The following is a 57671-nucleotide window of genomic DNA, read 5'->3' as shown; positions in this document are numbered from 1 at the left end:
TGTAGGTCTCGCCCCCGCCCTCGTTGACCCAGCGCTGGCTGGTGCCGCAGTCGTACGCCTTCCCCACGGGCTCGCAGAACCCGTGACCCTTGACGACCGAGGTGCCGGCGGGCGGCGTGACGAGGACGTGGACGAGCGGGTCCCCTTCCTTCGTCAGCACCCAGCCGGGACCGGCGTTGGCGAACTTCACCTCCAGCGTGACCGTTTCACCGACCCGGCCCGCCAACTCGTCGCCCGTCACCCGGAAGTCGGCCGTGTTGACTGAGGTGACCGTGACGTCGACGGCGCTCTCGCCGCCCTCGCCGCCGTCCTGACGCTCCACCAGTTTCACCGCGGGCGCGGTCCCGGCGACCGGTTCGGTGGCGTTCTCGTCCAGCTCCGGGTCGGTGTCGCCGACGCTCACCCGCAGGTCGTCGTGGAGGGCGCGGTCGAGCGCCTTGATCGCGAGAGGCTTCTCGGGCGCGTAGACGCCACCGGGCTCCACCTTCTGGTCGAACTCGCACACGACGTTCGACTTCTCGGTCATCTCGTCGTAGGACGGCACCTGGTGCGTCTCGCAGTTGGAGGGGATCGCCGCGTAACCGAGTCCCCTGGTGACGGAGTAGTGGATCCAGACCTTGTCCGCGGCCTCGGTGCCCTTGTTCGAGACCGTCACCGGCTGGTCGAAGCCGCTGCCCGGCTCGACGCCCTCGATCGGGGCGATGTCGCCGACGACCAGCGCGGGCCCGGTGTCGTCGGCGAACGCGGCCGGGACCGTGCCCAGCGCGATCAGAGCGGCTCCGCCGAGCGCGGCGACGGCGGTCACCGCCGCACGGGAGTTGCGGGAAGTACGACGGGTGCGTGGGGGATTCGGCATGGAACAACCTCTGTAGGACGGGTGAACGGACGGTGTCCTGCGGTGGGGAACCCTTCGAAGGGCAAGACTGTTCTCACCGGGGATCGGTTGCCCTTCGGCCGGGCCCGACGGTGTGAAATCGGCCGCCGGCGTCCCTTGCCGCCGTGGCGCAACCACGCCCGCCGTACCACGTACGCGACTTGCTCGTCCCGTCCCGTGACCGCCCCCGGCGTGCGGATGCGGTCACGGGACCGACCCCAACACGCCCTCGCAACAGCCGACTTGGTCCGCCCGCGCGAGACCGGACAGCACCGGACCGCCATCCGCGCCGCCACCGGCCCCTTCACGCCCGGTCGTGCCCACGCCCGACCCCTCACTACCGAGCAAGGGCGCCCGTGGCGAGCGCGGCGCCTGGTCCCGAGACAGCGAGGGGAACATGCTGGGCATCGGGGAACCGGTCGTCCGACGCGTACGGCGACGGCCGGTCACCCCGGCCCGGGGAGTCGTACGACGACCGGCCGCCCCGCCCTCGTCCGGGCGGCCCCTTTCACGGGGCGGCGGCGCCCGGTGTCCCGGCGTCAGAGGGTGAACGCCTCGACGAGGGTCCACACGGCGAGACCCGCCATGCACGCCGCGCCGATGCGCTGCACGGTCTTGAGGGGTACGCGCTGCGCGATGAAGCGGCCCACCAGTAGCGCGAGCGCGGAGACCGACATCAGCGCGAGGGCCGAGCCGATCGCGGTGGGCAGCCACCCGTTGCTCGCGGCCAGGTTGGCGGTGGTGATCTGGGTGAGGTCGCCCCACTCGCTGATGAAGACGGCCATGAAGGCGGTGGTGTAGACGGGCCAGAAGCCCGTGACGGTCTTGCCGCCGTCCTCCTCCTCGTCGTCGTCCCCGCCGCGCAGCAGGACGAAGGCGCCGAACGCGAAAAGCGCCGCGGAGACGAGCTTGACGGCCATCGCCGGAAGGAGGCTCAGCAGGCTGCCGGCGCCGACCGCGATGGCGACGTGCACGAGGAAGGCGGTGGACGTGCCGAACCACACGTACAGCGGCCGCATCCGGGTGCCCATGGCCAGCGAGGCGAACATCGTCTTGTCGGGGAGCTCCGCGAGGAAGATCAGCCCGAAGGCGGTGAGGATCGCCAGGGGGTCGAAGGTCATTCTCTTGCTTTCTGCCGGGGCCGGGCCGTAGCTCGTGCGGCACCCGGAGGGCGACGGGAAGAACCATTCGACCCGGCACGATGGTGCGGCCCACACGGTGGTGCGGGCCGGAATCATGCCTTGGCCGAAGGTCTCGTCCGCCCCCGCAGAGTGCGCGGCGGCCCGGTGGCCGGGACACCCAAGGGCGTCCAGTGTGTCGACCAGCGGTTCTCGGGACTACTCCCCTTCGCTGCTGTCGATCGTAACAGGTGCCGTCGGACGGCCCGGCGACCGGACCGTAGGACGGATCGGAGGGGGACCAGGGCCGGATCGGGCGTGGACCGGGGGTGGATCGGCGGACGATCAGACACGGATCAGGGGCGTGTCAGAGCACGAAGCCGTGCGGGAACGGATCCGCCGGGTCCAGCAGGTAGTTGGCCGTTCCGGTGATCCACGCGCGGCCGGAGAACTCCGGCACCACGGCCGGTACCCCCGCGACCTCGCTCGTGCCCACCAGCCGCCCCGTGAACCGGGTCCCGATGAAGGACTCGTTGACGAACTCGGTCTCCAGCGCCAGCTCCCCACGGGCGTGGAGCTGCGCCATCCGGGCGCATGTCCCCGTCCCGCACGGTGACCGGTCGAACCAACCGGGCCGGATCGCCATCGCGTTGCGGGAGTGGCGGGCGTCCGAGCCCGGCGCCAGGAACTGCACGTGCTTGCAGCCGCGGATCGCCGGGTCCGCCGGATGCACCGGCGGGCTCTGCGCGTCGACGGCCTCCGAGATCGCCAGCCCCGCCGCGAGGATGTCCTCCTTGCGCGCCCGGTCGAAGGGCAGCCCGAGGGACGCGAGGTCCACGATGGCGTAGAAGTTGCCCCCGTACGCCATGTCGTACCGGACCTCGCCCAGTCCCGGCACCGTCACCTCGGCGTCCAGCTCCAGCGCGAACGCGTCGACGTTGCGCAGCGTGACCTTCTCCACGACGCCGTCGCGCACCGTCACCCGGGCCTCCACCAGACCGGCCGGGGTGTCGAGACGTACGACGGTCTCGGGCTCCGTGACGGTGACCATGCCCGTCTCCACCAGTACCGTCGCCACCCCGATCGTCCCGTGCCCGCACATCGGCAGGAAGCCGCTGACCTCGATGTACAGCACGCCCCAGTCCGCGTCGGCACGCGTCGGCGGTTGCAGGATCGCCCCGCTCATCGCCGGATGCCCGCGGGGTTCGTCGACCAGGAACCTCCGCAGCGGGTCCAGGTGTTGCATCGCGTGGCGGCGCCGCTCGGCCATCGTGTCGCCGGGGACGGGCGCGACCCCTCCGGTCACCACGCGCGTCGGCATGCCCTCCGTGTGGGAGTCGACGGCGCTGATCGTCCGTACGCTGCGCATCAGTTCGGCCGACCTTCCGTGGTGAGGAAGTCGATCGCCTGCCGCATCTCGGCGGTGATCTGTTCCCGGTGGGCGGGGATCAGCGGGCCGCGCGGCGGGCGGCAGGGGCCGCCGTAGCGCCCGACCATCTCCATGCCCAGCTTGATGGCCTGGACGAACTCGGTACGGGAGTCCCAGCGGAACGCGGCGACCAGCGGCCGGTAGAGGGCGCGCGCCTCCTCCAGCCGCCCGTCGGAGGCGAGCCGGAAAAGGCGGGCGGACTCGGCGGGGAAGACGTTCGGGAAGCCGGCGAACCACCCGGTGGCCCCCATCAGCATGCTCTCCAGCGCCACGTCGTCGGCGCCGCTGATCACGTCGATACCGGGGGCACGTTCCTTGATCTCCAGCACGCGCCGTACGTCGCCGGAGAACTCCTTGACCGCCAGGACGTTGTCTATCCCGGCGATCTCCGCGAGCAGCCGGGGCGTCAGATCGACCTTGGTGTCGACGGGGTTGTTGTAGACCATGACCGGCAGGCCGACGGCGGCCACGGCCTCGAAGTGCGCCACCACCTCGGCGGGGTTGGCCCGGTACATCGTCGGCGGCAGGCAGAGCACGCCGTCGGCGCCGTCCTCCGCCGCGGCCTCGGCCCAGCGCACGGCCTGGTGCGAACCCGGCCCGTGCACGCCGACGACGACCTTGCCGCGACCCCGTACCGCCTCGATGGCGGTACGGGCCACGGTGCGGCGTTCGTCGTCGGTCAGCGAGGAGTACTCGCCCAGCGATCCGTTGGGGCCGACCCCGTCGCAGCCGTTGTCGACGAGCCAGCGGCAGTGGTCCGCGTAGGTGTCGTAGTCGACGGCGAGGCCCGCCGGGGCCGAGGGGTCCTGCCGGTAGGGGAGCGCGGTCGCGACGACGACCCCGGTCAGCGGGTTGGGGCGGGTCGGCCGGCTGGGCTCGTCGGTGGTGGTGTTCACGAAGTGCTCTCCTCCACGGGGGAGTCGGGGTGCGCGGACGGGTCGGACGAGCCCGGCGGGGGCTCGGGTGGACGGGCCAGCTCGCCGAGCGTGATCGGCTCGGCGACGGGCCGGTGATGGTGGCCGGTGCCGGTGCCGGTGGTGGCGGTGGCGGTACGGCGCAGTTCGGCGACCGTGGGCCCGCAGATACGGGCCTGGCACGGGCCGAGCCCGGCCCGCGTCGCGAGCTTGGCCACCGCCGGTTCCGTACGGGCGGGGTCGGCGGCCGACCGGCACACCGCCGCGTACGTCGTCTCCTCGCACCGGCAGATGACGGTGTCGGGGCGCAGCCAGCCGGGCCAGGCCCGGCCGACGGGATGGGCGGCGGCGAGCCGCGCGGCGAACGCCCTGCCCCGGTCGCGGTCGGCGCGCAGCGCGGCCAGGGCGCGGGATTCCGGGGCGCCGCCGGCCGCGATCCAGCCGGCCACGGCGCCCTCGGCGCGGGAGGCCGGGGCGCCGGCGATGCCGGTGATCTCGCCCGCCGCGTACACGCCGGGCCTGCTCGTCCGCTGGTCGTCGTCCACGGCGACGAAGACGTCGGACGGCGCACCGGCGGTGGCTCCGGCACGCGGACCCGTCGGCGAACCGGCGGACGACGCGCGCAGGGCGCATCCGGCCGCGACCGGCAGCTCCAGCCGCGGCGTGAACCCGTGACCTACGCAGACGGCGTCCACGGCGGTGACCCGCTCGCTGCCGGGCACCACCGACCAGTCCGCGCGGACGCGGGCGGTGACGATCTCCTCGACCCCGCCGTCCCCACGCGCCTCGACGACCGCCCGGCCGAGCCGGTAGGGCACCCGGTGGCGCCCCAACGCCGCCGCGTACGAGAGGAGTTCACCGGACTTGCCGAGCTGCGGTCCCAGTTCCCACGGGCGGCGCAGCCAGCCACCGGCCACCGCTCGCGGCCCGCCCGCCTCCAGCACCTCCAGCACCCGGGACCCGGCCTCCAGCAGAGACGCCGCCACCGGCAGGAGGAACGGACCCGTGCCCGCGACCACCACCCGGTCCCCGACGGCCACCCGCTCTCCCTTGGCGAGCGCCTGGGCCGCGCCCGCGGTGTAGACGCCGGGCAGGTCCCAGCCAGGGAACGGCAGCACCCGGTCGTGGGCTCCGGGGGCGAGCACCAGGGCGTCCGGCTCCAGTACGTGGCGGCGCCGTGGCGTACCGCTCAGGACATGCACCAGCGGCGGCCCGCCCCCGGTCGGACCGGCCGAGTCGGCCGAATCGGTGCCGTCGCGGCGCTCCAGCGCCCATACGGAACCCTCCGCCCACCAGGCGCAGTTCGGGTGACCGAGCACCCGGCGGACCCGGCGGTCGAAGGAGCGGTGGCCGTGCCGGAGGGCTCCGGGGCCGGTCGACCCGTACGCCTCCGGCAGCATGCGGTGGTACTGGCCGCCGGGCCGCTCGGCCGTGTCGATCAGCGTCACCCCGGCGCCCGCCGCCAGCGCCGCGTCGGCGGCGGCGAGCCCGGCGGGTCCGGCTCCCACCACGACGACATGACGGCGGCCGGCCGCCGGTTCTCCCGTCATGGGCGCTGCCCGTCCCGCTCGCCGGTGGCCCGTGACTGGGTGGTCACCGCGTCACCGTCCCTGGCACGGCGCCGGCACGCCCGTACGTCACGCTCGTCGTTCACCGTCACCAGACAGTCGAAGCAGACGCCGATACCGCAGAACACACCGCGCGGCGCTCCCGAGGGGGCTCGGCGCCAGGAGGTGCGGCCCGCGGCCAGCAACACCCCGGCCACCGTCTGGCCGACGACACCGGTGTACGGATCACCGTCCACCGTGATGGTCAGCGGCCGGTCCCCGCGCCCTGCCGGATCGGATCCGGCGGGTACGAGACGTGGGCTCATGATCCCTCCTCGATGGCGTCGGTCGTGTCGGTGGCGGACGGGGCGTCGGGTGGACCGCCGAGCACCGCGGGCCGGTCGACCCGGAACGCGCCCGCGTCGATCGCGGTCGCGCTGTCCGTGAGCAGTTCGCGCAGCAGCCGCGCCGTGCCGACGGAAAGCCCGATCCCGGCGCCCTCGTGCCCCGTCGCGTGCCAGAGCCCGGCCAGCCGCGGATCGGCGCCGATGACGGGCAGATGGTCGGGGACGTACGGGCGGAAGCCCCCGTACGCACGCATGACGTGGACGCCCGCGAGGACGGGGAAGAGCTTCAGCGCCTTGGCCGCGATCGCGGACAGGTCCTCGGGGCGCAGACGGTCGTCGAAGCCGACGCGCCGCCGGGACGATCCGAGCAGGACGGTCCCCGCCCGGGTGGACTCGACCACGGCCGAGGTCTGGAGATCCCCCGCGCCGCTGCCCACCGCGCCCACGTAGTCGGCGTCGTACACCTTGTGGAAGACCGTCGGCGGCAGGGGAGCGGTGACCAGCACCTCGCCGCGGCGCGGTCGGATGTCCAGCGGGACGCCGAGCCGCCGTGCGACCTCGCCCGACCACGGCCCGGCGGCGTTGACGAACACATCGGCCTCCACCGGCCCGTCCGCCGTGCGCACGCCCGTCAGCCGCCCGCCGCGTGTGGCGGCGCCGAGCACCTCGCTGCCGGTGCGCAGGCGTGCCCCGGCCCGCAGGGCGTCGGTGAGCAGTGCGGTCGCGGCGGCGGCCGGCTGCACCTGCGCGTCCTCCGGGTAGTGCACGGCGGCGGTGCGCCGCTCGGTGAGGAAGGGCTCGGCGGCGGTCAGGGCGTCGTCGTCCAGGATCTCGGCCCTCACCCCGGCCGCGCGCTGGGCCGCGGCGAAGGGGAGCAGCGCCTCGGCCCCCTCGGCGGTGGTGGCCACGACGATGCCGCCCTTGGGATCCCACTCGACCGCGTGCGGGTCGTGCGGGTTGTCCGGCGACGGGGCCCGTTCGGCGAGAGCGGCCAGCACCTCGGGCCACAACTCGCGGGAAAGCCGGGCGAGTTCCAGCTCGGGGCCGGGGCCCTTGTCGGAGACCAGGATGTTCCCCTCGCCGTGCGAGGTGGTCGCGGCGGCGGCCCCGGCACGGTCCAGCACGAGTACGTCGAAACCGGCGAGCGCGAGTTCGCGGGCGCAGGCGGCGCCGATGATCCCGGCGCCCACAACGACGACTCGTGTTCGGTTCACCGGACCTCCGCGTTCTGCATAACGAACGAAACCGAGGCTATGGCGACGTGCCAGGGGTGTCAACGACACCGCCCGGCGGTTGCTCGGGGTGTCCGCCGGGTCCCGCCCGGCCCGCGACCACTGACACCCGCCGCGTTGTCGTACGCAGCGCGGGTACGTCCGGTGACGGACGCGATGAGCCCCGCACTTCGGGCGGACGGCGCCAGTTCGTGACACGCCCTAGTGGGGCGTTCCCGGCGCCTCGTGCCGTGCGCCGCCACCCGACCGGTAGTGGAGGAGCAGGACCGAGCGCACCGGCCCGTCGAGTGCCGCGTAGCGGTGCGGCAGCGACGCGTCGAACGAGACGTAGTCGCCCGGTCCCAGCTCCACCTCGTGCCCGTCGACCTCGACGCCGAGCGTGCCGCTCTGCACGACGGTGTGCTCCGTCCCGGCGTGCCCGAGCGAGGGCTGCTGGGCGTCGGCGCGTACCTGCTGGTCGTACACCTCCACGATCACCCCGCCCTCCTCGATCCGCCGGAGCGGGCGCAGGTCGACGCCCTCGCCACTCAGTACGTCGACCTCGGCCGCCCGCACCACGGTCATCGTCTCCGCGTGGCCGGTGTCCAGCAGGTCCGAGATGGGCACCTCCAGTGCGCGGGAGAGGCTGAAGACCGTCTCGATGGTCGGATTGCCGGTCGCCGACTCCAGCTGGGACAGGGTCGCCTTGCCGATCCTGGAGAGCCGGGACAGCTCGGAGAGCGACAGGCCGCGCCGGCCCCTCTCCCGGCGGAGATTGGCGGCCAGCGCGCTTCGGACCGGGCTGCTGGGGGACATCGGGCGATCTCCTTCGACCGTCAGGTCAGTTCGCTTCGGTCTGTCCGCACCGGCCGGCTCGTCCGGACTCCTCGTTCGGCCTGCTCGTCCGTGCCGTTCGTCTCGGTGGGTGGCGAAGAGGCCGGTGCGTTCGATATCACGAACGGTACTCGACGGTCGTCACCCCGCGTCGAACGGCACCGTGCGCCACGGGCTGTCCGGCGCGGTCGCCAGCGCCAGATGGGCGTCGAGCACGGTCGTGTACCAGGGGCCGAACTCCTCCTCGTCGAAGTGCAGACACCGCCCCAGCACATATCCGGCGGAGAACTCCTCCCACGAGCCGTACACCGCCCGCGCGGCCTCCGACGCGCGTACGAGCGCGGCGAGCATCTCGGCCTCGGTGGCGTATCGCGCCCCCCGGCCCCAGCGGGCCATCTTGGAGCCGCGGCCGATGTCCCACGCGGCCACCGACCGGACGACGGCGTCCGGCGGCAGCAGTCCGTCGGCCCGGAAGCGGGACTCGTAGCGGAGCAACTTGCCCACGAGGGCACGGAGATGGGCCACGAACACGTCGAAATCGGCGTCGTCGGTGGACGTTCCGGTCCGGGCGGCCTGGTCGCGCAGTGTGGTCTCCACACAGTCGCGCCACTGTTCGGCATCGACGCGCGGTCCCCGCGCGGCGATCAGCGCCGTACGCGCGCCGAGGACGAAGTCCCAGTACCACGGGCTGACTTCGCGGTCGAGCAGCCGCTCCTCGATCGCCAGCCAGTCCGCGCGGTCGTGGACGCCCCACGAGTCCGCGACGCGTTCCCGCTCACCCCGGTGACCCATGCCGTGCCAGTGCGCCGTGTTCCACGCGTCGCCGTTGGTGAAGCACAGGTGCGCGCCGCAGGCGAGACCGTGCAGCAGAGGCCCCACCGGGGGAGCGCCCGTGCGACGTGTCACCAGACGGTCCATCAACTCCGCGGAGGAGAACAGCTCGTGATGCAGGTCGAGCCAGACGTCCCGCTCCTCGTCGTCGGTGGGGAAGTACTGCTCGCAGGGGGTGGCGGCGTTGACCGCGAGGACGTCCACATCGGCGGGGAGTATCCGCGCGAGCGCGCCGAGGGTCGCGTACTCGTACACGAGGTAGGGATGCGGCCTCGGCAGCAGGTTCGCCGTGTAGACCTGGGCGACGGTGCGGCCGTCGGCGATCTCGTTCGTCAGCATCGGGTACGTGTCCTCGTCGGCAGCCAGTGCCTCGTCCAGCCTGACGGGGTAGTACACGCCCTCGATGGCGAGGACACGCAGATACGCGTACACGTTGCCGGTGCCGGCCAGTCTGTGGAGATACTGCTCCAGATCGGCGGGGGCCGGCCAGCGGCTGCCGTCCTCCGGGGCCGTGACGAACGGGAAGAACTCGTCGTGGACCTCGTCCTCGGCCGCCGTCTGCATGGGTCCCCCTCCGTACCGGTGCCGGCCCCTCTCGGGGCCGCAAGATCATCCGCCTACGGTACCGGTGCCGACGGGTGCTCAACTCCGCCTCTCGCAAGCCAATATGACGCACCGTCAGTGCATGGGCCCCTGTCCACACCGAGACGTGCCGGTCGCTCTCGCTCGTGAAGGGCTCGCCCTTCCAGCCCACCCACCGGTCGCGCAGCCGCATCCCGGCGAGCTGCGCCATCAGGTCGAGTTCGGCCGGCCAGACGTACCGGAAAGGCACCGAGGGGGCGAAGGAGGGCTCAGCGCGGCAGGAGTTCGGCGAGGAGCGCGCGCACCCGGCGCTCGATCTCGTCCCGGATCGGGCGTACGGCTTCGACACCCCGGCCCGCCGGGTCGTCCAGCCGCCAGTCGAGGTATGTCTTGCCGGGAAGGACGGGGCAGGTGTCGCCGCAGCCCATGGTGATCACCACGTCGGACGCCCGCACGGCCTCGGCGGTCAGTACCTTCGGGGTCTCGGCGGACAGATCGATGCCGACTTCCGCCATCGCCCGTACGGCGGCCGGGTTCACGGTGTCGGCGGGCGCGGACCCGGCGGAGCGGATCTCGACCCGGTCGCCCGAGAGGTGGGTGAGGAAGGCGGCGGCCATCTGTGAGCGGCCCGCGTTGTGGACACAGACGAACAGCACGGACGGCCTGGACCGCGGCGGCGGGGACCCCGCCGACCGGGACTCGGACGGTGCGGACCCCGTGGCGCCCGCCGTGCTCACGACGCCGTCCGGGCGGCCGCGGTCCCGGCCGGAGGCCGCCCGCCCGGCCTGGTCAGGATCGTGGCGAGCCGGTCGGTCATCTCCGGCAGAAGCCGGTAGTACACCCATGTCCCGCGCCGCTCGGAGTCGATGAGCCCGGCCTGCTTCAGCAGCTTGAGGTGATGGGAGATCGTCGGCTGCGACAGGTCGAAGGCCGGGGTGAGATCGCAGACGCAGATCTCACCGCCCGCCCGCGAAGCGATCATCGACAGCAGCCGGAGCCTGACCGGGTCCCCCAGGGCCTTGAACACCTTCGCCAGTACCTCGGCCTGACCGGCGTCGAGCGGCGCGGTCAGCAGTGCGGGGCAGCACGTGCCGGCGTCCTGGCCGAGGACGGGAAGCTCTTGCTTTGACATTTTTCTATGTTGACGGATCTCGAAACAGGAAGCAAGCTTGTATTGACAGTCATCGATACAAGAAGACCGGGGAGACAGTCATGTCCCGCGCCCAGCTCGCCCTCAACGTCGCCGACCTCGAAGGCTCGATCGCCTTCTACTCCAAGCTCTTCGGCGTCGAACCCGCCAAACGCCGCCCCGGCTACGCGAACTTCGCGATCTCCTCCCCGCCGCTCAAGCTCGTACTGATCGAGGGCGAGCCCGGCCAGGAGACCCGCCTGGACCACCTCGGCGTCGAGGTCGGCACCACCGAGGAAGTCACCGCCGCCACCGGTCGCCTGAAGGACGCCGGGCTCGCCACCTTCGAGGAGAACGACACCACCTGTTGCTACGCCCTCCAGGACAAGGTGTGGGTCCACGGCCCCGGCAGGGAGGCGTGGGAGGCGTACGTGGTGAAGGACGACGCCGACCGGATGGGCAAGAGCCCCGCCGTCGCCGATGGCGGGGCCCGCCCCGCCGGCGACGCGAACGGCGGCTGCTGCGCCGCCGCCCGTCCCTGACCGATGCTCCGTCCGGCGGCGCCCGGCTGTCAGTGGTGGCTGAGATGCTGGCGTTCATGGACGAACTGAAGCGGCGACGGGTGTACGGCGCCGACCACGAGGACCCGGATCCCGGGCCGCGGACCGGCCACAGCTACCGGGAGTTGTGCGCGGGTCCGCTCGACGGGCTGCTCCTGGACGTCACCGGCTGGACGGATCAGGAGCTGGCCGATGGCGCCACGCTGCCCACGGAGATAGGCGCTCACGGGCCGGGCGGGCGCACGTCGTACGGGCCGCGCGCCGACGACCCGCGGCGCTGGGACTGGCAGGGCGACTCGCGCTGAGTCGAGCGTTCCCCTCGCGCTCTCGGCTCGCGCGTTCGCGCCTTCCGTCCGGCAGCCGCGCTCAGCTCCCGCCGAGCCCCGGCAGCGCCCGCGGGAAGCGCAGTCGCTCCAGGTCCTGGAAGTTTCCGCCCCTGGCGCGCCCACCGCGCGGACCGCGCTCGCATCGGGGCCGCCGATGGCGCGAGCTGCCGACCGTGTCGGCCGTGCTCGCACCGGGGCCGCCCACGCTCGGGCCGCCCACGCTCGGGCCGCCCACGCTCGGGCCGTCCGCGCGCCCGGAGCGTGCGCGGGGCGCCCCGCTCGTCGGGCGGGCGGCGTTACTTCCGGGGCGCGTCCCCGGCGCGGCCGGCGCCGTGCACCGTGAGCGTCTCCGGTGCCTCGACCTCGATCCCGCCTGCCGCGTCGAGCCGTACGGCCAACGGCGCGCCGGCCACCCGCAGACCGGTCAGCTCCAGCGGGCCGATGCCCTCCGCGGCGCGCGGTGAGAAGCGCAGCGTGCCGGCCGGTACGTCTGCCTCCAGCCCGAGCGCGGCCTGGAGGAGAGCGACGGCTGACGCCGCCGACCACGCCTGCGGGCGGCACGAGGCCGGATACGGGGCGGGCACGCTGTCGACGGCCGAGCCATGGCCGGCGAACAGTTCGGGCATGCGGCCCTCGAACGTCGTGGACGCCGCGACCAGACCCCCGGCCAGCGACGCGGCCTCCGCGGGGAAGCCCGCCCGTGCCAGGCCGTGCACGGCGATGGCGGTGTCGTGCGGCCAGATCGATCCGATGTGATAGCCGAACGGGTTGAAACCGGTCGAGTCCGTGCTCAACGTACGCAGTCCGAACCCGGAGTTCAGCTCCGGCCCCGCCAGCCGGGCGGCGAGCAGCGCGCTCTCCTCATCGTCGAGCAGTCCGGTGCCCAGCAGATGGCCGAAGCCGGAAGTGACCGAGTCCACCGGACGCTTGGCGGCGTCGAGCGCCACGGCCGGGTAGCGGCCGGTCTCGTCCTCGACCCAGAAGCTCTCCCGGAAACGCCGCTTGAGCCGCTCCGCCCACTCCTCCCAGCGCTCCGCGCCGGGCCGGCCGAAGGCGCGCAGCAGCGCGGCGCCGCCCATCGCCGCCTCGTAGCCGTACGCCTGGACCTCGCACAGGGCGATGGGGGCATCGGCGAGCCGGCCGTCGCGCCAGCGGATGGAGTCGCCCGAGTCCTTCCAGCCCTGGTTGGCGAGTCCCTGGCCCGAGACGTCGATGTACTCCAGCAGGCCGTCGCCGTCCGCGTCGCCGTACGCCGCCAGCCACTCCAGCGCGGCCTCGGCGTGCGGCAGCAGATCCCGTACCTGCTCGGGGTCCAGGCCCCAGCGCCACGCGTCGTGCAGCAGGATCACCCAGAGCGGGGTGGCGTCCACCGTGCCGTAGTAGACCGGCGGCAGTGCCGGGCCCTCGTTGAGCTTGAGTCCCTCGCTGCGCACCTCGTGCAGGATCTTGCCGGGCTGCTCGTCGCTGCGGGCGTCGGTCGCGGTGCCCTGGCGGCGGGCGAGCGTACGCAGCGTGCCCGCCGCCAGTTCGGTGCCGAGCGGAAGCATCATCCGCGCCGCCCACAGCGAGTCACGGCCGAACAGGGTGAGGAACCACGGGGATCCGGCGGCCAGGAACCGGTCCTCCGGGTGCTCGGGGTCGGCCAGCAGCAGCCGCTCCAGGTCGGCGACCGAGCGGGCGAAGAACTGGTCCATCCGGTGGTCGGCGCTGCGCAGTCCGGTGGCGGACCAGGGCACCGCGTCGCGCGCCACGGCCGGGAAGCCCAGGGGTTCGTCGTCGGTGACGACGCACTCCAGGGCCGTGTGCCACGACTGGCGCGCCTCCAGCGCCACCACGAACCGGAACTCGCCGGTGGCCGCGTCGATGTGCGGGGTGCCGGATGTCGCGCGCAGCCGGACGGTGACCGAGTCCCGGCGCCAGACCAGCGCGTCGCCCTCGATCTCCGCGGGCAGGGCGGGTGTCGTACGGCCGGACTTGACGTCGATCATGCTCGCCAGGTCGCTGCCCGCGCCGACGACGACCTCGACCCGTATCTCCTTGACGCCCGCGTTGGCGATCTCCAGCTCCTCGCGCAGCACGCCCGGTTCGACCGAGCGCGCGCGGTGCAGCGTGACGGCCGGGTCGGCGGTGTGCTCGCCGACGCCGCGCAGTACGGCGCGGAAGGCCGTGCGGTCGGCGGAGCCCATCGTGTTGCTGACGGGGAGGACGGGCACCCCCTCGACCCGGACCGAGAGTTTCGAGAGCAGCCGGCGGTCGCCGTGGAAGAACCCGTCGGGTCCGCCGGCGATGTCACCGGCCGGCCGGGACAGCACCAGGCTGGGCGCGTAGAGCGTGGTGCAGACGTCGTGCAGAAAGGGCTGAAGGCCCTCGGTGACGACGTCCGCGGGCGGCTGGTGACCGGCGGGGTTTCCCTGGACGACCGTGTTCACTGTGTGGCGCCTCTCGTGATTTGGATCGATCAAAATTCACCTTAACCCTTGCCAAGCTGCCGTGGGAAAGAGTTTTATCGATCCATTGCAGATGCGGCGCCGCATTTCGAGCGGTCGCCGTGCGAGGAACGGAGGCCGTTGGTGGCACGTACGACGTCGGCAGGCGGGCGCAAGGGAGGGCCGGTCACCCTGGCTCTCGTAGCCCAGCGGGCCGGGGTGTCCACGCAGACGGTCTCCAACGCGCTCAACTCGCCCGAGCTCCTCGCGCCCACCACCCTCAAGCGGGTCCGCGAGGCACTCGACGAGCTGGACTACCGGCCCCACCAGGCAGCCCGCTCACTGCGCACCCGCTCCAGCAGGCTGATCGGGTACGGCGTCCAGCCCACGCCCCCCGGTCTGTCGACGCCCGTGACGGACCACTTCCTGCACGCCCTGTCGGACTCGGCGGACCGGGCCGGCTACCGGATCCTGCTCTTCGCCGCGCCCCTCGGCACCGACGGCGAGGCCGAACGCTACGACGAGCTGCTGCGCGAGCACTCGGTCGACGGATTCGTCCTCAGCAACACCTACCGGGGCGACAGACGTCCGGGCTGGCTGCACAAGAACGGGGTCCCGTTCATCGCGTTCGGCCGGTGGTCGGCGAAGGACACCGGCGACTGGGTGGACGTCGACGGCGCCCACGGCACCGCCGCCGCCGTCGACCACCTGGTGGCGGCCGGCCACCGGAAGATCGCGTTCCTGGGCTGGCCGCGCGGCTCGGGCGTCGGTGACGACCGGGCCGGCGGCTGGCGCGAGGCCATGCGCCGGCACGATCTGCCCATACGGGATCTGCGGGTGTCCTCGCTGGACGACGTGGACGCCGCCCGCACCGCGGTCGCCCGTGTCGTGGGCCGCGCCACCGCCGTGGTGGCGGCGAGCGACACGCTCGCGCTCGGCTGCTACCGCGCGCTGCGGGACGCGGGGCTGAGCCCGGGGCGCGACGTGGCGGTCGTCGGCTTCGACGACTCGCCCGCCGCGGGTCTCCTCTCGCCGAGCCTCAGCAGTGTCCGTCAGCCGCTCGACGAGGTCGGCCGGGCCTGCACCCGGATTCTCACGGCCCGTATCAAAGACCCGGATTCCGCACCGGAGCGCGTGCTGCTGGCGCCCGAACTGATCGTCAGGGAGAGCTCGTCGGCCGAGCCCAGGCCCTGACCCCCGCACTTCCCGCGTCTTGGTCCCGGCCTCCCCGGCCACCCGGCCTCCCCGGCCACCCGGCCTCCCCGGCCACCGAAGCCCCCACAGCACGTCCCCAACAGCGACAGCTGGAGAGAGAAGCAGATGAAAAAGAACAGAGCCGCGACCGCTGCCGCCCTGTGCGGCGCGCTCCTGATAACCGGATGTTCGTCCGACTTCGGCAGCGACAGCAGTGGCGAACAGGACAGCTCCGGCAAGCAGGAGCTCACCGTGATGATCGGCTCCTCCGGCGACGCCGAGACCAACGCCGTCAAGGCCGCCGCCGCGGCCTGGGCGAAGAAGACCGGCAACTCCGTGACCGTCACCCCGGCCCAGAACCTGGACCAGCAGCTCGGCCAGGCGCTGGCCGGTGGCAAGCCGCCGGACGTCTTCTACGTCGGCTCGTCGGTCTTCGCCAACTACGCCAAGGGCAACTCCCTCTACGCGTACGGCGACAAGCTCAAGGACAAGGAAGACTTCTCCGCCACGCTGCGCAGCTCCTTCAGCTACGACGACAAGTTCTACTGCGCCCCCAAGGACAGCTCCACCCTCTCCCTCGCGATCAACAACGCGATCTGGAAGGACGCCGGGCTCACCGACGCCGATTACCCGAAGACCTGGGACGACCTGGCGGACGTCGCCAAGAAGCTCACCAGGGGCAAGGTCAGCGGCCTGGTCGTCAACAGCTCGTACAACCAGCTCGGCCCCTTCCTCAAGCAGGCCGGCGGCTGGATCACCAACGCCGACCAGACGCAGATCACGGCCGACAGCCCCGAGAACGTCGAGGCGCTGACGTATGTGAAGAAGCTCCTCAACGACGGTGTGCTCACCTACCCCAAGCAGGTCGACGCGGGCTGGGGCGGTGAGGCGTTCGGCAGCAAGAAGGCTGCTATGACCATCGAGGGCAACTGGCTCACCGGTGCCATGACCAACGACTACCCGGACGTCGACTACACGGTCGTCCCGCTGCCCGAGGGACCCGAGGGCCAGGGCACGCTCTCCTTCAGCACCTGCTGGGGCATCGCCAACAAGAGCACCCACCACGACGCCGCCGTCTCGCTCGTCGAGGCGTTCACCAGCGCCGAGCAGCAGGTGGAGTTCGCCGACGCGTACGGCGTGATGCCCTCGCGGACCAGCGCGCTGGCGACGTACGAGAAGCAGAACCCGCAGGACAAGGCGTTCGTGGACGGTTCCGCCTACGCCCAGGGCCCGGTCACCCTGCCCGGCTTCACCAAGGTCCTCGAACAGTTCGACACGGACCTGGCCGGGCTGGCGAAGGCCGACCCGAAGAAGATCCTCGGCGATCTCCAGACCAACGGCGAGCAGGTCCTCAAGAGCAACGGCTGAGGCCGGTCCCACCCGTAGGACACCCGCCGGGAGGACGATCCCGGCGGGTGCGGGAGGAAAGAGAAAGAGAATGAGTCAGTACGGCAGCGGCAGCGGCCCTGTCGCGGCGCCGCCCGCCGCGGCCGGAGGCGACGGGCGGCGGCGCCGCCGTGAGCCGGCGTCCCGCATCAAGGGCCGCCAGGGAGTGTGGGGCTGGCTCTTCGTCAGCCCGATGGTGGTGGTCCTCGGACTGTTCCTGCTGCTGCCCATCGGGATGGCCCTGTGGGTCAGCCTGCTGAACTGGGACGGGCAGTCCAACCCTTTCACCGGCGCCGCCGACTTCGTCGGTCTCGACAACTACGCCAACGTCCTGACCGACGAGGGCCTGGACCGCACGCTGTTCATGACCTCGGTCCGCAACAACCTCTACTTCGTCCTGCTGGTCGTACCGCTCCAGACCATCCTGGCCCTGGCGCTCGCCGTCGCGGTCAACAGCCGCCGAATAAAAGGCAAGAGCCTCTTCCGGACGATCTTCTACTTCCCCTCGGTGACCAGCTCCATCGCCATCTCCACCGTCTTCCTCTTCCTGTTCCAGGGCAGCGGCGCCGTCAACGCGCTGCTGAAGTGGGTCGGCATCACCGGACCGAAGTGGTTCACCGACGCCGACGGCCTGGTCTGGACGGTGCTCGGCGGACTCGGCATCGTCGACCCCGACAAGCCGACGGCGGCCCTCGCGTCCAACGGGTTCCTCGGACTGTCCTGGTGGGACTGGCTCTCCGGTCCCTCCATCGCGATGTGCACCATCATCGCGCTGATCGTGTGGACCTCGTCCGGCACGTACATGCTGATCTTCCTCGCCGCGCTCCAGGACGTGCCCGCGGAACTGGAGGAGGCCGCGCTGCTGGACGGCGCCAACCGCTGGCAGTCGTTCCGCAACGTCACCATCCCCGCCCTGCGGCCGGTGATCTTCCTGGTGCTCACCCTCGGTCTGATCGGCAGCTGGCAGATCTTCGACGCCGTCTACGTGATGAGTCAGGGCGCCCCCGGCAACACCACCCTCACCCCCGCCTTCCTCTCCTACACCGCGGGATTCCAGGACTCCGAATACGGCCGGGCCGCGGCCATCGCCTTCATCCTGCTGGCGATCATCATGGTGATGACCCTGATCCAGCGCGTGCTGCTGCGCGACCGGGACAGACCGGCCAGGACGGCCGGACGGTTCGGCGCCCTTCGCCGGAGGAACTCATGAGTACGCCACCGACGACCCCACCGGCTCCGAAGACCTCGGCGGCCTGGCAGCCCCGGACCTCCGGCAGCGGTTCCACCGGGCCGGGGGCCCCGCGCGGCGCCGGGCGGCGGATCCTGCTCGCGTTCGTGTACCTGGTGCTCACGGCGGTCGGGCTGATCTATCTGCTGCCGTTCGTCATCCAGATCGTCACGTCGTTCAAGACCGATCCGGACGCGGCGGGCAATCCGCTGGGCCTGCTGCCGAACCCGTTCTCGCTGGAGTCCTACCGGCGGCTGTTCGGCCTCGGGAACTCCGGTGACGCGGTGCCGTTCAGCACCTGGCTGAGCAACTCGGTCCTGGTCACCCTGTTCATCACCGCCGGACGGGTCTTCTTCGACTCGCTGGCCGGCTACGCGCTGGCCCGCCTCGACTTCCGCGGGCGGAACCTGCTCTTCAACGGGCTGCTGACCATCATGGCCGTGCCCGGCGTGGTGCTGCTGATCCCGAAGTTCCTGGTCCTCAACCAACTGGGCATCTTCGACACGTACTCGGCCATGATCATCCCTCTGATGGTCGACGCGGCCGGGGTGTTCATCATGCGGCAGTTCTTCCTCTCCATCCCCAGAGAGGTGGAGGAGGCGGCCAGGATCGACGGCGCCAGTGTCTTCCGGACCTTCTGGTCGGTGGTGCTGCCGATGGCCAAACCCGCGCTGATCACCCTGACGATCCTCTCCTTCCAGGGGTCGTGGAACGAGTTCACCCACTTCCTGGTGGCGACCCAGTCGCCCGAGTACCAGACGCTCACCACGGGTCTCGCCTCCTTCGTCTCCGGAAGCCTCAGCAGCGGCACGCAGTATCCGCTCAAGCTGACGGCGGCCCTGCTGGCGACCGTCCCCGTCGCGGTGCTCTTCTTCGCCTTCCAGCGCCACTTCGTACGCAGCGCGAATTCGGGGGCGGTCAAGGAATAGGCCAAACGTCACCCGAGCGCCTGCGACCGGGTCGGACGGCTGGTCAGCATGTGGCCCGCTCATCCGCCGTCTCGGCCACCTGCTCGAACGGGAGCGGGACACCGGCGGTGTCCGTCTCCAGCCCGTCCTCCGTCCGGGCCCCCGGAATCAGGGGGCCCGGACGGTGTCCGTGGCGGCGCCGAGTCCGGAGCCCCGGACGACCCGCGCGCGCGGGTCGAGCAGGTCATCACGCTGACCCACGGCCGTAGTCCGTACCCGGTCCCGAGTCGCAGGCGGCTCCCGGACGGCGGCAGCCTTCTCTGCGACGGCCGCGCCGATGCCGCACGTGGTGCCGCCGCCGGGCCCGTATCCCGTCGCGCTCGTCGTTGACAGGGGGGACGGAGCGGATCTACGTTCTGGGTAGAAAGCGCTTACTCGGATATTCGGCCGGTTCCAGGGGGAGTGTTGACGACGTCCCGCACAGACTCATCCGCAGACACGGGCACGGGCGCGGGCGCGGGCGCGGCATCGGGGTTCGCCGGACTCCCCGGCGCCGTCGCCGTGTCGCACCTGACCGTCTACGACTGGGAGGCGGCCGACGGCCTCCGCGGCGGCACCCCGCATCTCCATCTGACCTGCTCGGAAGGGTATGTCGTGACCGGGGGGCGCGGCGCCGTGCAGACGCTCACCGCCGAGGGGTTCGAGAGCACACCGCTGGAGCCGGGCGCCCTGGTGTGGTTCACACCGGGCACCATCCACCGGCTCGTGAACGAGGACGGGCTGCGGATCGTCGTCCTGATGCAGAACAACGGACTGCCCGAGGCCGGGGACGCCGTGCTGACCCTGCCGCGGGAACATCTGACCGACCCCGAGACATACGGGCGGGCCGTCCGCGTCCCCGACGGCACCGAGGCCGAGCAGGAGGCGTTCGCCCGGCGCAGACGGGACCTGGCCGTCGAGGGGTTCGCGGCGCTGAACGCGGCGTGGGACGCGGGCGACGAGAAGCCGCTGCTGGACTTCCACCGGGCGGCCGGCGCGCTGGTGGCGCCGAGGCTGGCGGACTGGCGGGCTCGCTGGGAGTCCGGCGCGGCGCGGGCCTCGCTACAGACCGGCGCGCAGCTCGACCGGCTCGCCGAGGGGGACACGGCGCATCTGGCCGACGCGCGGGTCCATGCCCGACTGCCGGACGCCAGGGGGAAGTTCGGGATGTGCGGGCGGCTGGACACCTTCGCGGTGTGAGACCGGGGTGGTGCGGACCGGGGTGCTCGGACAGGGGCGCTCGGACAGGGGTGGGGGGGGGGGGGGGGGGGGGGGGGGGGGGCACCCCCCCCCCCCCCCCCCCCCCCCCCCCCCCCCCCCCCCCCCCCCCCCACCCCGTGCCGGATCAGTCGGCGTAGACCTCCAGTTCGGAGAGCTGGGCGGCAGGCCAGCCGGTGTTGGCGGTCACCGTGACGCGTACGTAGCGGGCTGCCGTTCCCGGCAGCGAGACGGTGGCGGTGTTGGCGCTCGACGGGTTGAAGGTCACGCCCGCCGACGCCTTGAGTGAGGTGTAGGCCGAGTTGTCGGTGCTGCCCGAGACGCTGAGTGTCTGCGTGCGGGTCCCCCAGGCGGCGGCCGGCGGCAGCTTCAGCACCAGCCGGTCGACGTTCCTCGCGGCGCCGAGATCCACGGTGATGGACTGCGGGAAGGCGTTGTTGGTGCTCTCCCAGTAGGTGTTGGCGTTGCCGTCCACGGTGTTGCCGGGGCCGTACGACTGTGTCTGGCCGGTCGCGGTCACCGGACGGCCCTCGGCGAGGTTGCCCTCGTCACCGGGCGGGTCGGTCGGCGGGTCCGTCGGGTCCCCGGGGTCGGACGGGCCGCCGGGCACACCGCCGTTGGTCCACTGGGGCGCGGGCCACACTCCGGTGCAGGCGGGCGGGTTGGAGTACCAGCCGGAGTTGCCGCCGCCGACCTGGGTGATCTGGAATCCGGCACCCACACAGTTGTGGATCTTGTTGGACTGGGCGATGTTGGTGGCCTTGACGTTCTCGAACGTGGCCTTGCCCGGTGCCTGGATCTGGAGCGCGTAGGTACCCGCGCCGTCGATTCTGACGTTCTTGAAGTTCAGCCCGTTCGTCGCACCCTCGATCAGATGGATCGCGGCGTACGAGCTGTCGAGTATCTCGGTGTCGGTGATGTTGATCGTGGCGTTGTCGATCGGTTCGTTGAGCCCGCTGAACCACACCGCGCCGACGCCGAACTGCCAGTTGAAGTCGTTGTTCCCGGCCCGGATCAGGGTGTTGCGCGCGGCGGTGTGGGTGCCCGAGACCGCCGTGCCCTGACCGGAGTTGACCCCTGGATAGCGGTTGGCGATGTGCAGCCCGCCGCCGTTGGTGATGGTGTCCGACATGACGTTGTCGGAGATGGTGATGTCCTTGCCGCCGTACGTGACGATGTTGTTCGCCAGGATCGGCAGGATCACCGTGTTGAAGGTGAACTTGTTGTTGACGTTCGGGATGTTCTCCGCCCACATGGCCAGACCGTCGTCACCGGTGTTGCGGACGAAGGTGTTGGTGACGGTGGAGTTCGTGACGCCGTAGTGGAAGTTCACGCCGTCGGCCGTCTGGTCCAGGATGCGGCTGTTCTTGATGGTGAGGTTGTTCATCGGACCGTCCACCCAGACACCGCACTTGGTGTGCTGCATCCAGATGTTGTCGATGACAGAGTTGGACAGCGCCCCGCCGATGGCGTTGACCTGGTCGTTGTCCACACGTTCCCGGATGTCGCCGATGATGGCGAAGTCCTTGAGGGTGACGTTGCTGCTGCCGCCCTGGTTCGCGTACTTGCCGTAGACGCCCACCGCCTTGCTGCGGTCGGTGGGATGACGGCCCTTCAGGACGCTGTACCAGGGGCCGGCTCCGGCGAGCGTGACCTTGTCGACCACGATGTGGTCGCGGATCTCGAAGTTGCCCTGCGGGATGTAGACGGTCCTGTTCTGCGCCTGCCCGGCGGCCACCGCCGCCTGGAACTTGGCGGTCGAGTCGGTGGCGCCGGACGGGTCGGCGCCGAAGTCGGACACGACGTCCAGCGCGCCGGCGGGCTTCGCCTTCGGCGCGTCCACCAGTTCGAAGTCGGCGAGGTCGATGGTGAACGTCGGTGACTGCGCGGTCGAGGACACCTGGAGGCGGACCTTGGTGCCGGTCGCCAGGGTCGAGTCGAACATGGTGCGTGTCTCGTCGTAGAAGTGGTGGGGGTTGGTGTCGCCGGGGTTGTTGTTGAACGGGTAACCGCCGTAATACCAGCCGTACTTGGAGGTCACCGGCACGTTCTTGAGCTGACTGCCGTTGACGCGTACGTCGATTCCGGCGTCCCGGCCGGTGCCCGCGGCGTTGTCGGGCAGTGAGTAGCGGAAGGTCATCGCGTTGGCCGGTTTGGTGAGGGTGAACTCCACGTACTCACCGACCGCGTCGAGCGTCACGGCCTGACGTCCGGAAGCCTCCGAGGGAAGCGATCCGTACAGCCGGTTGGGGCCTATCAGGGTGCCGTTGGTGGCCGCGTACTCGGCTTCGTGCTCGACGAAGGGCACGGTGGCGCCACGGCCCGGGATACCGACGGGGGAGGGGGCGGGGACCCCGGCGGCGACGGCTGCCGGGGCGGCGGACACGACGACGGCGACGGCAGTGCCGGCCACCGCCGTCGCGAGGGCCAGGGAGGCGGAGAGCGAGGCGGACAGACCGCGGCGGAGCAGGCGGCGTCTTGGGGGAGGTGTCACAGACATACGTCCTTGCGGCTCGTGGGGACTCTGCGGACGCGAAAAGGGTAGGAGTGCTTCCGCAGGAAGTCTATGAATCCGTGCAAGAAATGAATGATCATTCAGAATTTCCATGCGTTGAGTCGCACTGAATTCCGGCTATACAGCCGCAAGTTGACCGCCGAACCGGACCGGCGCGGCGTCAGGGTCGTTGATCGCGCCCGCGCTTCGCGGGGCCGGCGGTCACGCTCGGACCGCAAAAGCCTCCCTGGTCGCAGAAAGAAACGGAGTCGCGGCAGGCTCCGTCATCGGCCCCGTGCGCACCTCTTGTGAGCCCTCCGTGCTCGGCCCTACGATTCTTGACACGGGATATGAAACGATTCAATCAAAGGGGCGGTCATGGGCATGGGCTGGACACGCAGAGGTCTCCTGGGCACCTCCCTGGTGGGGGCGGGCGCCGGAATCGTCTCGCTCGCCGCCGGCCCGGCGGCCTCGGCCGCGACGCCCCGGGAGGACGCCCCCCGCGGCGACGGCCGGCTGCGTGTCGTCTCCCCGAAGGTGGAGTACGCGGACCAGGTACTCGGCACCGACGACCCCACCCCCCTGCTCTCCTGGGAGCTGACGGCCGACGGCCACGGCGCCCGGCAGAGCGCGTACCAGATCAGGGCCGCCACCGACCCCCGCGACCTCGCCAAGGGCCGCCAACTCCTCTGGGACACCGGCAAGGTGGCCTCCGGGCGCGGTGTCGCCGTACCCTACGCCGGGCCCGCGCTGCCGCCCCGTACCCGCTGCCACTGGCAGGTGCGCGTCTGGGACGGCGACGGCCACGTGTCCCGGTGGAGCACCGCAGGCTGGTGGGAGACCGCCCTCGGCGGCGAGGAGTGGGGCGCCCGCTGGATCGGCGCCGATGCTGCCGCCGCGCCGTCCGGCTTCGACGGGGCCTCCTGGATCTGGTCCGAGGGCGCGACCACCGGCGACGCCCCCGCCGGGCCCGCGTGGTTCCGCGCCGCCGTCGAACTGCCCGCCGGGGCGGACGTCGCACGCGCGACCGTCGTCGCCACCGCCGACGACGACTTCACCCTCCACCTCGACGGCGCCCGGGTGGCCCACGCCCCGCAGCAGCAGGACGGCTGGCGCACCGGCAGGACGGCGGACGTCACCGAGGCGGTCAAGGCGGCCGGGCGGCGCGTCGTCCTCGCCGCCGTCGCCACCAATCGCGGCGGCGCGTCGGTCAATCCTGGCGGATTCCTCCTCCGCCTCGTCGTGGAGACCACCGGCGGCGGGACCCGCGAACTCGTCACCTCCGGTGACTGGCTGACGGCCGGGAGCGAACAACAGGGCTGGCAGCAAGCGGACTTCGACGACAGCGGCTGGACGGCCGCCACCGTCCTGGCTCCGTACGGCGAAGGACCCTGGGGCGACGGGGTCTCCGTCGCGCGGCCCGAGGTACCCGCCCCGCTGCTGCGCCGTGAGTTCGCCGTACGGAAGCCGGTCACCCGCGCCCGCCTCTACATCAGCGGACTCGCCTACTACGTGGCCGAGTTGAACGGCAGGCCCGTCGGGGAGCAGGTGCTCGACCCCGCCTTCACCGACTACGACGAGACCGTCATGTACGCCGTGCACGACGTGACGTCCCTCCTGCGCCGGGGCGACAACGCCATCGGCGTCACCCTCGGCCGCGGCTTCTACGGCATGACCACGCCCAACGTGTGGAACTGGCACCGGCCGCCGTGGCACGGCGAGCCCCGGCTGCTCTGCCGGCTGGAGGCCGAGCACCCGGACGGCTCCCGCACCACCGTCGTCTCCGACACCGACTGGCGCATGACGGAGGGCCCCACCCTCACCAACTCCCTCTACGCCGGGGAGACCTACGACGCCCGGCTGGCCCCCACCGGCTGGACACGGCCGGGCTTCGACGACCGCGCGTGGCGCGCCCCGGGAGCCCAGCAGGCCCCGAAGGGCGCGCTGCGGGCCCAGCCGCACGACCCGATCGAGATCATCGACACCATCACGCCCACCGGGATCAGCGAACCGCGCCCCGGTGTCTACGTCGTCGACATGGGCCGCACCACCGCCGGCTGGACCCGACTGTCCGTCAGGGCTTCTGCGGGCACGACGATTTCGCTCACCCACGGCGAGAAGCTCAAGGACGACGGCAGCGTCCACGCCGAGACCGGACACGTTCCCGGCCGCTTCCAGCGTGACGAATACATCTGCGCGGGCGGCTCGGAGCCCGAGGTGTGGGAGCCCTCGTTCTCGTACAAGGGTTTCCGTTACGTACAGGTCGAGGGCCTGCCCGCCAGGCCCGAGCCGGCCGACGTGCTCGGCCGGACTGTCCACACCAGGGTCGAGGAGGTCAGCGCGTTCTCCTGCTCCGAGCCCTTCTACGAGACGCTCGACAAGGCCATGCGCCGCACGCTCCTGAACAACCTGCACGGCATCCCGACCGACACCCCCATGTACGAGAAGAACGGCTGGACCGGCGACGCCCAGCTCGGCGCGCCGACCCTGGCGTACGGCTTCGGCGTGCACCGCTTCCTCGCCAAGTGGCTGGACGACCTGAAGGACAGTCAGAACGCGGACGGGCAGCTGCCGGTGATCGTCCCCAGCGGCGGCTGGGGGTACGGCGATCTCGGCCCGTCACCCGAGTGGACGACCGTCTACCCGTTCCTGGTGCGCGAGATGTACCGGGTCTACGGCGACGACCGCGTCGCCCGGCGGCACTGGCCGGTGGTGACCCGCTATCTGGACTGGGAGCTGGACCGACTTGAGGACGGCCTGGCCGTCACCGCTCTCGGGGACTATCTGCCGCCCGGCTACGGCGGCAATCCGCCCGAGGACACCCGGCTGACGGCGACGGCCTATCTGCACCGCGCCCTGGTCGGCACAGCCGAGATGGGTGAACTGCTGGGCCACGACGACGTGGCCGGGCGCTACCGCGCGGCGGCCGCCGCGCTCAAGGACGCCCTGAACGCGGAGTTCCTGAACGACGCCGGGCACTACAGCACGGCGAAGGACCCGGACTACCGGCAGACGTCCAACGCGATCCCGCTCGCCTTCGGCCTCGTCCCCGCCGGGGCCCGCGCCTCGGTCCTGGAGAGCCTCGTCGCGGACGTCAAGGAGCGCGGCAACCACCTCAACACCGGGGCCCTGGGCACCAGCGTGCTGCTGCGCGTCCTGTGCGCGCACGGCCACCCGGACGTCGCGCACGCCATCGCGACCCGGCGCACCTACCCGAGCTGGGGCTACTGGTTCGACAACGGCGCGGACACCATGTGGGAGATGTGGCAGCTCGACTCCCGCTCGCGCGACCACTACTTCCAGGGCACCGTCGCGCAGTGGCTGTACGAGAACGTCGCCGGTCTGCGCCCCGGCGACGACGGCTACCGCACCTTCACCGTCCGCCCGGACGCCCGCAGCGGGGTCAGCTGGGCGCGGACCTCGATCCGTACGGTGCGCGGGCCGGCCTCGGTCGCCTGGTCCGAGGTCGGCCGTGATCTGCGGCTGACGGTACGGGTACCGGTCGGATCGAGCGCGGAGATCCACGTGCCGGCGGACCGGAAGGAACAGGTCACGGCGCCGAAGGAGGCCACGTACCTCCGCTCGGAGCCCGGGTTCCGGATATACCGCGCCGACCACGGTGCGTGGGACTTCGTGTCCCGAGGCTGACCTGGAGCGCCAGGTCGTCCTCCCGTCGCCGGACGGGCCTTCCCGCCCGTCCGGCGACTGAGGACACAACGCGGAGCCCGTCCGGCGATCAACAGCAGGCGTGGTGACGGAGCGTCAGCTCCGGTGCGCGCCGCCGGCGCGCGGCATAGACGACTCCCGCACCACCAACTCCGGTTGCAGCACGATCCGTTGGTGTCGGTGGCCGGCCGCGGACTCCCCGGTCTCCTCGATCAGCAGCTCCGCCGCGAGCCGCCCCATCTGCGAGGCCGGCTGCCGCACCGACGTCAGCGGCACCGCGGCGGCCGACGCGAACTCGATGTCGTCGTAACCCACCAGCGCCATCTCGTCCGGCACGGCGACCCCCGCCCCGTACATCGACTGGAGCACCCCCAGGGCCAGCAGATCGTTCGCACAGAACACCGCGCTCGGCCGGCTGTGCATCCCCAGCAGCCGCGCGCCCGAGTCACGCCCCGCCGGGACGTCCAGCCGCTCCGCCTCCACCACCCGCAGCCGGTCGGCCGGCAGCCCGGCCTCCTCCAGCGCCAGCAGCGCGCCCGCCCGCCGGTCACGGCACTGCGAGAGATGCAGCGGCCCGCACACGTACGCGATGTCGGTGTGCCCCTGGGCCAGCAGATGGCGCATCGCCAGCGCCCCGCCGGTGACATCGTCCACGGACACCGAACAGCCCTCGTCGCTCGACACCACCCGGTCCACGAAGACGAACGGGATGTCCTGGCGCCGGAAGTTCTCCAGATTGCGGCCGGTCTCGTCGGTCGGCGTGATCAGCACACCGCGCACCCGCTGCTCGCTGAACAGCCCCAGGTACTCGGCCTCCTCACTGCTGCTCTGCGCGCTGTTGCAGAGCATCACCCCGAGCCCGGACGCCCGCGCCACCCGCTCCGCGCCGGTCGCGACGTCCACGAAGAACGGGTTGGCCATGTCGAGCACCAGCAGCGCGATGATGCGGCTGCGGCCCGCGCGCAGATGGCGGGCCGACTCACTCCGTACGTAGCCCAGCCGCTCGATGGTGGACAGCACTCTGGCCCGGGTCTCCTCGGCAACCGAGTCCGGCCGGTTGATCACGTTGGACACCGTGCCGACGGACACGCCCGCCACCCGGGCGACGTCCTTGATACCCACCGATTGCGCCATCAGTCAGTGACCTCCACCAGCTCCAGACCGCTCAGACCGCCCAATGCGCGCAGCTCCGGAATGATGTCGCCGGTGGCGAGCGCCCAGTGGTGTCCCACTCCGCTCGCACTCCACGCGTCGGTCCACTCGCCCGGGTCGCGGCCGAAGTCGACACGCGAGGTGGTGTTGCCGATCTCCAGCAGCGGGCCTCCGACCACTTTACCCACCGCGGCGACCAGCCTGTAGCGACCGTCCCTGGACTGGCCGAGTCCCACCAGTGTCACCGGCCCCCGCCGTACGTCGCACTCCACGGACACGCCCCAGCCGCGCTTGCCGTGGTAGACGCCGAGACCCCGCAGCACCGGCCGCCGCGCGCAGACGGTGAGGTTGGCCGGGCCGTCGTGGCCCATCTCGACCACCCCGTCGCGGAAGTTCAGCGCCTGGAGCTCGGTGAAGGTACCGCCCGCGCCCAGCCGGTCCGTGATCAGCATCGCGAGCGACGTACGCAGCTCGTACTCCCCGCAGGCGGGGACGCCACGGGCCGTCAGCAGCGAGGAACCGAGGATCATGCCCGCGCCCAGGCGTTCGTGGATCTCACCCTCCAGACCGCGGTGGTAGTACGCCAGCGAGTCCAGCCCGAAGTCGTCCACCAGCCGGTCGAGACCGACCGACACCCTGGCCGCCCACACCAGGTCCTCCTCGACCACGGAGTCCGCGATCTCGAACGCCGCGCGGGTCTCGGCCAGCTTCGCCGCCACCGCCGCGTCACCGGCCTTCACGGCGCGTACACGCAGATCGTCGAACTCCAGGACCTCCACATGGCCGCCGAGATTCGCCGGCACCATCGTCAGGTCCGTCGACACGTCGTACATGCCCGGATACAGATGCCCCATCAGACCGTGCCGGCCCGTACGCAGTGCCCCGCGCACCCCGGCGGCCCCGATCCACCGGCCGATCCGTTCCCACGCCCGCTCGTCCTCCAGATACCCGGAGACGGACCGGAAGGGCACCCCGACCCGTTCGAAGGCGTTCGCCATCTCCGGCAGGGGACAGGCGCCGCAGTACGCCAGCCACTCGCCGGTGCCGAACGTCGCGTGGTCCATCGCCTCGGTCGGCTGGAGATTGACGAGCAGCACCGGCGCGCCGCTGCGCTGGGCGACGGGCACCAGCATGGTGGCCGTCATATAGGTGGTGAGGAAGCCGACGATCAGATCGCAGTCGGCGGCGCGCAGCTTCTCGGCAGCCGCCGCCCCCTCCTGTGCGTCGGAGATGAATCCGGCGTCCACGACCTCGGCGCCGAACCCCGCCAGACGGTCCGTCACCCGCCGTGCGGAACGCTTGAGCCGGGGGAGCAGATCGGGGAACTGGGGCCAGTACGCGCCGAGTCCGCCGGAGACGAGGCCGATCCGGGTACGGCGGGGCGTGGTCGGTGCGTTCATGGGCGCTGCTCTCACTCTCTGCCGGCTCTGTCGTGGGGTGGCGGCCCGCCTCAGTCGAGATGGAAGATCTCGGTGAGCGGCGCCATCGCGTCGTCCGGTCCCGCGCCGTCCGGCGACTCGAAGTACGGCGCCATCTGTGCCTGCCAGCGGGCGTTGACGTCCGTCGCCGCCATCGCGGCGCGGGCGGCGGCGAAGTCCTCGGTCTCCAGGTAGCCGACCAACAGCCCGTCGTCGCGCAGGAAGAGCGAGTAGTCACGCCAGCCGGCGGCGCCGAGCGCCGCGAGCATCTCGGGCCAGACGGCCCGGTGACGTTCGCGGTACTCGGCCAGCCGCTCCTGTCTGACCTTCAGCACGAAGCACACACGTGGCACGGGGACCTCAGAAGTCGAAGTCGCCGACGTTCTTCTCGTCGAAGACCGTCGGCGGGCCGAGGATGATCTCGCCGTCCTTGCCGACCGTGTACTCGCCGAGGTCGCCGGCCGTGAACTTCTCCCCCTCGGCCCCGGTGATCTGCCCGGACGCCAGGGCCGCCGCCGCGTACGTACCGAGGTAGCCCAGCTCCTTCGGGTTCCACAGCGAGAACTGTTCGAGCGTGCCGTTCTCGATGTACTTGCGCATCTGGTTGGGCGTGCCGAGGCCGTTGAGGACGACCTTCCCCTTGTAGGAGGAGTCGCCGATGTAACGTGCCGCGGCCGCGATGCCGACCGTTGTGGGCGAGATGATGCCCTTCAGGTCCGGGTACGCCTTGAGCAGGCCCTGTGTCTCCTGGAACGACTTCTGGTCGTCGTCGTCCCCGTACGCGACCTTGACCAGCTTCATGTCCTTGTAGGCGGGCTTGGTCAGCTCGTCCTTCATGAACTTGATCCAGGTGTTCTGGTTCGTCGCGTTCTGCGTCGCCGAAAGGATCGCGATCTCGCCCTTGTTGCCGAGCTGCTTCGCGATGTTGCGGACCTGACTGCGGCCGATCTCCTCGGAGCTGGCCTGGTTGATGAAGAGCTGACGGCAGTCCTTCGCGGTGTCGGAGTCGTACGCGACGACCTTGATGTCCTGCTTCATGGCCTGCTTGAGCGGGCCGCACACCGCGTTGGGGTCGTTCGCCGCGATCAGGATCGCGTCCTGCTTCTGCTGGATGAGCGTGTTGATGTACGACACCTGCGAGGAGGCGTTCGCGGTGGACGGGCCGACCTCCTTGCCGCTGGAACCGATCTCCTCGGCCGCCGCGATGCCCGCGTCGTCGACGATCTTCTCGTACGGGTTGTTGATCTGCTTGGGCAGGAAGGCGATCTTCAGGCCCTTCTTGAGCGGCGCGTCCGGATTGGCCTCGGCGCCGGCCGCCTTGGCCGGGCCGTCGTCCTTGACGGAGTCCTTGGTGGTGCCCGAGCAGCCGGTCACGGCGAGCGTCAGGGCACAGAGGGCGGCGGACGCGGCGACGGCCCGGCGGCGTACGCGCGTCTGCGACAGCGTGGTGGTGGTCACGGTGGGTGCCTTTCGGGAGGGTCGGAACGGGGAGGTCAGACGGGAGCGGAGACCGGGACGGACTCCTCGGCCGCCTTGCGCCGGTGCCGTCGCTCCGCGAGCACGGCGACGACGCGGGGCGTCAGCACGGAAGCGACGAGCAGCAGGCCGGTGACGATCACCTGGATCTCGTTGGAGATGTCGTTCAGGGTCAGCAGATTGGTGAGGAGCCCGATCAGCAGCACCCCGGCGACGGCGCCGCCCAGCGTGCCCTTGCCGCCGTCGAAGTCGACACCGCCGAGCAGCACCGAGGCGATGACGACCAGTTCGAGACCCAGCCCGTTGTCGGCGCGCGCACTGCCGTAGCGCAGGGTGTAGACGATCCCGGCGAACGACGCGACGAGACCCGAGACCACGAACAGCACCAGCTTGAGCCGCTTGACGCGGATGCCCGCGAACCACGCGGCGTCCTCCTGGGCGCCGATCGCGAACAGGGAACGGCCGAAGCCCGTGCAGTGCAGGGCGATCGCCGTACCCACGGCGAGCACCGCGAACAGCGCGACCGGGTACGGGACGAAGGTGCCGGGCACCGTCTCCGTGTACGCCGCGTACCGGGCGTACGTCTCCGGGAAGCCGGCCACCGCCTCGTCGCCGAGGATGACGGACGCCAGCCCCCGGTAGAGCGTGAGCGTGCCGATGGTGACGGCCAGCGAGGGCAGCCCGACCCGGGTGACGAGCCAGCCGTTCAGCAACCCGCCCACGGCGCCCGTCAACAGGCAGAGCGGCACGATCAGTTCGAACGCGAAGCCCGCCTGCCAGAGCGAACCGGCGAGGGCGCTGGACAGCCCGAGCATCGAGGCGACGGAGAGATCGACCTGCCCGGCGACCACCAGCAGGGTCATCGGCAGCGCTATCAGCGCGATCTCCGAGACGTCACCCAGCGCGGCCGAGAGATTGTCCGTGTTGGCGAACCCCTCCGTCGTGCCGGTGCCGGCGAGGAAGACCGCGATCAGCAGGATGCCGACCGCCGTGTCCCAGCGCAGATACTTCGTGAGTGCGGTCATCGCCGGCTCCTCTTCCTGAGCGCGCTGGTGGTACGCACCTGCAAGACGCGGTCGGTGGTGATGGCCGCGAGCAGCAGTACGCCGGTGATGGCCTGCTGCCAGAAGGAGTCGACCTTGAGGACGACCAGCGCGCTGCCGATGGTGGTGAGCAGCAGCGCGCCGAGCGCCGCGCCCCAGACGCTGCCCGTGCCGCCGGTGATGGCGACGCCGCCGACGACGACGGCGCTGACGACGGTCAGCTCCCAGCCGTTGGCCGCGTCCGCGACGACGGTGCCGAAACGGGCGAGCCACAGTGCGCCGGCGAAGCCCGCGACCGCGCCGGAGAAGGCGTACGCGGCGAGGATCCGGCGCCGTACGGGAATCCCCGCCAGCCGCGCGGCGTCGGGGCTGGACCCGATCGCGTACAGCTCACGGCCGCTGCGGTAGGTGCGCAGGAAGTAGCCGGTCGCGCCGAGGACGGCGGCCGAGATCAGCGGCAGATAGGGAATGCCGAGGACGCTGCCCGAGCCGAGGCCGAGCACGCCGTCGGGGACGTTGACGGCGTTGATCTGCTCACCGTGCGCCCACGCGTGGTCGATGCCCTGGATGATGTAGAGCATCCCGAGCGTCACCACGAGCGCGGGCACCCGGCCGAAGCTGACGAGCGCGCCGCTGACCAGTCCGCAGACGGTGCCGAGCGCGATGCCCAGCAGGACGACCGTCGCCGCGCTGTGGTCGGTGCCGGAGACGAAGTGGCCGCAGGCGAAGGCCGTGAGACCCACGACGGAGCCGACCGACAGGTCGATGTTGCGGGTGATCACGACGACGGACTGACCGACGGCGAGCAGGACCAGGATCGAGGAGTTGAGCAGCAGGTCCTTGATGCCCTGGTCGTCGAGGAAGCCGGGGTTGGCGATCCAGGTGCCGAGGACGAGCAGTGCGAGCGCCCCGCCGATCGCGATCTCCCGCGCGCGGAAGACGGCGTCGACGAGCGCGCGGGCGGACCGGCCCTCCTCGGCCGCGGCCTCCGGGGTGGGTTTGCCGAGCGTGGTGGTCATGGGGTCGGCTCCTTTGCCGCCGTGCCTCCGGTGGCCGTGCCTCCGGTCGCCGCGCTGTCGGTGGCCGCACGTTCCGGCGCCGCGCCGCCCCCGGTGCCGGCGGGTGCTGTCGGCGCGTCACCGGAGCCGGGTGGCGCACCGCCCGGCGTACGGCCGGTGGCCGCCGCCATCACCGTCTCCTCCGTGGCCCGTTCACGCGGAATCTCGGCGGTGAGCCGTCCCTCGTGCATCACGAGGATCCGGTCGGCCATGCGCAGCACCTCGGGGAGATCGGACGAGACCATCAGGACGGCGAGCCCGTCCGCGGCCAGGGACGAGAGCAGCCGGTGGACCTCGGCCTTCGTACCGACGTCGATGCCGCGGGTGGGCTCGTCGACGATCAGTACGGCCGGCTCGGTCGCCAGCCACTTCGCGAGGACGACCTTCTGCTGATTGCCGCCCGACAGGACGGACACCGGATCGGTCAGCCTGCTGTACTTGAGCTGGAGCCTCACCGCCCAGTCGGCGGCGCGCCCGTGTTCGAGCGCCCGGCTGACCAGCCCCCGGCGGCGCACCGCGCGCAGTCCGGTCAGACCGACGTTCCGCTCGATGGACATCTCCATCACCAGTCCGCGCAGCCGCCGGTCCTCGGGAACGAGAGCAAGTCCGGCGTCCATCGCGGCGGTCGGTGAACCGGCGGGCAGGGCGCGGCCGTCGACCCTCACCTCGCCCGCGTCCGCGCGGTCCACACCGAAGACGGCCTGTGCGACCTCGCTGCGCCCCGCGCCCACCAGTCCCGCCAGGGCGACGATCTCACCCCGCCGTACCTCGAACGAGACGTCCCTGAAGACCCCTTCGCGGGTCAGCCGGCTCACGGACAGCGCCGTCGAACCGGGCTCGCCCGTCTGCTTGGGATACAGGTCGTCCAGATCGCGGCCGACCATCCGGCGTACGAGATCGTCCTCGGTGAGCCCGTCGAGCGGTTCGGACGCGACACGGCGGCCGTCGCGCAGGGTGGTGACGTGCGAGCAGAGGCCGAAGATCTCCTCCAGCCGGTGCGAGATGAACAGCACCGCGGCGCCCTCGGCGCGCAGCGTGCGCACGACGGAGAACAGCCGGGCGGTCTCGCCGCCGGTGAGCGCGGCCGTGGGCTCGTCCATGATCAGGACGCGTGCGTCGAAGGAGAGGGCCTTCGCGATCTCCACGATCTGCTGGTCCGCGATGGACAGTCCGCGTGCGGGGCGCCGCGGGTCGAGCGCGACGCCGAGCCTGCTCATCAGCTCGGCCGTCGCGCGGTGTACGGCCTTGCGGTCGATGCGCCCGGCGGAGCGCCGGGGCTGGCGGCCCATGAAGATGTTCTCGGCGATGGAGAGATCGGGAAAGAGCGTCGGTTCCTGGTAGATGACGGCGATTCCGGCGTCCCGTGCGTCGGCGGGGCCGTGGAAGACGACCGGCGCGCCGGCCAGCAGGAGGTCTCCCTCGTCCGGGCGGTGGACCCCGGCGAGGGTCTTGATGAGGGTGGACTTGCCCGCACCGTTCTCGCCGGCGAGGGCGTGGATCTCACCGGGCCGCAGATCCAGCGAGACCTCGTGCAGGGCCCGTACGGCTCCGAAGGACTTGGAGACTCCCCTCAACGCCAGGACAGGGGCCGGGCCCTCGTCGGGCTTTTCCATGGCGGGCTCCTCGGCGGGGCTGGGTGTTCGGTGGTGTCGGCGACTCACGCATGAAAGGATTCAACTTTTCCGGAAGCTAGACGGGCGGAGCGGTGCGCGTCAATGGGCGTGCACCGGAAACCCGCGCCTTCTCCGTGTGAAGAGGCGATGCCCGCGTGATGGACGAGTTGCGGCCTTGACAGGCTGATCGGCCCGGCTCATCATCGCCCATGATGAATCGATTCATGGTCTGCTGAATGGAGCGTTGAGAGATGACGAGCCGATCCGACATCTCCGCCGTGCGGGCGGCCCTCGCGACCCAGGCCGTCGAGACGCCGTCCTGGGCGTACGGCAACAGCGGTACCCGGTTCAAGGTCTTCGCCCGGCCCGGCGTCCCCCGTACCCCCGAGGAGAAACTGGACGACGCCGCCCGCGTCCACGCCCACACCGGCGTCGCGCCCACGGTCGCGCTCCACATCCCCTGGGACAGGGTCGGCGACTACGGCGCCCTCGCCGACCACGCCCGCGAGCGGGGCGTACGGCTCGGCACCGTCAACGCCAATGTGTTCCAGGACGACGACTACAAGCTCGGCAGCGTCTGCCATCCGGACGCCGCGGTGCGCCGCAAGGCGCTCGGGCATCTCATGGAGTGCGTCGACATCATGGACGCGACGGGGTCACGGGACCTCAAGCTCTGGTTCTCCGACGGCACCAACTACCCCGGCCAGGACGACATCAGGGCCCGTCAGGACCGTCTCTCCGAGGCGCTGTCGGCCGTGTACGAACGGCTCGGCGACGACCAGCGGATGCTGCTGGAGTACAAACTCTTCGAGCCCGCCTTCTACGCCACCGACGTCCCCGACTGGGGAACGGCCTACGCGCACTGTCTGCGCCTCGGCGAGAAGGCACGGGTCGTCGTGGACACCGGGCACCACGCTCCCGGCACGAACATCGAGTTCATCGTCGCGATCCTGCTCCGGGAGGGGAAGCTCGGCGGCTTCGACTTCAACTCCCGCTTCTACGCGGACGACGACCTGATGGCCGGCGCCGCCGACCCGTTCCAGCTGTTCCGCATCATGTACGAGGTGATCCGGGGCGGCGGCTTCACCCCGGACATCGCCTTCATGCTCGACCAGTGCCACAACATCGAGGAGAAGGTCCCCGCCGTCATCCGCTCGGTGATGAACGTTCAGGAGGCCACGGCCAAGGCCCTGTTGGTCGACGCGGAGGCCCTGGCCGCCGCCCAGCGGGACGGCGACGTCCTCGCGGCGAACGCGGCGCTGATGGACGCCTACAACACCGACGTACGCCCGCTGGTCGCCGAGGTACGCACCGGACTGGGCGCGGACGCGGACCCGGTGGCGGCCTACCACGCGTCGGGCTACGGCAAGCGGATCGTGGGGGAACGGGTGGGCGGGGAGCAGGCGGGCTGGGGGGCGTAGACGTCCCGGGCGTGACTCCCCGGCCGAACTCCCTTGTCGGCATGGCCGGTTCACGATCGGGAGGCGGTTCCGCACTCCTCGTCGTCCGCCGCCATGCGCGCGTCCATAGGACCGCGCGCGATCCGGACATCATCCCACGGCTGATCCACGGGACCGCGCGGACCGGAACAGCCCCGCCCCGGAACGGAGTTCGGCACCGGCGTTGCCGCCGTACGCACCCGCAGGACCGCACGGACGGCAGCGACCGCCGGCCCTGTGAGCCGGGCCCCGCGCCCCCGTCCCCGTACCGTCCCCGTAGCCTCGGCGGTATGCCCGACGCCCCGCGCGGCCTGCGCGTGCTCATCCTCGGTGGCACCGCCGAAGCCCGGCGGCTCGCCGACGCGCTCGCCGCCGGGGCCCCTCACCTGCACGTCACGACCTCACTCGCCGGGCGTGTCAGCGATCCCGCCCGCCCCGCCGGTGATGTCCGTGTCGGCGGCTTCGGAGGGCCCGAGGCCCTTGCCGCGTGGCTCCTCGCGCACCGAGTCGACGTGCTCGTGGACGCCACGCACCCCTTCGCCGCCACCATCAGCGCCCACGCCGCGCAGGCGGCAACCGCCTCCGGCACCGACCACTTCGCGCTGCGCCGCCCCGGCTGGCCCGCCGACCCGCGCGACCGCCGCCACCCCGTCGGCTCCCTCGCGGACGCCGCCGCGCTGCTCCCCCAACTCGGCGCGCGCCGGGTCCTCCTGACCACCGGCCGCCAGGGTCTCGCCGCCTTCGCGGGCCCCGGACTGGACGGGACGCACTTCGTCGTACGCACCGTGGAACCGCCCGAGCCGCCCCTGCCCCGCAGTACGCGTGTCCTGCTGGACCGGGGCCCGTACACCGTCGACGGCGAGACCGCGCTCCTGCGCGAACACCGCGTCGACGTCCTGGTCACCAAGGACAGCGGCGGGTCCGCCACCGCCGCGAAACTCACCGCCGCCCGCGGGCTCGGCCTTCCCGTGGTGATGGTCGAACGCCCGCCCGCGCCCGAGGGCGTGCCCCAGGTCACCGGCGTACGAGCCGCGCTCGACCGGCTCGGGCTCAGTCCCGGGGCGTGTCCCGCCGCAGCAGATACGTGTCCATGATCCAGCCCTTGCGGGCGCGGGCCTCCGCCCGTAGCGCCACGATCCGGTCCGCCACCTCGGACAGCCGCCCCGACACCAGGATCTCGTCCGCCGTCCCGACGTACGCGCCCCAGTGGATGACCGGGTCCTCCGCCAGGTGGTGACGGAACGACTGGTGCCCGTCCAGCATCACCACCACGTCGTCCACCCCCTCCGGCCACGCCTGCGCCAGCCGCCGGCCCGTGGTGATCTGCACCGGGCGCGCCACCCGGTTCAGCCCCGTGCGGTGCTTGGCGAGCAGTGCCGAGACACTGCTGACGCCGGGGATCACCTCGTGCTCGAAGCCCACCGTGCCGCGCGCCAGGATCTCGTCCAGGACGCCGAGCGTGGAGTCGTACAGCGCGGGATCACCCCAGACCAGGAACGCGCCGACCTGGTCCTCGCCCAGCTCCTCGGTGATCATCCGCTCGTAGATGTCGGCCCGGCGGCTGCGCCAGTCGCCGACGGCGGGGGAGTAGTCGGCGCCGCCCGCCGCCCGGTCGCGCTCCGGGTCGCGCGCCTCCACCAGCCGGTACTCCCGGCCCTCGGCGATGTGCTCGGCGAGGATGTGGTGCCGCAGCCCGATCAGGTCCGCCTTCGCCTCGCCCTTGTCGAGGAGGAAGAACACGTCCACCCGGTTCAGCGCCTTGACCGCCTGAAGGGTCAGCTGGTCGGGGTCGCCCGCGCCGATGCCGATCACATAGATCTGTCTCACCGGGCCGAGTCTGCCTCATGGTGCGGGAAGCTCAACCGCCCGCGTAGATACATCGGATGACTGCGCGGGTCTTACGTTCGCCGCAGGTCACCGCATATGCTCCGGCCATGCGTGTCGCTCTCTTCGTCACCTGCGTCAACGACGCGGTGTATCCGTCCACCGGGATCGCGACCGTGCGGCTCCTCGAACGCCTCGGAGTGGAGGTCGATTTCCCCGAGGCGCAGACCTGTTGCGGCCAGCCCCAGTTCAACACCGGCTACCGCGCGCAGACCGAGCCGCTCGTACGCCGCACGGCCGCCGCCTTCGAGGGGTACGAGTACGTCGTGACCCCTTCCGGATCCTGTGCCGCCATGGTCCGGCAGCACTATCCGAAGACGGGCGACGCCTCCGCAGCCTCCCTCGCCTCCCGCACCTACGAGCTGACCGAGTTCCTGGTCGACGTCCTGCGAGTGACCGACGTCGGCGCCTACTTCCCGCACACCGTCACCTACCACCCGTCCTGCCACGGGCTGCGCCTCCTCGGCCTCGGGGACAGACCCCGACGCCTCCTGGAAGCCGTCGAAGGACTGGAGCTGCGCGAGCTGCCCGGCGCCGACGAATGCTGCGGATTCGGCGGCACCTTCGCCCTGAAGAACTCCGATGTATCGACCGCCATGGGCCAGGACAAGGTCAGCAACGCCGTCTCCACCGGCGCCGACGTCCTGTGCGGCGCCGACAACTCGTGCCTGATGCACATCGGGGGCGTCCTGCGCCGCGAAGAGGCTCCGCTGCGCGCCCTGCATCTCGCCGACATCCTGGCGAGCACCCGAGAGGAGCCCCTCGTATGAGCGGGACGTTCATCGGTATGCCGTCCTTCCCACGGGCGGCGAAGGAGGCCGTGCAGAACAGGACCCTGCGCGGCAATCTGCGCCACGCCACCCACACCATCCGCGACAAGCGCGCCAAGGCGGTGGCCGAACTGGCCGACTGGGCCGAACTGCGCGAGGCCGGGAAGCAGATCAAGGACCACACGCTCCGCCATCTCGACCGCTACCTCGTCCAGTTGGAGGCCAGGGTCACCGAGGCGGGCGGCACCGTCCACTGGGCGGCCGACGCCGACGAGGCCAACCGGATCGTCGCCGATCTGGTCAGGGCCACCGGCGAGAGCGAGGTCGTCAAGGTCAAGTCGATGGCCACGCAGGAGATCGGGCTCAACGAGGCCCTGGCGGCCGAAGGCATCGCGGCGTACGAGACCGACCTCGCCGAACTCATCGTCCAGCTCGGCGACGACCGGCCGTCGCACATCCTCGTCCCCGCCATCCACCGCAACCGCGGCGAGATCCGCGACATCTTCCGCGAGAAGATGGCCGACTGGGGGCGCGCCGCACCCCAGGGGCTCTCCGACACCCCGGCCGACCTCGCCGAGGCCGCACGGCTCCACCTGCGTGAGAAGTTCCTGCGCGCGAAGGTCGGCGTCTCCGGCGCCAACTTCATGGTCGCCGAGACCGGCACGCTCGTCGTCTTCGAGTCCGAGGGCAACGGCCGGATGTGTCTGACCCTGCCGGAGACACTCATCTCCGTGGTCGGCATCGAGAAGGTGGTGCCGACCTGGCGCGATCTGGAGGTGTTCCTCCAGACGCTGCCCCGCTCGTCGACGGCCGAGCGGATGAACCCGTACACCTCGACCTGGACGGGCACCGCCGACGGAGACGGGCCGCGCACCTTCCACCTCGTCCTCCTCGACAACGGCCGCACCGACACCCTCGCCGACGAGGTCGGCCGCCAGGCGCTGCGCTGCATCCGCTGCTCGGCGTGTCTCAACGTCTGCCCCGTCTACGAGCGAGCCGGCGGACACGCGTACGGCTCCGTCTACCCCGGACCGATCGGCGCCATCCTCAGCCCCCAACTCCGGGGCACGCAGAGCGAGATCGACGCCTCACTGCCGTACGCGTCCTCGCTCTGCGGTGCCTGCTACGAGGTGTGCCCGGTCGCGATCGACATCCCCGAGGTGCTGGTCCATCTGCGCGAGCGGGTCGCCGGCCAGGGCGGCAAGGGCCACCGGGTCGAGAAGGCCGCGATGAAGGCGGCCGGCTGGGTGCTCGACCACCCCGGTGTGCTGGGGGCGGGGGAGCGGGTCGCGTCCAGGACCCGCAAGCTGCATCCTTCGAAGCTGCCGGGCGCCGGCGCGTGGACGCGGAGCAGGGAGCTGCCGGAGATGCCCGCGGAGCCGTTCCGGGACTGGTGGAGGAAGAACCGGAAGCCGAAGACGGACGGGAGGAAGCCGTGATGACCAGCGACCCGGCAACCGAACCGCCCACCGATCCGCCCGGCGGCCCCGCGACCGGCCCGGCCACCGGCGTGTCCGCCGATCCGGCGGAGGGCGCCTCCGCCGCCCCTCGATCGGGCTCGCGCGAGCGCATCCTGGCCCGCATCCGTGCCGCCGTCGCCGACGCGCCCGACACCCCCGAGGCCACGCGCGACTATCTCGACACGCACACCCCCGACTCCGCCATGGTCGACCTGCTGGCCGAGAACCTCGCCGACTACCGCGCCGTCGTCCACCGCACCGACTCCGCCGGGCTCACGGAGCTGCTGGGGCGGCTGCTTGCCGAGCACGGCTCCCGTACGGTCCTGGTGCCGCCGGGCCTTCCGCCGTCCTGGCTCGCCTCCGCCGATCCGACCCGGGTCCCCGACCGCGAGGCGTCCACCGCGCAGGAGCTGGACGAGGTCGACAGCGTCGTCACCGGCTGCGCCGTGGCCATCGCGGAGACCGGCACGATCGTCCTGGACGGCGGTCCCGACCAGGGCCGGCGCCGTATCTCACTCGTACCGGACCACCACATCTGTGTGGTCCGCGCGCCGGAACAGGTCGTCGCCTCCGTCCCGCGGGCGATGCCGCGCCTCGACCCGACCCGTCCACTGACCTGGATCTCGGGCCCTTCCGCCACCAGCGACATCGAGCTGGACCGGGTCGAGGGCGTGCACGGTCCCCGCACGCTGGAGGTCGTCCTGGTCGAGGACTGACCCGGCCGGGGCCTCACGGACACCCCCGGCGGGCCGTCAGGTGCCGGACGCCCGGCGGGCCGTCACGCGTCCGGCACCCAGCTGCCGTGTAAGCCCAGCGGCACCCGGCCCGGCAGATGGACACGCGCCACCGGCCGTCCGGTGCAGTCCTGCGCGGAGAGGACGACGAGGTCGCAAGCGCCGCGATCCGGATCGTGCACATGGGCCAGGGTGCAGCCGTCGTCCTCCGCCGACGCCGAGCGGGACGGTACGAACACCGCCTCCGACACCGCCGCCCCCTTCGGCAAGCGGTGCGCCCCGCTCGTGCCCCGGAACAGATCGTGCTTGATCGGCTCGTTGTCGAAGGACCTGTCCGGCCGCACGCCGTCGACGGTGCCGCACGCCGTCCACATGTCGCCGGCCGACGCCGAGTAGACGTACCGGTGACGGCGCGCCACCAGCGACTCGTTGACGCGCGGAACTCCTGCGGCCGGTCGCCGACCGCCGGTGGCGGACGCGGCCGTGCGCGAGGTCGATGGTCCAGCGGTCGAGTGACGGCGTGCCGTCCACCGAGGGACCGCCGTTGCCGCGGCCCGTGACACGCGCCGGGGCGGGCATGGACGTGAAGTCCATGACCTCGAACCAGCGCACCGGGCCGCCGGTGCGGCGCATGACACCGAGCCGCAGCGAGATCCTGCTGGAGATCGTGGCGCGGCTCAGGAGGGCTGAGGGCCGGACACGGGTGTAGCCGGGCCCCCGGCAAGGGAGTTCACCCACCGCCCGCCGGCCGCGTCAGGCGCGGCGCCTCGGCCGAGGCGTCCACCGGGGCGTCGTCCTCGATCCGGGCCGCCAGATCGCCCGCCCACGAGGTCAGTCCCGGGACATCGATCCCGTACGGCGCCCCGTACCCCGAAATCCGCTCGGCTCCCCGCAGCAGCAGCCGCGCCCCGCCCTTCGGGTTGCCACGCGCCGCATGCGTCAGCCCCACCGCGAGCTGCGCCATCCCGCGCCACAGCGCCTCCTCCTCGTCGGGGCCCGACTTCCACGCGTCCTCGAACACCTCGTGCGCGTGGAACGGCATTCCCGCGTCGAGCAGGCGCTGGGCCTCCCGCAAGGTCTCGTCGGCCCCGCGCACCACCCCCTCGGGCTGTCGCTCGACCCCGGGTTCCCCGTAGGGCAACGGCCGCCCCAGCCCATCCCTCGGCCGCGCGTTCCGCGCCCGCCCTTCGACGTCCCGATCCCGCCGCTTCTCGGTCATGCCCCGATTGTCTCCCCACCGCCTGCGACCCGTCGCCCACCCCGCGTGGGGTAAAGTTCTCGACTGTGGCCGCCGGGAGATCTCGCGGGCGGCGGAACAGCGGGACGTGGCGCAGCTTGGTAGCGCACTTGACTGGGGGTCAAGGGGTCGCAGGTTCAAATCCTGTCGTCCCGACGCTGAGAGAGTCGTGGTCAAGGGCCTGCTCCGGAGAAATCCGGAGCAGGCCCTCGGTCTTTGTCGGGACCATCCATGACCCGTGGCGCTACTGTGCTCACACGTGCGCGTGTGCGAGACGGGGGGCGGCATGTCGGCGGAGGCTGCGGGTGCGTCGGTGGCGGCACTCGCGTTCTGTTTGAACGCGTGGTCGATGTTCTATCTGGCCAGGCAGACGAAGACGGCGGCGCGGCAGACGAGCGTGGCCGTCGAGCAGGCCAGGGTGGCCAATGTCGTGGCCGCCGCGTCGGCGAACGACACGGTGCTGCGGTCCCTGCGCGAGGTGCACACCCTCATGCTGGAGCGGGAGGGCGCACGGGAGTACTTCTACGGTGCCAAGCCGCTGCCCGACGCGGGCCCCGAGCGTGCGGCCGTCCTCACCCTGGGTGAATTGCTCGCCGATGTGATGAGCAGCGGTGCGCACGTGCACGAGCGCGTCCCCGCGAGCGGCAGCGCCGGACCGTGGACGGACTACTGCCGGGAGACCGTTGAGAACAGCCCGGTCCTGCGCCATCTGCTGCGCGAGCATCCCACTTGGTGGCCGCATCTGGTGTCGGTGCTGCCCGACCACCTGCTGCGGGCCGACGACCCGGTCGGGGTGCCGGCACCCGGCGGAGGGCGCGGCGGCACCTGAGAGTCCGCTTCCCGCCGGGGCGTTCACGGTGGTGCCGTGGTGCCGCGCGGGAGTGCTCGGGCTCAGTCACCGATCAGTCCGTTCAGGGCCGGCACGCTCGCGCCGAGGCCGGCCAGCCCCGCGAGGATCGCGCCGGCCGTGTCGCCGGTGCTGAGGTAGGTGAGGGCCCCGGCGATCGCCCCCACGAAGGCGGCCGTCTGGAGGACGATGGCCGTGCGTACGGGCAGGAACGGCTTCGGGTCCCCGGGGCCGGGAACGGTGGGCGGGGTCGGGGCTGTGGTCACGAGAACCCCCTTGCGTGGAGCGGGTACCGACAGCGTTCCCACGTCACGCGGGACAGTCGCGTGGCCTCTCGGACACGGCTGGAACCGGCGGAACCCAGGGCTTTCGGCACCTCAATCGTAGCCGCCGGCCCCCGGTTTGCCTCTGAACGACACCTTGACCGAGCGACACCCCGGCCCGTGGGGGCGCGGGCCGGGGTGTCGCCTCAGTTCTCCTCGCGCAGACCCCAGGGCGCGCCGTACGCGGCGAGGAGGTCGAGGAAGGGGCGGGGCGGCAGGGCCTCGGGGCCGAGGACGCCGCTGCCGGTCCATTCGCCGCCGGCGATCAGTTCGAGGGCGATGACCGGGTTGATCGCGGTCTGCCAGACCACGGCCTGGGAGCCGTACTCGCCCATCGACCACTGGTTGTCGACCACGTGGTAGAGGTACACCTCACGCGCGGCGCCGTCCTTGACACCCTTGACCCAGGTGCCCGCGCAGGTCTTGCCGGTCATGCGGTCGCCGAGCGTGGCCGGGTCGGGCAGACAGGCCGCGACCACGTCACGGGGAGAGACCTGGACCGGCCCGTTCCGCCCGGGGACCGTGACCTCGGCGGTGGAGTCCAGACCCAGCTCGTGGAGGACCTTGAGCTTGGCGATGAAGTCGTCGCCGAGGCCGTACTTGAACGTCACCCGCCGCGCGTCGACCCAGCGGGGGATCAGCAGCACCTCCTCGTGCTCCACGTTGACGCACTCCACCGGGCCGATGCCCGCGGGGAAGTCGAAGACCTCCGGCTCGCTGAACGGCGCGGTCGTGAACCAGCCGCGCTCCTTCTCGTAGACCACCGGCGGATTGAGGCACTCCTCGATGGTGGTCCAGATGCTGAAGGACGGGGCGAAGTCGTAGCCCTCGACCGTCAGATCGGCACCGTCGCGGATACCGATCTCCTCGATCTCGTCGAAGAGTTCGTCGGCCGCGTAGCGTGCGAAGACGTCCGAGAGGCCCGGCTCCACACCCATGCCGACGAGGGCCAGTCGGTCCGACCGCTCCCACTCGGCGGCCAGCTCGAACTGCCCGTCGCCGAGCTTCACACCGCAGCGCTCGTAGGGGTGGGTGCCGTGCGGCGAGGAGAGGGACATCGCCATGTCCAGATAGTGCGTGCCCGCCGCGAGGGCCGCCCGGAACAGCGGCATGACGAACCGCGGGTCGGTGGCGTTGAGCAGGACGTCGCAGTCGTTCTCGACGAGTGCCCGGCGGACCGCCTCCTCGTCGGAGGCGTCCAGGCGCCGTGCGCCGAAGCGGTCCCCGTGCTCACCCAGCGCGGCGACGGCCGCCTCGGCGCGGGACAGGTCGTAGTCGGCCACCGTCATATGGGTCAGGAAGTCCCGGCGGGCCGCGATCCGGGTGACGGCTGTTCCGACGCCGCCCGCGCCCACGAGCAGTACACGCATGTCGCACACCTTTCGTTCCCGCAGGCGGGCGCCTGCCGGGGTGCCCCGATGCAACGCGACGGGACCGGCTACGGTCAACTGTGTTGGCATAAGCGCGCCGGCCGGACGGCGGTGGGCGGGCGGGGACACGGAAACCGGCAGGAGGGGAGCAGCGCGATGCCGAAACAGGTGGTTCCGGAGGGGGCGCGGCGCAGACGCCGTCCGACCAGGCAGGGCTCCGTACTGTCCGAGACCCTGATCGTGCGCACCGCGCTGCGGGTGCTGAAGGAGCACGGCAGCACCGGGCTGACCGCCCGCCGCCTCGGCGCCGCACTCGGCGCCGATCCGAGCACCCTCTACCGGTACTTCACGGGCATGGACGATCTGACACGGGCCATCGGCGAGGAACTCATGGGGCGCGCGCTGGACGGCTGGACGGCGACGGGCGACTGGCAGGCCGACCTGCGCGCACTCGGGCTCGCCATCCACTCCTCCTACCTGGCGCATCCGCAGGCCGCCGTACTGACCGCCAGCCGGGTCACCGGCCGGCCCCGGGAGATCGCGGTGGACGAGGCGATCCTCGGCGTCCTGCGCGGCGCGGGCTTCCCCGACACCACGGCGGTCGGCGTCTACCACGCGTTCATCGACTCCAGCCTGGCCTTCGCCGCCCTGGACGCGGGATCGCTGGCCCTCACCGACGAGGCCCGCGCGACGGACGAGGAGATGTGGAGCTCCACATACGCCCGGCTCCCCGCCGCCACCCACCCCCACATCGCCGCCACCGCAGGACTCCTCGCCGCCCGTATGACGCACAGTGCCTATCCGGTGGTCCTGGAGACCCTGCTGAACGCCGCGGCGGCCAGGCTCCCGGCCGGCCGGCGCCGCGCGGCGGCGGAACACGCGGGGGAGGGGCCGCACGACGGGTGAGGAGCGTCGGCGGAACGCGCTCAACGTAGGCATGTGGCGTCGGAGTGTCAACGCCCCTCCGGGCGCCGTCAGTTCGGTGGCGAGCGGTCAAGCGGAACCGTGCGCGAAGGAGTTCGGCACCGCCGGACGCAAGTCACCGCAGGCGGAGCCCCCGTTGGGCTGGTGACCGATCGGTGATGGCCGGAAAACCTTCTCGTCACACCCTTGACGCACCCTCGCAACCTCCGTACGTTTCCCGGTCATACGTAGAAGCAACGGTCCGTTCACTTCTCATGCGGCTGCTCATACGTATGAGCATTGCGATCGCGTCCCGCACCGCCATCACGAGGAGCCAGGAGTCAGCCATGCCCACCAGAAGAGCCTTCATAGTGCGCGCCGCCGCGGCGGCCGTCGCCGTCCCGCTCGGAGCGAGCGCGTGCACCGCGGGTACGGGCGCCGCTGGGGGAGGGGCGGGCGGCGGGGGCGGCGACACGCTCGTGTTCGGCAAGACCGATGGCGGTACGACGTTCGTCCGCAACTACAACATGTTCGGACCGGCCACCCAGAAGTCGCCCAACGGCGAGCTGATCTACGAGCCGCTGGTGCGCATCGACTACAGCGACGGCGGGAAGGTCAAGCCCTGGCTGGCCGAGAGCATGGAGTTCGACGAGTCCGGGACCACCCTCACCATCACGCTGCGCGGTGACGTGACCTTCTCCGACGGCAAGCCCATGACCGCCGACGACGTCGTGTTCTCGCTGCGCATTCCGCTCGAGGACCCCACGTTCAACACCGGTGGAACCACCTACGACAGCGTCACCAAGAAGGACGCCTCCACCGTCACCGTGCACTGGCCCGAGCCCGCCTTCAGCGAGATCGGGCAGCTCGCCTCGCCTCAGCTCCCCGTCGTGCCGAAGCACATCTGGGAGGGCAGGAACCTCAAGCGCTGGACCAACCCCGACCCGGTCGGCACCGGCCCCTTCACCCTGACGCGGTTCGCTCCCCAGCAGGTCACCCTCGGCGCCAGGACCGACTACTGGGGCGGCGGGTTCGCCCTGAAGACCTTCAAGATCATCCCGACGAGTGTCGACTCGGTGAAGGCACAACTGCTCCGTGACGACGTGGAGTGGGCCCTCGTGGCCTGGAACGGTGCGGAGCAGGAGTATGTCGCGAAGAACCCGAAGGACCACCTGTACCAGAAGTACGCCACCGGCGGCGCGTACTCACTCTTCTTCAACGCCGCCCGCGCCCCCTTCGACAACGTCCATCTGCGGCGGGCGCTGGCGATGACCCTGCCGCGAGAGGACATCGTCACCACCCTCCAGCGCCCCGGCACGGAGGCCGGACCCACCGGTCTGGTCGATGAGATCTACGCCGATGTGATCCTTCCGGAGTACCGGGGCAAAGTGCAGAAGGTCGACCCCGAGGGAGCCCGCAAGGAACTGGCCCTCAGCGGCTTCGAGGTCAGGGGCGGCAAGCTGGTGAAGGACGGCAAGTCCCACGCCCCCACACTCTCGTTCAACCAGGACTTCGGCTGGGACCCGTACGCCAACATCATGGTCCGCAGCTGGGAGAAGCACCTCGGGATCAAGGTGAAGTCGGTCGGCGCCCCCGGTGCCAACCTCTTCGACCAGCAGCAGACGGGCGACTTCGACCTCACCATCAGCACCACGGGCGGCGCCGGCGTCGCCGGTATCTACAGCGCCCTGAGCAGCCGGGCCCACCGCCCGCTGGGTGAGAAGGCCGCCGCCAACATCGGCCGCTGGAAGGACGAGGCCACCGACGCGGCGATCGGCCGGCTGCTGGGGACCCAGGACCCCGCCGTGACGACGAGCGCCGGGCACGAACTACAGAAGATCGTCGCCGAGCAGGTGCCGTACAGCCCCATCTACAACAGCTACTGGTTCATGGCGATCAACGCCGCGAACTGGTCCGGCTGGCCGACCCCCGAGAACTTCTCCTACGTGCCGTTCCCCGGCCTCGGTCCCGACACCACGCTCACTCTGCTGAAGCTGAAGCAGGCCGACAAGTGACCGCGGTGGCCCCCTCCGCCCCACCCACCGAGCCCGTCCCGCCCCCCGCACGCCGTGCCGGGGCTCCCCGCCGCTGGGGATTCCTGGGCCGCCGGCTGGGCTTCTATCTGGCCGCCGCCTGGTCGGCGATCACCCTGAACTTCTTTCTGCCCCGGCTCATGCCGGGCGATCCGTCCGCCGCGATCGTCGAGAAGCTCCAGCGCGTCAGCGGTCAGCAACTGCCGCCCAGCGCCCTGGAGTCGATCCAGAAGGTCTTCGGCAACCCGGACGCCAACCTCGGCCGTCAGTACCTCGACTACCTGGGCCAGCTGGCCCGGCTCGACCTCGGCACCTCCATCAGCAACTACCCCACCCCCGTGAGCGATCTGCTCTGGCAGGGACTGCCCTGGACGCTGCTGCTGGTCGGCACGACCACGGTGGTCGCGTTCGTCCTGGGCACCGGTATCGGCGCGCTGGCCGGCTGGAAGGCGGGCGGTCGGTTCGACACCGTGATCAGCCCGCTCACCACGTTCGTCTCGGCGATCCCGTACTTCTGGATGGCCCTGGTGGGACTGTGGCTGTTCGGCTTCCTGCTCGGCTGGTTCCCGCTGTCCGGCGGTTACGACGCCGACCTGCCGATCGGCGCGTCCCCGTCGTTCCTGCTGAGCGTGCTGCACTACGGGGTGCTGCCCGCCGCCACCATCGTCTTCTCGGCCTTCGGCGGCTGGCTGCTCGGCATGCGCAACATGACGGTGACCACCGTCCGCGAGGACTATGTGCTGCTCGCCCAGGCCAAGGGCCTCTCCAGCCGCCGGGTACTGCTCCGTTACGCGGCCCGCAACGCCGTCCTGCCCAACTTCACGGGCTTCGCGCTCGCCCTCGGCCATGTCGTCGGCGGCGCCCTGCTCACCGAGGTGGTCTTCAACTACCCCGGCGTCGGCTATCTGCTCTTCACCTCGCTCCAGCAGCGCGACTACCCCGTGATGCAAGGGGTCTTCTTCCTCATCATGCTGACCGTCCTGCTGGCGAACCTGCTGGCCGACTCCGTGTACGCCCTGCTCGATCCACGTATCAGAGAAGGAGGGTGACGGACGTTGAGAACCGCATTCCTCTCCAGCTGGAAGGTCCGCGTCGGACTCGGCATCCTCGCCCTGTTCAGCCTGCTGGCCCTGTTCGGCCCCTGGCTCGGCCAGAGCCTGCTGGGGCTCGACCCGCGTGCCAACGACACCAGCCTCATCGCCCAGCCGCCCGGCGGTGAACACCTGCTGGGGACCAACCAGTTCGGGCAGGACGTCCTCGCCCAGGTCATCGCCGGTGCCCGCGGCTCGATGTACGTCGGGGTGCTCGGCGCGGTGGTCGGCACGGCCATGGCGATCCTGATCGGAGTACCCGCCGGGTACTACGGCGGCCGGGTGGACGGCGCCCTGAACTTCCTGACCAACCTCTTCCTCGTGCTGCCCGCGCTGCCGCTCATCCTGATCGTGACCGGCTACCTCCAGGGCACCGGACTCACCACCATCGCCCTGATCATCGGTTTCTTCGGCTGGTCCGGCGGGGCCCGTACGCTGCGCGCCCAGGCGCTCAGCATCGCCAACCGCGATTTCGTCCGGGCGATGCGGATGCTCGGTGAACGTGGCCGCCGGCTGGTCTTCGCCGAAGTACTGCCCCATCTCACCGGCCTCATCGCCTCGATGTTCCTGCACGCCATGATCGGTGCGGTCATGGCGGAGGCGGGACTCGCCTTCCTCGGCATCTCCGACTCCTCGGCCATCAGCTGGGGGACGATGATCCAGTCGGCGCAGCAGCAGAGCGCCGTACTGCGCGGCCTGTGGTGGTGGTTCGTCCCGCCCGGTCTCTGCATCGCCCTGATCGGTACGGCGGCGGCACTGGTCAACTTCGGTGTCGACGAACTGGCCAACCCCAAGCTGAGAGCCGCCCGCCCGGTGTCGGTGCGCAGGGCCAAGCGCCTGGCGCGGACGGGAGGCGGGGCCCGGTGAACAGCTGTCCCAAGCCCCGGGCGACCCCGCCCCCCGTGACCGTCCAGACCGGAGGTGAATCCTGATGACCGTACAGACCGAGCGGCAGCGGCCGGCCGAGGCGCCCGCCGGGCAGGCCGTTCTGGAGGTCCGTGACCTGACCGTCGAGTACGCCACCGGCGGCGCCCCCGTACGGGCCTGCGTCGATGTCTCGCTGACCCTGCACCGGGGCGAGATCCTCGGCGTCGCGGGGGAGTCCGGCTCCGGAAAGTCCACGCTGATCACCGCACTGACCCGGCTCCAGCGTCCGCCCGCCGTCACCACCGCGGGGCAGATCCTCTTCCACGGACGCGACGGCGCCGGGCCCGTCGACCTCGTCACGCTCGACAGCAGGAGGCTGCGCCGCTACCGGTGGACGGCACTGTCCATCGTGCTCCAGTCCGCGATGGACGCGCTCAACCCGGTGATGCGGATCGGCGCCCAGTTCGCCGACGTCCTGCGCGCCCGCGACCGCTCCGTCAGCAAGCGGGACGCCTGGACGCGAGCGGCGGGACTGCTCGCCCTGGTCGGCATCTCCGGGGACCGGGTGCGCGACTACCCGCACCAGCTCTCCGGCGGGATGCGCCAGCGCGCCGCCATCGCCCTGGCCCTGGCCTGCGGTCCCGAACTGGTGGTCATGGACGAGCCGACGACGGCCGTCGACGTGGTCATGCAGCGGCAGATCCTCGCCCAGGTCCTGCGACTGCGCGAGGAGTTGGGGTTCGCGGTCGTCTTCGTCACCCATGACCTGTCGCTGCTGCTCGAACTGGCCGACCGGATCGCCATCATGTACGCGGGCCGTGTCGTCGAGGTCGGTGAGTCGGCCGCGCTCTACAGCGATCCGCGACACCCCTACACCAAGGGCCTGCGGGACTCCTTCCCGCCGCTGCGCTCCCCGCTGCGCACCCTGCACGGCATCCCCGGAACCCCGCCCGACCTGCGCCGTCCACCGGCCGGCTGCCCCTTCCACCCGCGCTGCGCACGGCGGACGGAGGGCTGCGACGAGCGGCTGCCGGCGCTCCTGCCGGTGGGGTCCCGGCCCGGCCACGAGGCGGCGTGCCTGCTCAACGAGGACGGCGGCGCGACCCGGCACCGGACCCACGACGGCACCGGCCCCGACGGCACCGGCCACCATGACCTCCGTCGCCCCACCCACACCGACACCCACACCCACACCGACACCGACACCGAGACGGGAGGCGAGCCCCGATGAACGAGTCCCCCGGCGCGGAAGCGCCCGCCACACCGCGGCAGGAGACCGCGGCGACCGCGGCGGACCGACCGCGGTACGTCCTGGAGGCGCGCGACGTCTCCAAGCACTTCACCGTCCGCGGCCCGCTCGGCCGTACCTCCGTCGTCCGCGCCGTCGAGGACGCGACGGTGTCCCTGAAACCCGGTCAGATTCTGGCGCTGGTCGGGGAGAGCGGCAGCGGCAAGACCACCCTCGCCCGGATGCTGGCCCGCTTCCACGAACCGACGAGGGGCGAGATCCTGCTGCGCGGTGAACCCATCGGCGCCAGCCGGCGGGCCCAGCGCGCCTACCACTCCGAGGTCCAGCTGATCTTCCAGGACCCGTTCGGATCCCTGAACCCGCTGCACCGTGTCCGCTACAACCTCGACCGCGCGCTGCGCCTCCACCATCCGCGGCTCACCGCCGGGGAGCGCGAGCGGCGGATGACGGAGCTGCTGGAGCGGGTCAGTCTCACCCCGGCCGCGGAGATCGCCGCGAAGTTCCCGCACGAGCTCTCCGGCGGGCAGCGCCAGCGCGTCGTGATCGCCCGCGCGCTCGCCGTGGAACCCAAGGTCCTGCTGGGCGACGAACCGATCTCCATGCTGGACGTGTCGATCCGCCTGGAGATGCTCAACCTGCTCCAGCGGCTGCGCACCGAGGACGGGCTCGCGCTGCTCTACATCACGCACGACATCGCCGGCGCCCGGTACCTCTGCGACGAGATCGCCGTGATGTACGCGGGTCAGATGGTGGAGTCCGGCCCGAAGGAGGAGGTGATCTCGGCGCCGCAGCACCCGTACACCAAACTGCTCATAGAGTCCTCGCCGGACCCCGAGCGCGGCGTGGGGGACCGCGATCAGCTCTTCGCCGGGGCCGACGAACTGGGTGAGCCGCCCAGCCTCATCGACCCGCCGGCGGGCTGCCGGTTCCACCCGCGCTGCCCGTTCGCGATGCGGGAGTGCGCCGTCGAGGCCCCGCCGCGCACGGAGTTGGGCGACGGGCACTGGGCGAAGTGCTGGCTGCACGCGAAGGGCCGGGCCGGGGAACTCGCCGAGACCACACATGCCGCGGCGACCGCCGCCCGGCGGGAGACGCTCCAGGGGGCATCATGACAGCGCGACGGCGCGGCAAGGCACCCAGCCAGGCGGACGTGGCACGGCTGGCCGGGGTGTCCCAGTCGGCGGTGTCCCGCGTGATCAGCGGGAACGCGGCGACCGCGCGGATCCCCGAGGAGACCAGGCAGCGGGTCTTCGAGGCGGTGCGCGAGCTGGGCTACGTCGCCAACCCGGCGGCACGGGCCATGCGCAACCAGCGCAACGACCTGCTGGGCGTGCACACCTTCGAGCGCGTCTTCCCGCGCGCGAGCGAGGACTTCTACTTCGAGTTCCTGCTCGGGATCGAGGAGCGGGCCGAGGAGACCGGCTTCGACCTGGTCCTGTTCACCTCGACCGGCTCGGGTGGCGGCGGCGAGCGCAAGATCTACCGGAACGGCACCAACCGGCTCAACCTGGCCGACGGCAGCATCCTGCTCGGCGTCTCCACCGACCGCGGTGAGCTGGCCCGGCTCTGGTACGAGGGATATCCCTTCGTCCACATCGGCCGCCGCGAGGTGCCCGGCGCGGAGATCCCGCAGATCGTCCCCGACTACCGGTCGGCGAGCGAACAGATCGTGCAACGCCTCGCGGAGCACGGTCACCGGCGGCTCGGCTATGTGCGCGAGTGGATGGAGATGGAGCCGTACGAGGACCGCCGCGTCGGCTACGCGGAGACCGTCGTACGGCTCGGGCTGACCGACACCTCCCCGGGGGTACTCGGCCCTGACGGCATCGACGAGCCGTGGCTGGACGAGGTGGCGCGCGGCGCGGCGACCGCCATCGTGGTGGAGAGCGTGAGACTCGCGGAGAGTCTGCGCGAGCGCCTGGCCGCCCGGGGACGGAAGATCCCCGACGACGTGTCCGTCGCCGTGCTGGAGGCGGCGCCGGCCGATCTCTCCGGACAGTGGGACTCCCTCGTGATCCCCCGCGTCGAGATCGGCCGGATGGCCGTCGACCGGCTCCAGGACATGCTCGCCGACCCCGAGCAGCGGACCGGGAGCCTGCTGGTGCCGTGTCCGCTGGTCCTCGGTACCACCCTCGCGACCGTGAGCGCGTAGGGCGCCCGCCGGACGGCTCCGGCGGGACGGACCACGCGGCGATCCGGGACGCGCCGCACGACAGCACGGCGCCGCCCGCCGGTTCCGGCTGCCCCGGAACGGACGCCGGGCCACCGGCGCCCCCGGCCCGAACACCGCCCGCACACGAGCCACTTGAGCAGCACGTGCCCCTGTACCGAACACTCCAGCCGGTGGAACCGGCGGAAGGAGCCCCCGGGCCATGACAGAGATACGAACGGAGATCCTCGTCGTCGGCGGTGGACTGGGCGGCGTGGCCGCGGCGCTCACCGCCGCCCGGCTCGGCCGTACGGTGGTGCTCACCGAGGCCACCGACTGGCTCGGCGGACAGCTCACCGCCCAGGCCGTGCCTCCCGACGAGCATCCCTGGATCGAGGGCTCCGCCTGCCCGCCCGGCTACGCCGAACTGCGCCGGCGCGTACGCGACTACTACCGCCGCAACTATCCCCTCCTGCCGGAGGCCGCGCGGGACCCGCTGCTCGACCCCGGGCTCGGCGTCGTGAGCCGGATGTGCCACGAGCCGCGCGTCGCCGTCGCCGTCATCGAGGAGATGCTCGCCCCCTGGCGCTCCGCCGGTGCGATCACCGTCCTGACCGGCCACGAACCCGTCTCCGCGCACACCGACGGCGACCGGATCGAGGCGGTCACGCTGGCCGGACCCGACGGGCGCGAGGTCACCGTCCACGCCTCCTACGTCGCCGACGCCACCGAACTGGGCGACCTGCTGGAACTGGCGGCAGTGGAGCACGTCATCGGCGCCGAGGGCCGCGACGAGACCGGCGAACCGCACGCCCCCGAGACCGCAGACCCCCTCGACCAGCAGGCCGTGTCCTGGTGCTTCGCCCTCGACCACCGCCCCGGCGAGAACCATGTGATCGACCGGCCCGCCTCCTACGACCACTGGCGCACCACCGTCGCCCCGTTCTGGCCCGGCCCGCAGCTCTCCTTCACCGACATCGTCCCCATCACCCTCGACCGGCGCACCTGGGCGCTGATGGGGGCCGACCGGGAGGCCGGTGAGCACTTCGACCTCTGGCAATTCCGCCGGGTCCTGGCCCGCGACGCGTTCACGCCCGGTGCCTTCGCCTCCGACGTCACCGTCGTCAACTGGCCGCAGATCGACTACTGGGAGGCGCCGCTGCTCGGTGTCGACGCGACGGCCCGGCAGGCGGCGCTCGCGGCCGGCCGGGAGCTGTCGCTCTCGTTCCTGCACTGGCTCCAGACCGAGGCGCCCCGCCCCGACGGGGGCACCGGCTGGCCGGGCCTGCGGCTGCGGCCCGATGTCACCGGTACCGCAGACGGCCTGGCGAAGGCGCCGTACATCCGCGAATCGCGCCGTATCAAGGCCGAGTTCACCGTCGTCGAACAGCACGTGGGTGTCGCCGCCCGTCCGCCGGGCGCGGGAGGCGAGGTGTTCCACGACAGCGTCGGCCTCGGCAGCTACCGCATCGACCTGCACCCGAGCACCGGTGGCCGCACCTACATCGACATCGAGTCCTACCCCTTCCAGATCCCGCTGGGCGCGCTGATCCCCGTACGCGTCGACAACCTCCTGCCGGCGAACAAGAACATCGGCACCACGCACATCACCAATGGGTGCTACCGGCTGCACCCGGTGGAGTGGGCCATCGGCGAGGCCGTGGGCGCCCTCGCCGGCTTCTGCCTCGAACGGGCCCTGCCGCCCCGCAAGGTCCGCTCCGACCAGGCCCAACTGGCCGACTACCAGCGGCTGCTGAGTCAGACCCTGGGCATCCGGCTGGCCTGGCCGGAGGAGATCCGCAGCCGGCCGCACCACTACTGACGAGCACTCACGAGCACCGACGAGCACCGACGAGTACCGAGGAGAGGAACCCGCCATGAGCGGCCACGCCCACGAGTCCCGTGTCAAGGAACTCCTGGACCGGATGACCGTCGACGAGAAACTCGGCCAGCTCCAGCAGCTCGCCTGGGCCTGGGACACCGGGCCGGGCGGCGGCTCCACCGAGTCGGCCGAGACCGCCGCCCGCGAGGGACTGCTCGGCTCCGTGCTCAACGCCGTCGGCGCGGCGTCGAGCAACGCGCTCCAGCGCATCGCCGTCGAGGAATCCCGGCTGGGCATCCCCCTGGTCTTCGGCCTGGACGTGATCCACGGCTTCCACACCACCTTCCCGATCCCGCTCGCCCAGGCCGCCGCGTTCGACCCGGCGGTGACGGAGCGGGACGCCGAGGTCTCCGCGCGCGAGGCCCGTTCCAACGGCATCCACTGGACGTTCTCCCCGATGGTGGACGTCACCCGCGAGCCGCGGTGGGGCCGGATCGCCGAGAGCACCGGTGAGGACCCGTATCTGACCACCTGTTACGCGGTCGCCAAGGTCCGCGGCTACCAGGGGGCCGACCCGGCCGGGACCGACCGGATCGCCCCCGACCGGATCGCCGCCTGCGCCAAGCACTTCGTCGCCTACGGCGGCGCGGAGGGCGGGCGCGACTACAACACCGTCGACGTGTCCGAGCAGCGGCTGCGCAATCTCTATCTGCCGCCGTTCCGGGCCGCCGTCGAGGCCGGCGCCGCCACCGTCATGGCGGGCTTCAACACCGTCAGCGGCGTCCCGGCGCACGCCAACCCGCACACCCTGACCGGCATCCTCAAGGAGGAGTGGGGCTTCGACGGAGTCGTCGTCAGCGACTGGACCGGCGTCCAGGAACTGATCGCGCACGGCGCCGCCGCCGACGAGGCCGAGGCGGCGGGGCGCGCACTGACCGCCGGGGTGGACATGGAAATGGTCTCCACCACCTTCGTCGACCACGGCCGCGCGCTGCTCGCCGCCGGGACGTTGAGCGCGGAGCGGCTGGACGACGCCGTCGCCAGGGTGCTCCGCCTCAAGCTGCGACTCGGTCTCTTCGAGCGCCCGTACGCCGACGAATCCGCGGCTCTCACCGGCCCGAGCGCCGAGACGCGTGCGGCGGCGCGCGAGGCCGCCGGGCGCTGCATGGTCCTGCTGAAGAACGACGACGGCGCGCTGCCCCTCGACGTGCCGGCGCTGCGTTCGCTCGCGGTCGTCGGCCCGTTCGCCGACTCCGGTGATCTGCTGGGCACTTGGACCCTGCCGGGCGCGCCCGCCTCGGTCCCGGTCCTGCGCGCCCTGCGCGAGGCACTGCCGGACACCGCCGTCACCCATGCCGCCGGAGTGCCCGCGGAGGGGGCCGACACCACCGGCGTCCCGGAGGCCGTGGCCGCGGCTGAGGCCGCCGACGCCGTCGTACTCGTGGTGGGCGAACCGCCCGCGCTCAGCGGCGAGGCGGCGGTACGCGGCGAACTCGGCCTGCCCGGCGCACAGGAGCGGTTGATCGAGGCGGTCACCGCGACCGTCACGCCCTGCGTCGTCGTGCTGGTCGGCGGACGCCCGCTCACGATCGGTGCCTGGGCGCGGCGCGCGGCGGCGATCCTGATGGCCTGGCACCCGGGGATCGAGGCCGGTACCGCCGTCGCGGACGTACTGACCGGGGCGGTCAATCCGGGCGGCAGGCTGCCGGTGACCTTCCCGCGGGCCGTCGGCCAGCTCCCGCTCTACTACAACCACGAGCGGACCGGCCGTCCCTACGACCCGGCGGCCCCCGGCGTGAAGTACGTGTCGAAGTATCTCGACATCGCCGACGGGCCGGAGTTCGCCTTCGGCCACGGCCTGAGCTACACCACCTTCGCCACGGGCGACCCGCTGCCGAGCCGGGAACGGATCGGGGCCGCCGAGCTGCGGGAGGGCGCGACCGTCGAGGTCACCGTCGCGGTCCGCAACACCGGCGACCGCGAGGGCGACGAGGTCGTCCAGCTCTACGTGCAGGATCCCGCGGCGACGATAGCGCAGCCGGTCCGCCGGCTGCGCGGCTTCCAGCGGGTCCGGCTGGCGGCGGGGGAGGAGCGGGAGGTCCGCTTCGCCCTGGGGGCCGAGGACTTCGGCTACTGGACGAACGACCCGGCCGGGACCTGCACCGTGGAGCCGGGCGAGATCCACCTCCACACCGGCGCCGGGGCGCGGACTCGCGCCCGCCGGACGCTCCTGATCACCTGACCGACCGACCGACCGACCGACCGAGCCGATCGACCGCCGACCTGTCGTCGGAACGGGCCGGCTCCGCGAGCGCCGTCCCGGCCGGGACGAACGAATCCGTCCGCCGAAGGGGAGTGATACGCCCAGGGGATCTGCTCAACCGCTCCACCGACCATGCCTCAGCACGAGTCGTCAACTGCGGGATCCGCGCGTCGTCGCGGGCCCGCAGTGGGGAGAAGCATGAAATCAAGGACATGTGCGGCAGTGGTGGCCCAGGCAATGCTGGGTCTGCTGCTCGCCGGTGCCGCCACGGGCACCGCGCACGCCGCCGCCGCCACGTACTACGTGTCACCCAGCGGCAGTGACAGCAACAGCGGTCTCTCGCCCGACCAGCCGTGGAAATCGACCGCGAAGGTCAACGGTTTCACATTCCCGCAGGGCGGTGCGACCGTCTCGTTCCAGGGCGGGCAGACGTTCACCGGCTGTCTGAACCTCAACGGGGACAAGGTGCCCGGGGCGTCGGCGACAGCCCCCTTCAAGGTCACCTCCTACGGCACCGGACAGGCCACCATCAAGTCCAACTGCACCGGGGACTACTCGGCGGCCGTCGCCGCCGACAACGTCAGCGGCTTCCAGTTGCAGAACCTCAAGCTGGTCAACGGGGGCACGACCGCCGCCGGTGTGCTGCTGCACAACCAGAAGTCGTCGACGGCCACCAAGAGCCTGAAGGTCACCGGCTCCGACATCTCCGGCTTCGCCACACCGAGCGGCAGCGGCAGTACCTTCGGCGGCCAGATCATGGTCCTCGGGTACGCGGTGAACGGGAACAGCGGGCCGCTGGACGACGTACAGATCCTCAACAACAAGCTGCACGGCGCCAGTGTGACCTCGAACGCCGGACCGGGAATCTACGGCTGGGGCTCCGGGGTCAACATCACCGACGTCAGGGTCGAGGGCAACACCGTCTACAACCTCGGCATGGCGGCGCAGAGCACGGGGGCCGCGCTGACCGCGAACGGCTGGGACGGCGCGGTCATCCAGCGCAACCTGGTCCACGACATCGGTGCCAACGTGACCTCCTGCGGAGGCGCCAGCGGCATCATGACGTACACCTCCAACAACGTGAAGATCCGTCACAACGAGGTGTACAAGGTGCAGCCGGTCCCGGCCTTCACGGCCGGGTGCGACTGGGACGGGATCGACCTCGACGGCGGCACCACCAACTCGGTGGTGGAGTACAACTACACGCAC

Annotated in this window: 50 protein-coding genes, 1 tRNA gene and 2 pseudogenes (2 of these 53 cut by a window edge); 27 read left to right on the top strand and 26 right to left on the bottom strand. The window is 71.5% G+C overall.

Annotated features, from left to right (window positions below):
• Positions 1-856, bottom strand: the 5' portion of a protein-coding gene (locus ACZ61E_RS12115; RefSeq protein ID WP_469699483.1) for a hypothetical protein. It extends 413 nt beyond the left edge of the window; only the first 856 of its 1269 coding nucleotides appear in the window; its start codon is at positions 854-856; its stop codon lies off the left edge, out of view.
• 358 nt (positions 857-1214) lie between these two features.
• Here ACZ61E_RS12115 and ACZ61E_RS12110 point away from each other — a divergent pair.
• A pseudogene (locus tag ACZ61E_RS12110) lies at positions 1215-1298 on the top strand (VOC family protein); the annotation flags it as partial.
• A gap of 115 nt (positions 1299-1413) precedes the next feature.
• Here ACZ61E_RS12110 and ACZ61E_RS12105 read toward each other — a convergent pair.
• The 11 genes and pseudogenes from ACZ61E_RS12105 to ACZ61E_RS12055 form a co-directional block, all read right to left on the bottom strand.
• The gene (locus tag ACZ61E_RS12105; protein WP_469699482.1) at positions 1414-1995 is read right to left on the bottom strand and encodes a TMEM165/GDT1 family protein; all 582 of its coding nucleotides are present in this window, start codon (positions 1993-1995) and stop codon (positions 1414-1416) included.
• Positions 1996-2359: 364 nt separating this feature from the next.
• Positions 2360-3361: a proline racemase family protein gene (locus ACZ61E_RS12100; RefSeq protein WP_469699481.1), complete on the bottom strand. Its 1002-nt coding sequence runs from the start codon at positions 3359-3361 to the stop codon at positions 2360-2362.
• Positions 3361-4317 carry a dihydrodipicolinate synthase family protein gene (locus tag ACZ61E_RS12095; protein WP_469699480.1) on the bottom strand — a complete coding sequence of 319 codons (957 nt, stop codon included), beginning with the start codon at positions 4315-4317 and terminating at the stop codon, positions 3361-3363. The genes ACZ61E_RS12100 and ACZ61E_RS12095 overlap by 1 nt, the downstream gene beginning before the upstream one ends.
• Positions 4314-5885, bottom strand: a complete 1572-nt coding sequence (locus ACZ61E_RS12090) for an FAD/NAD(P)-dependent oxidoreductase (protein WP_469699479.1) — start codon at positions 5883-5885, stop codon at positions 4314-4316. The genes ACZ61E_RS12095 and ACZ61E_RS12090 overlap by 4 nt, the downstream gene beginning before the upstream one ends.
• A complete protein-coding gene (locus ACZ61E_RS12085; protein ID WP_469699478.1) occupies positions 5882-6208 on the bottom strand; it encodes a (2Fe-2S)-binding protein in 327 nt (108 codons plus the stop codon). Before ACZ61E_RS12085 ends, ACZ61E_RS12090 begins: the two co-directional genes overlap by 4 nt.
• Positions 6205-7443: an NAD(P)/FAD-dependent oxidoreductase gene (locus ACZ61E_RS12080; protein ID WP_469699477.1), complete on the bottom strand. Its 1239-nt coding sequence runs from the start codon at positions 7441-7443 to the stop codon at positions 6205-6207. The genes ACZ61E_RS12085 and ACZ61E_RS12080 overlap by 4 nt, the downstream gene beginning before the upstream one ends.
• Positions 7444-7662: 219 nt before the next feature.
• The gene (locus tag ACZ61E_RS12075; RefSeq protein WP_469699476.1) at positions 7663-8256 is read right to left on the bottom strand and encodes a helix-turn-helix domain-containing protein; all 594 of its coding nucleotides are present in this window, start codon (positions 8254-8256) and stop codon (positions 7663-7665) included.
• Positions 8257-8415: 159 nt separating this feature from the next.
• Complete coding sequence (locus ACZ61E_RS12070) at positions 8416-9669, bottom strand: DUF1266 domain-containing protein (protein WP_469699475.1); 1254 nt, start codon at positions 9667-9669, stop codon at positions 8416-8418.
• Positions 9670-9802: 133 nt separating this feature from the next.
• A pseudogene (locus ACZ61E_RS12065) lies at positions 9803-9940 on the bottom strand (SAM-dependent methyltransferase); the annotation flags it as partial.
• A 16-nt stretch (positions 9941-9956) separates the two neighbouring features.
• Positions 9957-10343 (bottom strand): arsenate reductase ArsC, encoded by a 387-nt coding sequence (locus tag ACZ61E_RS12060; protein ID WP_469699474.1) that lies wholly within the window; start codon positions 10341-10343, stop codon positions 9957-9959.
• 77 nt (positions 10344-10420) lie between these two features.
• The gene (locus ACZ61E_RS12055; RefSeq protein WP_469699473.1) at positions 10421-10819 is read right to left on the bottom strand and encodes an ArsR/SmtB family transcription factor; all 399 of its coding nucleotides are present in this window, start codon (positions 10817-10819) and stop codon (positions 10421-10423) included.
• 80 nt (positions 10820-10899) lie between these two features.
• Between ACZ61E_RS12055 and ACZ61E_RS12050 the strand changes: the two genes are divergently transcribed.
• Together ACZ61E_RS12050 and ACZ61E_RS12045 are read left to right on the top strand one after the other, a co-directional pair.
• On the top strand, positions 10900-11358 hold the full coding sequence (locus tag ACZ61E_RS12050; protein ID WP_469699472.1) for an ArsI/CadI family heavy metal resistance metalloenzyme: 459 nt from the start codon (positions 10900-10902) through the stop codon (positions 11356-11358).
• 56 nt (positions 11359-11414) lie between these two features.
• The gene (locus tag ACZ61E_RS12045) at positions 11415-11681 is read left to right on the top strand and encodes a hypothetical protein (RefSeq protein ID WP_469699539.1); all 267 of its coding nucleotides are present in this window, start codon (positions 11415-11417) and stop codon (positions 11679-11681) included.
• A 317-nt stretch (positions 11682-11998) separates the two neighbouring features.
• Here the strand turns inward: ACZ61E_RS12045 and ACZ61E_RS12040 are convergent, their stop codons facing one another.
• A complete protein-coding gene (locus ACZ61E_RS12040) occupies positions 11999-14131 on the bottom strand; it encodes an amylo-alpha-1,6-glucosidase (RefSeq protein ID WP_469699471.1) in 2133 nt (710 codons plus the stop codon).
• 141 nt (positions 14132-14272) lie between these two features.
• Between ACZ61E_RS12040 and ACZ61E_RS12035 the strand changes: the two genes are divergently transcribed.
• The 5 genes from ACZ61E_RS12035 (at position 14273) to ACZ61E_RS12015 (ending at position 20083) form a co-directional block, all read left to right on the top strand.
• Positions 14273-15322 carry a LacI family DNA-binding transcriptional regulator gene (locus ACZ61E_RS12035; protein WP_469699470.1) on the top strand — a complete coding sequence of 350 codons (1050 nt, stop codon included), beginning with the start codon at positions 14273-14275 and terminating at the stop codon, positions 15320-15322.
• Positions 15323-15448: 126 nt separating this feature from the next.
• On the top strand, positions 15449-16690 hold the full coding sequence (locus ACZ61E_RS12030) for an extracellular solute-binding protein (protein ID WP_469699469.1): 1242 nt from the start codon (positions 15449-15451) through the stop codon (positions 16688-16690).
• Between the two features lie 70 nt (positions 16691-16760).
• Complete coding sequence (locus ACZ61E_RS12025; RefSeq protein ID WP_469699468.1) at positions 16761-17918, top strand: carbohydrate ABC transporter permease; 1158 nt, start codon at positions 16761-16763, stop codon at positions 17916-17918.
• Complete coding sequence (locus ACZ61E_RS12020; protein WP_469699467.1) at positions 17915-18865, top strand: carbohydrate ABC transporter permease; 951 nt, start codon at positions 17915-17917, stop codon at positions 18863-18865. The genes ACZ61E_RS12025 and ACZ61E_RS12020 overlap by 4 nt, the downstream gene beginning before the upstream one ends.
• Before the next feature lie 540 nt (positions 18866-19405).
• Complete coding sequence (locus ACZ61E_RS12015) at positions 19406-20083, top strand: cupin domain-containing protein (protein ID WP_469699538.1); 678 nt, start codon at positions 19406-19408, stop codon at positions 20081-20083.
• A gap of 145 nt (positions 20084-20228) precedes the next feature.
• On the opposite strand, the gene ACZ61E_RS12010 is transcribed toward ACZ61E_RS12015, so the two are convergent.
• Positions 20229-22595 carry a discoidin domain-containing protein gene (locus ACZ61E_RS12010; RefSeq protein WP_469699536.1) on the bottom strand — a complete coding sequence of 789 codons (2367 nt, stop codon included), beginning with the start codon at positions 22593-22595 and terminating at the stop codon, positions 20229-20231.
• 384 nt (positions 22596-22979) lie between these two features.
• Here ACZ61E_RS12010 and ACZ61E_RS12005 point away from each other — a divergent pair, with 384 nt between their 5' ends.
• Positions 22980-26243 (top strand): family 78 glycoside hydrolase catalytic domain, encoded by a 3264-nt coding sequence (locus ACZ61E_RS12005; protein ID WP_469699466.1) that lies wholly within the window; start codon positions 22980-22982, stop codon positions 26241-26243.
• A 114-nt stretch (positions 26244-26357) separates the two neighbouring features.
• Here the strand turns inward: ACZ61E_RS12005 and ACZ61E_RS12000 are convergent, their stop codons facing one another.
• From ACZ61E_RS12000 to ACZ61E_RS11970, 7 genes are read right to left on the bottom strand one after another with little or no spacing between them, the layout of a single operon-like run.
• On the bottom strand, positions 26358-27395 hold the full coding sequence (locus ACZ61E_RS12000; RefSeq protein ID WP_469699465.1) for a LacI family DNA-binding transcriptional regulator: 1038 nt from the start codon (positions 27393-27395) through the stop codon (positions 26358-26360).
• A complete protein-coding gene (locus ACZ61E_RS11995; protein WP_469699464.1) occupies positions 27395-28813 on the bottom strand; it encodes an arabinose isomerase in 1419 nt (472 codons plus the stop codon). Before ACZ61E_RS11995 ends, ACZ61E_RS12000 begins: the two co-directional genes overlap by 1 nt.
• A 50-nt stretch (positions 28814-28863) precedes the next feature.
• Positions 28864-29184, bottom strand: a complete 321-nt coding sequence (locus tag ACZ61E_RS11990; RefSeq protein WP_469699463.1) for an L-rhamnose mutarotase — start codon at positions 29182-29184, stop codon at positions 28864-28866.
• Between the two features lie 7 nt (positions 29185-29191).
• Positions 29192-30289, bottom strand: coding sequence for a rhamnose ABC transporter substrate-binding protein (rhaS, locus tag ACZ61E_RS11985; protein WP_469699462.1), 1098 nt, complete (start codon positions 30287-30289; stop codon positions 29192-29194).
• A 35-nt stretch (positions 30290-30324) separates the two neighbouring features.
• Positions 30325-31332, bottom strand: coding sequence for an ABC transporter permease (locus ACZ61E_RS11980; protein WP_469699461.1), 1008 nt, complete (start codon positions 31330-31332; stop codon positions 30325-30327).
• Positions 31329-32369 (bottom strand): ABC transporter permease, encoded by a 1041-nt coding sequence (locus tag ACZ61E_RS11975; protein ID WP_469699460.1) that lies wholly within the window; start codon positions 32367-32369, stop codon positions 31329-31331. Before ACZ61E_RS11975 ends, ACZ61E_RS11980 begins: the two co-directional genes overlap by 4 nt.
• Positions 32366-34021 (bottom strand): sugar ABC transporter ATP-binding protein, encoded by a 1656-nt coding sequence (locus ACZ61E_RS11970; protein ID WP_469699459.1) that lies wholly within the window; start codon positions 34019-34021, stop codon positions 32366-32368. Before ACZ61E_RS11970 ends, ACZ61E_RS11975 begins: the two co-directional genes overlap by 4 nt.
• A 251-nt stretch (positions 34022-34272) precedes the next feature.
• Here ACZ61E_RS11970 and rhaI point away from each other — a divergent pair, with 251 nt between their 5' ends.
• Positions 34273-35442 carry an L-rhamnose isomerase gene (gene rhaI / locus ACZ61E_RS11965; protein WP_469699458.1) on the top strand — a complete coding sequence of 390 codons (1170 nt, stop codon included), beginning with the start codon at positions 34273-34275 and terminating at the stop codon, positions 35440-35442.
• Positions 35443-35750: 308 nt separating this feature from the next.
• Positions 35751-36554 carry a cobalt-precorrin-6A reductase gene (locus ACZ61E_RS11960; RefSeq protein ID WP_469699457.1) on the top strand — a complete coding sequence of 268 codons (804 nt, stop codon included), beginning with the start codon at positions 35751-35753 and terminating at the stop codon, positions 36552-36554.
• On the opposite strand, the gene cobF is transcribed toward ACZ61E_RS11960, so the two are convergent.
• On the bottom strand, positions 36511-37287 hold the full coding sequence (cobF, locus tag ACZ61E_RS11955) for a precorrin-6A synthase (deacetylating) (RefSeq protein ID WP_469699456.1): 777 nt from the start codon (positions 37285-37287) through the stop codon (positions 36511-36513). The genes ACZ61E_RS11960 and cobF overlap by 44 nt on opposite strands.
• A gap of 107 nt (positions 37288-37394) precedes the next feature.
• Here cobF and ACZ61E_RS11950 point away from each other — a divergent pair, with 107 nt between their 5' ends.
• From ACZ61E_RS11950 to ACZ61E_RS11940, 3 genes are read left to right on the top strand one after another with little or no spacing between them, the layout of a single operon-like run.
• On the top strand, positions 37395-38114 hold the full coding sequence (locus tag ACZ61E_RS11950) for a (Fe-S)-binding protein (protein WP_469699455.1): 720 nt from the start codon (positions 37395-37397) through the stop codon (positions 38112-38114).
• Positions 38111-39553: a LutB/LldF family L-lactate oxidation iron-sulfur protein gene (locus ACZ61E_RS11945; protein ID WP_469699454.1), complete on the top strand. Its 1443-nt coding sequence runs from the start codon at positions 38111-38113 to the stop codon at positions 39551-39553. The genes ACZ61E_RS11950 and ACZ61E_RS11945 overlap by 4 nt, the downstream gene beginning before the upstream one ends.
• Entirely contained in the window at positions 39553-40290 is a 738-nt protein-coding gene (locus ACZ61E_RS11940; protein WP_469699453.1) for a LutC/YkgG family protein, read from the top strand. The genes ACZ61E_RS11945 and ACZ61E_RS11940 overlap by 1 nt, the downstream gene beginning before the upstream one ends.
• Positions 40291-40352: 62 nt before the next feature.
• Here ACZ61E_RS11940 and ACZ61E_RS11935 read toward each other — a convergent pair whose 3' ends face one another.
• Positions 40353-40727 (bottom strand): carotenoid oxygenase family protein, encoded by a 375-nt coding sequence (locus ACZ61E_RS11935; protein ID WP_469699452.1) that lies wholly within the window; start codon positions 40725-40727, stop codon positions 40353-40355.
• 101 nt (positions 40728-40828) lie between these two features.
• Between ACZ61E_RS11935 and ACZ61E_RS11930 the strand changes: the two genes are divergently transcribed.
• Positions 40829-41017, top strand: coding sequence for a hypothetical protein (locus ACZ61E_RS11930; protein ID WP_469699451.1), 189 nt, complete (start codon positions 40829-40831; stop codon positions 41015-41017).
• Positions 41018-41038: 21 nt separating this feature from the next.
• Here ACZ61E_RS11930 and ACZ61E_RS11925 read toward each other — a convergent pair whose 3' ends face one another.
• The gene (locus tag ACZ61E_RS11925; RefSeq protein WP_469699450.1) at positions 41039-41527 is read right to left on the bottom strand and encodes a DUF309 domain-containing protein; all 489 of its coding nucleotides are present in this window, start codon (positions 41525-41527) and stop codon (positions 41039-41041) included.
• A 100-nt stretch (positions 41528-41627) separates the two neighbouring features.
• On the opposite strand from ACZ61E_RS11925, the gene ACZ61E_RS11920 reads away from it, so the two are divergent.
• Both ACZ61E_RS11920 and ACZ61E_RS11915 read left to right on the top strand, forming a co-directional pair.
• Positions 41628-41701, top strand: a tRNA-Pro gene (locus ACZ61E_RS11920).
• Positions 41702-41831: 130 nt separating this feature from the next.
• Entirely contained in the window at positions 41832-42374 is a 543-nt protein-coding gene (locus tag ACZ61E_RS11915; protein WP_469699449.1) for a hypothetical protein, read from the top strand.
• Positions 42375-42436: 62 nt separating this feature from the next.
• Here ACZ61E_RS11915 and ACZ61E_RS11910 read toward each other — a convergent pair whose 3' ends face one another.
• Positions 42437-42658: a hypothetical protein gene (locus ACZ61E_RS11910; protein ID WP_469699448.1), complete on the bottom strand. Its 222-nt coding sequence runs from the start codon at positions 42656-42658 to the stop codon at positions 42437-42439.
• 203 nt (positions 42659-42861) lie between these two features.
• On the bottom strand, positions 42862-44085 hold the full coding sequence (locus tag ACZ61E_RS11905) for a saccharopine dehydrogenase family protein (RefSeq protein WP_469699447.1): 1224 nt from the start codon (positions 44083-44085) through the stop codon (positions 42862-42864).
• Positions 44086-44241: 156 nt separating this feature from the next.
• Between ACZ61E_RS11905 and ACZ61E_RS11900 the strand changes: the two genes are divergently transcribed.
• From ACZ61E_RS11900 to ACZ61E_RS11855, 10 genes are all read left to right on the top strand, one after another.
• Entirely contained in the window at positions 44242-44991 is a 750-nt protein-coding gene (locus tag ACZ61E_RS11900) for a TetR/AcrR family transcriptional regulator (RefSeq protein ID WP_469699446.1), read from the top strand.
• 344 nt (positions 44992-45335) lie between these two features.
• Entirely contained in the window at positions 45336-47003 is a 1668-nt protein-coding gene (locus ACZ61E_RS11895) for an ABC transporter substrate-binding protein (protein ID WP_469699445.1), read from the top strand.
• An 83-nt stretch (positions 47004-47086) separates the two neighbouring features.
• Positions 47087-48070, top strand: a complete 984-nt coding sequence (locus ACZ61E_RS11890) for an ABC transporter permease (RefSeq protein WP_469699535.1) — start codon at positions 47087-47089, stop codon at positions 48068-48070.
• 6 nt (positions 48071-48076) lie between these two features.
• Complete coding sequence (locus ACZ61E_RS11885) at positions 48077-48979, top strand: ABC transporter permease (RefSeq protein WP_469699444.1); 903 nt, start codon at positions 48077-48079, stop codon at positions 48977-48979.
• A gap of 64 nt (positions 48980-49043) precedes the next feature.
• A complete protein-coding gene (locus tag ACZ61E_RS11880) occupies positions 49044-50210 on the top strand; it encodes an ABC transporter ATP-binding protein (protein WP_469699443.1) in 1167 nt (388 codons plus the stop codon).
• Positions 50207-51340, top strand: a complete 1134-nt coding sequence (locus ACZ61E_RS11875; protein WP_469699442.1) for an ABC transporter ATP-binding protein — start codon at positions 50207-50209, stop codon at positions 51338-51340. Before ACZ61E_RS11880 ends, ACZ61E_RS11875 begins: the two co-directional genes overlap by 4 nt.
• A complete protein-coding gene (locus ACZ61E_RS11870) occupies positions 51337-52380 on the top strand; it encodes a LacI family DNA-binding transcriptional regulator (protein WP_469699441.1) in 1044 nt (347 codons plus the stop codon). The genes ACZ61E_RS11875 and ACZ61E_RS11870 overlap by 4 nt, the downstream gene beginning before the upstream one ends.
• A gap of 220 nt (positions 52381-52600) precedes the next feature.
• On the top strand, positions 52601-54199 hold the full coding sequence (locus ACZ61E_RS11865; protein WP_469699440.1) for an FAD-dependent oxidoreductase: 1599 nt from the start codon (positions 52601-52603) through the stop codon (positions 54197-54199).
• 55 nt (positions 54200-54254) lie between these two features.
• On the top strand, positions 54255-56441 hold the full coding sequence (locus tag ACZ61E_RS11860) for a glycoside hydrolase family 3 N-terminal domain-containing protein (RefSeq protein WP_469699439.1): 2187 nt from the start codon (positions 54255-54257) through the stop codon (positions 56439-56441).
• A gap of 243 nt (positions 56442-56684) precedes the next feature.
• A protein-coding gene (locus ACZ61E_RS11855; protein WP_469699438.1) for a right-handed parallel beta-helix repeat-containing protein crosses the window boundary here: on the top strand, positions 56685-57671 show its 5' portion. 696 nt of this gene lie beyond the right edge of the window; the window shows 987 of its 1683 coding nt (coding positions 1-987); it begins with the start codon at positions 56685-56687; its stop codon lies off the right edge, out of view.

The sequence above is a fragment of the Streptomyces sp. NPDC104581 genome (assembly GCF_055583685.1).
This window is presented reverse-complemented; position numbering and strand designations above follow the sequence as displayed.

Excerpts from the sequence above, each read along its gene's own strand:
- ACZ61E_RS11980 (WP_469699461.1), bottom strand. The coding sequence starts at position 31,332 with ATGACCGCACTCACGAAGTATCTGCGCTGGGACACGGCGGTCGGCATC.
- rhaI (WP_469699458.1), top strand. The coding sequence starts at position 34,273 with ATGACGAGCCGATCCGACATCTCCGCCGTGCGGGCGGCCCTCGCGACC.
- ACZ61E_RS11995 (WP_469699464.1), bottom strand. The coding sequence starts at position 28,813 with ATGAACGCACCGACCACGCCCCGCCGTACCCGGATCGGCCTCGTCTCC.
- ACZ61E_RS11945 (WP_469699454.1), top strand. The coding sequence starts at position 38,111 with ATGAGCGGGACGTTCATCGGTATGCCGTCCTTCCCACGGGCGGCGAAG.
- ACZ61E_RS12055 (WP_469699473.1), bottom strand. The coding sequence starts at position 10,819 with ATGTCAAAGCAAGAGCTTCCCGTCCTCGGCCAGGACGCCGGCACGTGC.
- ACZ61E_RS11875 (WP_469699442.1), top strand. The coding sequence starts at position 50,207 with ATGAACGAGTCCCCCGGCGCGGAAGCGCCCGCCACACCGCGGCAGGAG.
- ACZ61E_RS11970 (WP_469699459.1), bottom strand. The coding sequence starts at position 34,021 with ATGGAAAAGCCCGACGAGGGCCCGGCCCCTGTCCTGGCGTTGAGGGGA.
- ACZ61E_RS12000 (WP_469699465.1), bottom strand. The coding sequence starts at position 27,395 with ATGGCGCAATCGGTGGGTATCAAGGACGTCGCCCGGGTGGCGGGCGTG.
- ACZ61E_RS12045 (WP_469699539.1), top strand. The coding sequence starts at position 11,415 with ATGGACGAACTGAAGCGGCGACGGGTGTACGGCGCCGACCACGAGGAC.
- ACZ61E_RS12050 (WP_469699472.1), top strand. The coding sequence starts at position 10,900 with ATGTCCCGCGCCCAGCTCGCCCTCAACGTCGCCGACCTCGAAGGCTCG.
- ACZ61E_RS12025 (WP_469699468.1), top strand. The coding sequence starts at position 16,761 with ATGAGTCAGTACGGCAGCGGCAGCGGCCCTGTCGCGGCGCCGCCCGCC.
- ACZ61E_RS11940 (WP_469699453.1), top strand. The coding sequence starts at position 39,553 with ATGACCAGCGACCCGGCAACCGAACCGCCCACCGATCCGCCCGGCGGC.
- ACZ61E_RS11880 (WP_469699443.1), top strand. The coding sequence starts at position 49,044 with ATGACCGTACAGACCGAGCGGCAGCGGCCGGCCGAGGCGCCCGCCGGG.
- ACZ61E_RS12085 (WP_469699478.1), bottom strand. The coding sequence starts at position 6,208 with ATGAGCCCACGTCTCGTACCCGCCGGATCCGATCCGGCAGGGCGCGGG.
- ACZ61E_RS12020 (WP_469699467.1), top strand. The coding sequence starts at position 17,915 with ATGAGTACGCCACCGACGACCCCACCGGCTCCGAAGACCTCGGCGGCC.
- ACZ61E_RS12030 (WP_469699469.1), top strand. The coding sequence starts at position 15,449 with ATGAAAAAGAACAGAGCCGCGACCGCTGCCGCCCTGTGCGGCGCGCTC.
- ACZ61E_RS12070 (WP_469699475.1), bottom strand. The coding sequence starts at position 9,669 with ATGCAGACGGCGGCCGAGGACGAGGTCCACGACGAGTTCTTCCCGTTC.
- ACZ61E_RS12105 (WP_469699482.1), bottom strand. The coding sequence starts at position 1,995 with ATGACCTTCGACCCCCTGGCGATCCTCACCGCCTTCGGGCTGATCTTC.
- ACZ61E_RS12090 (WP_469699479.1), bottom strand. The coding sequence starts at position 5,885 with ATGACGGGAGAACCGGCGGCCGGCCGCCGTCATGTCGTCGTGGTGGGA.
- ACZ61E_RS11950 (WP_469699455.1), top strand. The coding sequence starts at position 37,395 with ATGCGTGTCGCTCTCTTCGTCACCTGCGTCAACGACGCGGTGTATCCG.
- ACZ61E_RS11975 (WP_469699460.1), bottom strand. The coding sequence starts at position 32,369 with ATGACCACCACGCTCGGCAAACCCACCCCGGAGGCCGCGGCCGAGGAG.
- ACZ61E_RS11860 (WP_469699439.1), top strand. The coding sequence starts at position 54,255 with ATGAGCGGCCACGCCCACGAGTCCCGTGTCAAGGAACTCCTGGACCGG.
- ACZ61E_RS11915 (WP_469699449.1), top strand. The coding sequence starts at position 41,832 with ATGTCGGCGGAGGCTGCGGGTGCGTCGGTGGCGGCACTCGCGTTCTGT.
- ACZ61E_RS11895 (WP_469699445.1), top strand. The coding sequence starts at position 45,336 with ATGCCCACCAGAAGAGCCTTCATAGTGCGCGCCGCCGCGGCGGCCGTC.
- ACZ61E_RS11905 (WP_469699447.1), bottom strand. The coding sequence starts at position 44,085 with ATGCGTGTACTGCTCGTGGGCGCGGGCGGCGTCGGAACAGCCGTCACC.
- ACZ61E_RS11865 (WP_469699440.1), top strand. The coding sequence starts at position 52,601 with ATGACAGAGATACGAACGGAGATCCTCGTCGTCGGCGGTGGACTGGGC.
- ACZ61E_RS11960 (WP_469699457.1), top strand. The coding sequence starts at position 35,751 with ATGCCCGACGCCCCGCGCGGCCTGCGCGTGCTCATCCTCGGTGGCACC.
- ACZ61E_RS12100 (WP_469699481.1), bottom strand. The coding sequence starts at position 3,361 with ATGCGCAGCGTACGGACGATCAGCGCCGTCGACTCCCACACGGAGGGC.
- ACZ61E_RS11870 (WP_469699441.1), top strand. The coding sequence starts at position 51,337 with ATGACAGCGCGACGGCGCGGCAAGGCACCCAGCCAGGCGGACGTGGCA.
- ACZ61E_RS12005 (WP_469699466.1), top strand. The coding sequence starts at position 22,980 with ATGGGCTGGACACGCAGAGGTCTCCTGGGCACCTCCCTGGTGGGGGCG.
- ACZ61E_RS11900 (WP_469699446.1), top strand. The coding sequence starts at position 44,242 with ATGCCGAAACAGGTGGTTCCGGAGGGGGCGCGGCGCAGACGCCGTCCG.
- ACZ61E_RS12075 (WP_469699476.1), bottom strand. The coding sequence starts at position 8,256 with ATGTCCCCCAGCAGCCCGGTCCGAAGCGCGCTGGCCGCCAATCTCCGC.
- ACZ61E_RS11925 (WP_469699450.1), bottom strand. The coding sequence starts at position 41,527 with ATGACCGAGAAGCGGCGGGATCGGGACGTCGAAGGGCGGGCGCGGAAC.